This is a genomic window from Reyranella massiliensis 521 (assembly GCF_000312425.1).
In the GTDB taxonomy this organism is placed as follows: domain Bacteria; phylum Pseudomonadota; class Alphaproteobacteria; order Reyranellales; family Reyranellaceae; genus Reyranella; species Reyranella massiliensis.
The window spans coordinates 5,107,615-5,164,039 of the sequence record NZ_HE997181.1 but is presented as its reverse complement, the minus strand read 5'-3'; the positions used below and the strand labels follow the sequence as shown (position 1 = coordinate 5,164,039).

56 protein-coding genes (2 of these 56 running past the window's edge) are annotated in these 56,425 nt (G+C 65.5%); 31 read left to right on the top strand and 25 right to left on the bottom strand.

Features of this window, described 5'->3' with window-relative positions; all coding sequences use genetic code 11:
• Positions 1-208: the 3' end of an EI24 domain-containing protein gene (locus tag BN60_RS25195; RefSeq protein WP_020698957.1), read on the top strand. It extends 488 nt beyond the left edge of the window; the window shows 208 of its 696 coding nt (coding positions 489-696); the start codon falls outside the window, past its left edge; the stop codon is at positions 206-208.
• 9 nt (positions 209-217) lie between these two features.
• On the top strand, positions 218-607 hold the full coding sequence (locus BN60_RS25190; protein ID WP_020698956.1) for a hypothetical protein: 390 nt from the start codon (positions 218-220) through the stop codon (positions 605-607).
• A 31-nt stretch (positions 608-638) separates the two neighbouring features.
• Here BN60_RS25190 and gtdA read toward each other — a convergent pair whose 3' ends face one another.
• The gene (gene gtdA / locus BN60_RS25185; protein WP_020698955.1) at positions 639-1,682 is read right to left on the bottom strand and encodes a gentisate 1,2-dioxygenase; all 1,044 of its coding nucleotides are present in this window, start codon (positions 1,680-1,682) and stop codon (positions 639-641) included.
• A 6-nt stretch (positions 1,683-1,688) separates the two neighbouring features.
• On the bottom strand, positions 1,689-2,519 hold the full coding sequence (locus BN60_RS25180) for a gamma-glutamyl-gamma-aminobutyrate hydrolase family protein (protein WP_020698954.1): 831 nt from the start codon (positions 2,517-2,519) through the stop codon (positions 1,689-1,691).
• Positions 2,520-2,671: 152 nt separating this feature from the next.
• Between BN60_RS25180 and secB the strand changes: the two genes are divergently transcribed.
• The gene (gene secB / locus BN60_RS25175) at positions 2,672-3,190 is read left to right on the top strand and encodes a protein-export chaperone SecB (protein WP_020698953.1); all 519 of its coding nucleotides are present in this window, start codon (positions 2,672-2,674) and stop codon (positions 3,188-3,190) included.
• Between the two features lie 42 nt (positions 3,191-3,232).
• Here the strand turns inward: secB and dnaQ are convergent, their stop codons facing one another.
• The 3 genes from dnaQ to BN60_RS25160 are packed head-to-tail and all read right to left on the bottom strand — an operon-like array spanning position 3,233 to position 5,612.
• Positions 3,233-3,910, bottom strand: a complete 678-nt coding sequence (dnaQ, locus tag BN60_RS25170; RefSeq protein ID WP_020698952.1) for a DNA polymerase III subunit epsilon — start codon at positions 3,908-3,910, stop codon at positions 3,233-3,235.
• A gap of 26 nt (positions 3,911-3,936) precedes the next feature.
• Positions 3,937-4,599 (bottom strand): dephospho-CoA kinase, encoded by a 663-nt coding sequence (gene coaE, locus BN60_RS25165; RefSeq protein ID WP_020698951.1) that lies wholly within the window; start codon positions 4,597-4,599, stop codon positions 3,937-3,939.
• Positions 4,600-4,634: 35 nt separating this feature from the next.
• Entirely contained in the window at positions 4,635-5,612 is a 978-nt protein-coding gene (locus BN60_RS25160; protein ID WP_020698950.1) for a quinone oxidoreductase family protein, read from the bottom strand.
• A 116-nt stretch (positions 5,613-5,728) separates the two neighbouring features.
• Between BN60_RS25160 and BN60_RS25155 the strand changes: the two genes are divergently transcribed.
• From BN60_RS25155 to BN60_RS25135, 5 genes are read left to right on the top strand one after another with little or no spacing between them, the layout of a single operon-like run.
• Positions 5,729-6,871, top strand: coding sequence for a PQQ-dependent sugar dehydrogenase (locus BN60_RS25155; RefSeq protein ID WP_020698949.1), 1,143 nt, complete (start codon positions 5,729-5,731; stop codon positions 6,869-6,871).
• Between the two features lie 3 nt (positions 6,872-6,874).
• Positions 6,875-7,486 carry a Maf family protein gene (locus tag BN60_RS25150; protein WP_020698948.1) on the top strand — a complete coding sequence of 204 codons (612 nt, stop codon included), beginning with the start codon at positions 6,875-6,877 and terminating at the stop codon, positions 7,484-7,486.
• Positions 7,483-8,373 (top strand): shikimate dehydrogenase, encoded by an 891-nt coding sequence (locus BN60_RS25145; RefSeq protein WP_020698947.1) that lies wholly within the window; start codon positions 7,483-7,485, stop codon positions 8,371-8,373. The genes BN60_RS25150 and BN60_RS25145 overlap by 4 nt, the downstream gene beginning before the upstream one ends.
• 16 nt (positions 8,374-8,389) lie before the next feature.
• Complete coding sequence (locus BN60_RS25140; protein WP_020698946.1) at positions 8,390-8,824, top strand: PaaI family thioesterase; 435 nt, start codon at positions 8,390-8,392, stop codon at positions 8,822-8,824.
• Positions 8,821-10,029: an MFS transporter gene (locus BN60_RS25135; protein WP_020698945.1), complete on the top strand. Its 1,209-nt coding sequence runs from the start codon at positions 8,821-8,823 to the stop codon at positions 10,027-10,029. The genes BN60_RS25140 and BN60_RS25135 overlap by 4 nt, the downstream gene beginning before the upstream one ends.
• Before the next feature lie 27 nt (positions 10,030-10,056).
• Here BN60_RS25135 and rho read toward each other — a convergent pair whose 3' ends face one another.
• From rho to ubiE, 11 genes are all read right to left on the bottom strand, one after another.
• Positions 10,057-11,436 (bottom strand): transcription termination factor Rho, encoded by a 1,380-nt coding sequence (gene rho / locus BN60_RS31865; RefSeq protein WP_020698944.1) that lies wholly within the window; start codon positions 11,434-11,436, stop codon positions 10,057-10,059.
• A gap of 166 nt (positions 11,437-11,602) precedes the next feature.
• Positions 11,603-12,001: a cupin domain-containing protein gene (locus tag BN60_RS25125; RefSeq protein ID WP_020698943.1), complete on the bottom strand. Its 399-nt coding sequence runs from the start codon at positions 11,999-12,001 to the stop codon at positions 11,603-11,605.
• Entirely contained in the window at positions 12,001-12,909 is a 909-nt protein-coding gene (locus BN60_RS25120; RefSeq protein ID WP_020698942.1) for an NAD(P)-dependent oxidoreductase, read from the bottom strand. The genes BN60_RS25125 and BN60_RS25120 overlap by 1 nt, the downstream gene beginning before the upstream one ends.
• The gene (locus tag BN60_RS25115; RefSeq protein ID WP_020698941.1) at positions 12,906-13,382 is read right to left on the bottom strand and encodes a GNAT family N-acetyltransferase; all 477 of its coding nucleotides are present in this window, start codon (positions 13,380-13,382) and stop codon (positions 12,906-12,908) included. The genes BN60_RS25120 and BN60_RS25115 overlap by 4 nt, the downstream gene beginning before the upstream one ends.
• Positions 13,383-13,385: 3 nt before the next feature.
• Positions 13,386-13,736 (bottom strand): carboxymuconolactone decarboxylase family protein, encoded by a 351-nt coding sequence (locus BN60_RS25110; protein WP_043286771.1) that lies wholly within the window; start codon positions 13,734-13,736, stop codon positions 13,386-13,388.
• Between the two features lie 149 nt (positions 13,737-13,885).
• The gene (locus BN60_RS25105; RefSeq protein ID WP_020698939.1) at positions 13,886-14,344 is read right to left on the bottom strand and encodes an RrF2 family transcriptional regulator; all 459 of its coding nucleotides are present in this window, start codon (positions 14,342-14,344) and stop codon (positions 13,886-13,888) included.
• A 19-nt stretch (positions 14,345-14,363) separates the two neighbouring features.
• Positions 14,364-14,858 (bottom strand): dUTP diphosphatase, encoded by a 495-nt coding sequence (dut, locus tag BN60_RS25100; protein WP_020698938.1) that lies wholly within the window; start codon positions 14,856-14,858, stop codon positions 14,364-14,366.
• Positions 14,859-14,904: 46 nt separating this feature from the next.
• Positions 14,905-16,131, bottom strand: a complete 1,227-nt coding sequence (gene coaBC, locus BN60_RS25095) for a bifunctional phosphopantothenoylcysteine decarboxylase/phosphopantothenate--cysteine ligase CoaBC (RefSeq protein WP_020698937.1) — start codon at positions 16,129-16,131, stop codon at positions 14,905-14,907.
• 13 nt (positions 16,132-16,144) lie between these two features.
• Positions 16,145-16,885, bottom strand: coding sequence for a sulfite exporter TauE/SafE family protein (locus tag BN60_RS25090; RefSeq protein WP_020698936.1), 741 nt, complete (start codon positions 16,883-16,885; stop codon positions 16,145-16,147).
• A 33-nt stretch (positions 16,886-16,918) separates the two neighbouring features.
• Complete coding sequence (ubiB, locus tag BN60_RS25085; RefSeq protein WP_020698935.1) at positions 16,919-18,442, bottom strand: 2-polyprenylphenol 6-hydroxylase; 1,524 nt, start codon at positions 18,440-18,442, stop codon at positions 16,919-16,921.
• Positions 18,443-19,234, bottom strand: a complete 792-nt coding sequence (gene ubiE / locus BN60_RS25080; protein WP_020698934.1) for a bifunctional demethylmenaquinone methyltransferase/2-methoxy-6-polyprenyl-1,4-benzoquinol methylase UbiE — start codon at positions 19,232-19,234, stop codon at positions 18,443-18,445.
• Positions 19,235-19,258: 24 nt separating this feature from the next.
• Here ubiE and BN60_RS25075 point away from each other — a divergent pair, with 24 nt between their 5' ends.
• The 7 genes from BN60_RS25075 to BN60_RS25045 all read left to right on the top strand — a co-directional run bounded on the left by BN60_RS25075 (position 19,259) and on the right by BN60_RS25045 (position 26,289).
• Positions 19,259-19,993, top strand: coding sequence for an SDR family oxidoreductase (locus tag BN60_RS25075; RefSeq protein WP_020698933.1), 735 nt, complete (start codon positions 19,259-19,261; stop codon positions 19,991-19,993).
• A 146-nt stretch (positions 19,994-20,139) separates the two neighbouring features.
• Positions 20,140-21,078 carry an ABC transporter permease gene (locus tag BN60_RS25070; protein ID WP_020698932.1) on the top strand — a complete coding sequence of 313 codons (939 nt, stop codon included), beginning with the start codon at positions 20,140-20,142 and terminating at the stop codon, positions 21,076-21,078.
• Positions 21,075-21,959 carry an ABC transporter permease gene (locus tag BN60_RS25065; protein ID WP_020698931.1) on the top strand — a complete coding sequence of 295 codons (885 nt, stop codon included), beginning with the start codon at positions 21,075-21,077 and terminating at the stop codon, positions 21,957-21,959. The genes BN60_RS25070 and BN60_RS25065 overlap by 4 nt, the downstream gene beginning before the upstream one ends.
• Before the next feature lie 109 nt (positions 21,960-22,068).
• The gene (locus tag BN60_RS25060) at positions 22,069-23,640 is read left to right on the top strand and encodes an ABC transporter substrate-binding protein (protein WP_020698930.1); all 1,572 of its coding nucleotides are present in this window, start codon (positions 22,069-22,071) and stop codon (positions 23,638-23,640) included.
• Positions 23,640-24,629, top strand: coding sequence for an ABC transporter ATP-binding protein (locus BN60_RS25055; protein ID WP_020698929.1), 990 nt, complete (start codon positions 23,640-23,642; stop codon positions 24,627-24,629). The genes BN60_RS25060 and BN60_RS25055 overlap by 1 nt, the downstream gene beginning before the upstream one ends.
• The gene (locus BN60_RS25050) at positions 24,626-25,711 is read left to right on the top strand and encodes an ABC transporter ATP-binding protein (protein ID WP_020698928.1); all 1,086 of its coding nucleotides are present in this window, start codon (positions 24,626-24,628) and stop codon (positions 25,709-25,711) included. The genes BN60_RS25055 and BN60_RS25050 overlap by 4 nt, the downstream gene beginning before the upstream one ends.
• Positions 25,712-25,833: 122 nt before the next feature.
• A complete protein-coding gene (locus BN60_RS25045) occupies positions 25,834-26,289 on the top strand; it encodes a YccF domain-containing protein (protein ID WP_020698927.1) in 456 nt (151 codons plus the stop codon).
• A 99-nt stretch (positions 26,290-26,388) separates the two neighbouring features.
• On the opposite strand, the gene BN60_RS25040 is transcribed toward BN60_RS25045, so the two are convergent.
• The gene (locus BN60_RS25040; RefSeq protein WP_020698926.1) at positions 26,389-27,351 is read right to left on the bottom strand and encodes a ribonucleotide-diphosphate reductase subunit beta; all 963 of its coding nucleotides are present in this window, start codon (positions 27,349-27,351) and stop codon (positions 26,389-26,391) included.
• 107 nt (positions 27,352-27,458) lie between these two features.
• A complete protein-coding gene (locus BN60_RS25035; protein ID WP_020698925.1) occupies positions 27,459-29,255 on the bottom strand; it encodes a ribonucleoside-diphosphate reductase subunit alpha in 1,797 nt (598 codons plus the stop codon).
• A gap of 514 nt (positions 29,256-29,769) precedes the next feature.
• Here BN60_RS25035 and BN60_RS25030 point away from each other — a divergent pair.
• Positions 29,770-34,593: an NAD-glutamate dehydrogenase gene (locus BN60_RS25030; RefSeq protein WP_020698924.1), complete on the top strand. Its 4,824-nt coding sequence runs from the start codon at positions 29,770-29,772 to the stop codon at positions 34,591-34,593.
• A gap of 30 nt (positions 34,594-34,623) precedes the next feature.
• Entirely contained in the window at positions 34,624-35,022 is a 399-nt protein-coding gene (msrB, locus tag BN60_RS25025) for a peptide-methionine (R)-S-oxide reductase MsrB (protein WP_020698923.1), read from the top strand.
• Here msrB and BN60_RS25020 read toward each other — a convergent pair.
• The 4 genes from BN60_RS25020 to BN60_RS25005 are packed head-to-tail and all read right to left on the bottom strand — an operon-like array spanning position 35,000 to position 38,260.
• A complete protein-coding gene (locus tag BN60_RS25020) occupies positions 35,000-35,578 on the bottom strand; it encodes a hypothetical protein (RefSeq protein WP_020698922.1) in 579 nt (192 codons plus the stop codon). The two genes, msrB and BN60_RS25020, sit on opposite strands and share 23 nt — an antisense overlap.
• A gap of 37 nt (positions 35,579-35,615) precedes the next feature.
• Positions 35,616-36,590 (bottom strand): alpha/beta fold hydrolase, encoded by a 975-nt coding sequence (locus BN60_RS25015; RefSeq protein ID WP_020698921.1) that lies wholly within the window; start codon positions 36,588-36,590, stop codon positions 35,616-35,618.
• Positions 36,591-36,630: 40 nt separating this feature from the next.
• On the bottom strand, positions 36,631-37,500 hold the full coding sequence (locus BN60_RS25010; RefSeq protein ID WP_020698920.1) for a metal ABC transporter permease: 870 nt from the start codon (positions 37,498-37,500) through the stop codon (positions 36,631-36,633).
• A gap of 16 nt (positions 37,501-37,516) precedes the next feature.
• Entirely contained in the window at positions 37,517-38,260 is a 744-nt protein-coding gene (locus tag BN60_RS25005; protein WP_020698919.1) for a metal ABC transporter ATP-binding protein, read from the bottom strand.
• Positions 38,261-38,508: 248 nt separating this feature from the next.
• Between BN60_RS25005 and BN60_RS25000 the strand changes: the two genes are divergently transcribed.
• The 6 genes from BN60_RS25000 (at position 38,509) to BN60_RS24975 (ending at position 44,980) form a co-directional block, all read left to right on the top strand.
• Positions 38,509-39,294, top strand: coding sequence for a DUF1223 domain-containing protein (locus BN60_RS25000; RefSeq protein WP_148283522.1), 786 nt, complete (start codon positions 38,509-38,511; stop codon positions 39,292-39,294).
• Between the two features lie 60 nt (positions 39,295-39,354).
• Positions 39,355-42,591, top strand: a complete 3,237-nt coding sequence (locus BN60_RS24995; protein WP_051150188.1) for a helicase-related protein — start codon at positions 39,355-39,357, stop codon at positions 42,589-42,591.
• Between the two features lie 26 nt (positions 42,592-42,617).
• Complete coding sequence (locus tag BN60_RS24990) at positions 42,618-42,872, top strand: RNA-binding S4 domain-containing protein (protein ID WP_020698917.1); 255 nt, start codon at positions 42,618-42,620, stop codon at positions 42,870-42,872.
• 63 nt (positions 42,873-42,935) lie between these two features.
• A complete protein-coding gene (gene fdxA / locus BN60_RS24985; protein WP_020698916.1) occupies positions 42,936-43,271 on the top strand; it encodes a ferredoxin FdxA in 336 nt (111 codons plus the stop codon).
• Between the two features lie 289 nt (positions 43,272-43,560).
• Entirely contained in the window at positions 43,561-44,088 is a 528-nt protein-coding gene (locus BN60_RS24980) for a CarD family transcriptional regulator (RefSeq protein ID WP_020698915.1), read from the top strand.
• Positions 44,089-44,167: 79 nt separating this feature from the next.
• Positions 44,168-44,980, top strand: a complete 813-nt coding sequence (locus BN60_RS24975; RefSeq protein WP_051150187.1) for a hypothetical protein — start codon at positions 44,168-44,170, stop codon at positions 44,978-44,980.
• A gap of 13 nt (positions 44,981-44,993) precedes the next feature.
• On the opposite strand, the gene BN60_RS24970 is transcribed toward BN60_RS24975, so the two are convergent.
• The gene (locus BN60_RS24970) at positions 44,994-46,409 is read right to left on the bottom strand and encodes a M48 family metalloprotease (protein WP_020698913.1); all 1,416 of its coding nucleotides are present in this window, start codon (positions 46,407-46,409) and stop codon (positions 44,994-44,996) included.
• A 122-nt stretch (positions 46,410-46,531) separates the two neighbouring features.
• Between BN60_RS24970 and pip the strand changes: the two genes are divergently transcribed.
• The 6 genes from pip to BN60_RS24940 all read left to right on the top strand — a co-directional run bounded on the left by pip (position 46,532) and on the right by BN60_RS24940 (position 53,433).
• A complete protein-coding gene (gene pip, locus BN60_RS24965) occupies positions 46,532-47,542 on the top strand; it encodes a prolyl aminopeptidase (RefSeq protein ID WP_051150323.1) in 1,011 nt (336 codons plus the stop codon).
• Positions 47,542-48,597 carry a TauD/TfdA family dioxygenase gene (locus tag BN60_RS24960; protein ID WP_020698911.1) on the top strand — a complete coding sequence of 352 codons (1,056 nt, stop codon included), beginning with the start codon at positions 47,542-47,544 and terminating at the stop codon, positions 48,595-48,597. Before pip ends, BN60_RS24960 begins: the two co-directional genes overlap by 1 nt.
• A gap of 74 nt (positions 48,598-48,671) precedes the next feature.
• Positions 48,672-49,280, top strand: a complete 609-nt coding sequence (gene grpE, locus BN60_RS24955) for a nucleotide exchange factor GrpE (protein WP_020698910.1) — start codon at positions 48,672-48,674, stop codon at positions 49,278-49,280.
• A gap of 235 nt (positions 49,281-49,515) precedes the next feature.
• On the top strand, positions 49,516-51,456 hold the full coding sequence (gene dnaK, locus BN60_RS24950) for a molecular chaperone DnaK (protein WP_020698909.1): 1,941 nt from the start codon (positions 49,516-49,518) through the stop codon (positions 51,454-51,456).
• 100 nt (positions 51,457-51,556) lie between these two features.
• Complete coding sequence (gene dnaJ / locus BN60_RS24945) at positions 51,557-52,681, top strand: molecular chaperone DnaJ (protein ID WP_020698908.1); 1,125 nt, start codon at positions 51,557-51,559, stop codon at positions 52,679-52,681.
• Between the two features lie 2 nt (positions 52,682-52,683).
• Positions 52,684-53,433, top strand: coding sequence for a bestrophin-like domain (locus BN60_RS24940; RefSeq protein ID WP_020698907.1), 750 nt, complete (start codon positions 52,684-52,686; stop codon positions 53,431-53,433).
• A 40-nt stretch (positions 53,434-53,473) separates the two neighbouring features.
• Here BN60_RS24940 and BN60_RS24935 read toward each other — a convergent pair whose 3' ends face one another.
• Complete coding sequence (locus BN60_RS24935) at positions 53,474-54,193, bottom strand: haloacid dehalogenase type II (protein ID WP_020698906.1); 720 nt, start codon at positions 54,191-54,193, stop codon at positions 53,474-53,476.
• A gap of 60 nt (positions 54,194-54,253) precedes the next feature.
• Here BN60_RS24935 and BN60_RS24930 point away from each other — a divergent pair, with 60 nt between their 5' ends.
• Both BN60_RS24930 and BN60_RS24925 read left to right on the top strand, forming a co-directional pair.
• Entirely contained in the window at positions 54,254-54,847 is a 594-nt protein-coding gene (locus BN60_RS24930) for a DNA-3-methyladenine glycosylase I (protein WP_020698905.1), read from the top strand.
• A 3-nt stretch (positions 54,848-54,850) separates the two neighbouring features.
• A complete protein-coding gene (locus tag BN60_RS24925; protein ID WP_020698904.1) occupies positions 54,851-56,311 on the top strand; it encodes a M81 family metallopeptidase in 1,461 nt (486 codons plus the stop codon).
• Positions 56,312-56,320: 9 nt separating this feature from the next.
• Here BN60_RS24925 and BN60_RS24920 read toward each other — a convergent pair whose 3' ends face one another.
• On the bottom strand, positions 56,321-56,425 hold the end of the coding sequence (locus tag BN60_RS24920; RefSeq protein WP_043284325.1) for a GFA family protein. 297 nt of this gene lie beyond the right edge of the window; only the last 105 of its 402 coding nucleotides appear in the window; its start codon lies beyond the right edge, outside the window; the stop codon is at positions 56,321-56,323.

Here is a 56,425-nt window from a genome sequence, read left to right as displayed (position 1 = left end):
GGTGGCGCTGCGCCGTCGCGACCCGGCCGAGGTGCGCGCCTGGCGCAAGGCCAACAGCGGCACCCTCTGGCTGACCGGCGCGGCCATCGTCTTCCTGGGCACCATCCCGATCCTGAACCTGATCGTGCCGGTCCTCGGGGTCGCGATGATGGTCCACATCGCGCAAATGCTGCGGCCACCCCTTAATTTACCGACAAGCCCGCGCTAAAGTGCGGGCATGAAATGGACGACGGGGGCACTGGCATCGATCCTCTTGCTCGGGGGATGCCAGACAGGCAATCAGCAATATTCTCTTACCGGCGGCGAGAAGGGCGTCTTCAGCTCGCGCAACGCCGGTTCACCGATTTCCCAGGATCGCCTCAAGGGCCTCGACGAGACGCAACTGACGGCGCTTCTGGGGGCGCCGCAGCTCGACCGCAAGGACGGGCAGGCGCGCGTCCTGCGCTACCAGTCGGACGGCTGCACCTTGTTCGTCTCTATGTACCAGCGCGACGGCCAGCCCTGGCGCGCCGAGTTCGCCGACGCCTACGACATGCAGCTGCGTCCGCTGAGCCCGCCCGACCAGTGCGCGGGTTCCGTCGCGGCCCAGAAACGCCGAACCGCCTAGAGGCGCCGGCCGCCTCCCGAGCGGCAGCTCCTTATTTTCCGCCGCGATCCTCGCGCCACAGGTCGAGCTTCTCCTGAACCGGCCGGTCGGAGAAGGAGAACAGCACCGCGTCGCTGTCGGCGCGATGCTCGACCGTGGCCCAGCTCGGCACCACGAAATGGTCGCGCTTCTTCCAGCGCATCACCATGTCGCCGATCCGGCTCTCGCCTTCGCCCTCGACCACCGAGAAGACCATGCCGTCGGTGCTGCGATAGGGCGCGCTGGCGAAGCCCTTGGGCAGGAGCTGCATGAAGGTGCCCATGGTGGCGATCGGCGCCCCGCCGCTCGCCGGATTGACGTAGCGCAGCTTGTAGCCGTGGCAGGCATCGGGGGGACCCGCCTTGGCGAGCCCCTCCAGCGCCTCGCGCGTGCGGGCATAAGGATAGTTGAAGATCGGCGAAGTCTGCCGGGCGGGCTTCCAGTCGACCGGCAGCAGCCCGCTGGCGAACTTCGCATCCGACGTGCCTGCGGGTGCCGTGATGGCCTGCTCGTCCTCGGCGCCGTTCTCGGCAAAGCCTGCGTTGAACATCGCGACCATCGGGATGTCGAGGCCGTCGAGCCAGACCATCGGCTTCGATGAATCGTTGCCATGATCGTGCCAAGTCCAGGTTGGCGTGATGACGAAGTCGCCTTCGTGCATGATCGTGCGTTCGCCGTCGACGGCGGTATAGGCACCCTCGCCCTCGACGATGAAGCGCAGCGCCGACTGGGTGTGGCGGTGCGACGGCGCCACCTCGCCCGGCAGGATGAGCTGCAGGCCGGCATAGAGCGTTGGCGTAATACAGGCGCTGCCCGGCATTGCCGGATTCTCCAGGATCAGCACGCGCCGCACGGCCTCCTTGGCCGTGATCAGCGCCCCCGACTCCATCAGAAAGGGCCGGACCTTGTCGTAGTCCCAGTGCGCGGCCTGATATTTCGGCGCGGGCTGCGGCGGCACGAGCTGATGCAGCGACTCCCAGAGCGGCGCCATCGAAAGCCCGCCAATGCGTTCGTAGAAGTCGCGGCGCGCGTTGTTTCGGGTGGCCGGTCCTGACATCGGGTTCTATTCCGCCGCACGCAGAAGCGATCCGGTGCGCTCCATCATCCGCGTGCGACAGGCTGCGGCAAAGGCGTCGAACAGTTTCATGGAGATCGGATTTTCCAGCGCCTTGTATTCGGGGTGCCACTGCAGCGCGAGGGTGAAGGCCTGCGCGTCGGGAACGCTCAGGGCCTCGACCTGTCCGTCCTCGCAGCAGATCGCCTCGATCTTCGCACGCGGCGACAGCATGTCGACGCCTTGACCGTGCAGCGAGTTCACCTTCACGCGGCGCTCGCCCAGCAGGCGGTGCAACATACCGCCCTCGACGATGTCGATATCGTGCGCCGGCGCATAGTTCACATCCATGTCGGGCGACTTCGGCGAGCGATGGTCGCGGCGGCCCTCGACCTCGTGGACGTGCTGGTGCAGCGAACCGCCCAAGGCCACGTTCACCTCCTGCAGACCGCGACAGATCGCAAACAACGGGACGCCGCGGGCAATCGTGTGCCGGATCAGCGGCAGGGTCGTGGCGTCGCGCGCCGCGTCGTGCAGTGTGCCGTCGCGGCTTTCCTTGCCATAGTGATGCGGTTCGACATTCGACGGGCTGCCCGTCAGCAGCACGCCGTCGAGCGCGTCGAGCAAGCGGTCGAAGGCCGGCAGCAAGCCAGTCGCGTCGTCCAACTCGGGGCCGATGGCCGGGATCAGCACAGGCAGGGCGCCGACGGCGCGGACCGCTGCCTGGACGTATTTCTCGCCCACCGTATGGTGCCAGCCGCCGCGACCGTTCTCCTTGAGACAGGCGGAAATGCCGACCAGGGGTCGCAAAGTCGGGGGACGCGAAGACGAGCGGTTCATAGCCAGCCGGTACGTGCAAATAGTGGGAAAAATATCATCGTCGTTACGGGGGTTCTTGGCAATTGCCCGCCCCCTGATCGTGCCCGCATCTTGTGCAGTGCAGCCCTGCATGGTACCGCCGCGCCGCAGCAAAATATTGGAAAGAGCGCCCAATGACGACCACTCCTCCTCCGTCGAACCCGACTGCCGGCCAGCCGCAGCAGGGCCCCGCCGCGCCGCTCACCATGCACGGCCAGTACATCAAGGATTTCAGCTTCGAGAATCCGCGCGCGCCGCAGAGCCTGATCGAGCAGACACAGCCGCAGCTTACGCTGAACGTGCAGGTCGCCAACCGCCAGTTCGACACCAAGACCTTCGAGGTGTCGCTGACCATCGAGGCTTCGGCGCATACGCCGGAGAAAGAGCCGCTGTTCATGCTCGAGCTGGTCTATGCCGGCACGGTGACCCTGGGCGACCTGCCGCAGGATGCCTTTGGCCCGATGCTCTACATCGAAACGCCGCGGCTGCTCTTCCCCTTCGCGCGCGCCATCGTGGCCAACACCACGCGCGAGGCAGGCTTCCCGCCGCTCAACATCGCTCCGGTCGATTTCGTGGCGCTCTACCGCCAGCAGCTCGAAGCCAATGGCGGCCAGGTCCCGGGCGTTTCGCCCGGTCCGGTCGGCCACGCCTGATCTTCCGCTTTTCAAAGACGCCGGGGGCACACGCCCTCGGCGTTATTCCTTCAGCCAGATCGGGTCGCTGACCTTCTTCAGGAACTCGGCATGCGCGGCGAGTTCGATGGCACTCGCCGCATGCGGGCGCGCCGGACGTACCGGACGCTTCATCGCCAGCATGCCGCTCAGCCCCGTCGCCGCCATCTCGGGCGCAAGACCCAGATCACGCTGCCGGCCACCGCTCAATTCGAGATAGACCTCGGCCAACAGCTCGGAATCGAGCAACGCCCCATGCTTGGTGCGCTTGGTGTTGTCGATGCTGAAGCGGTCGCAGAGGGCGTCGAGGCTGGCGCGCTGGCCGGGGAACTTACGCCGCGCCAACGAAACCGTATCGACATAGTCGTTCGTGAGCTTTGCGCGGCCGACCCGCGCCAGCTCGGCATTGAGAAAGCCCAGGTCGAACTGCGCGTTGTGGATCACCAACTGCGCCTCGCCCAGGAACTCGATGAGTTCCTCGACCTTGTCGGCGAACAGCGGCTTGTCCGCGAGGAACTCGTCGGTGAGGCCGTGCACTTCCTGCGCACCCGCCGGCATCGGCATCTCGGGATTGAGATAGAGCTGCAGCGAACGGCCGGTAGCCACCATGTTCACGAGCTCGATGCAGCCGATCTCGACCACGCGATGGCCGGCAAGGGGGTCGAGGCCCGTGGTTTCGGTATCGAGAACGACTTCGCGCATTGTTCTGTTCTAGCTTACTTGCGGCGCTATTTACGACGGGCGCGGGCAAGCTGGGCTGTGAATTTCTCCCGCCACGGATTGGGCGGCCAGAAGCGTCCCGGCAATGTACGCAGTCTGGCCACGGCCCGAACCAGTGCCGCCCGCGTCGGCGCCAGGCCCATGCCTGTGGGGATCACGATCGTCGCCTTGCGACGCTTCAGCGTATCCGGCACCTGCTGACGCAGGATGCCGGCGAATTTCTCCGCCGTCATGCCGGGGCGGGCCATGACGCGGCGGCGCTGCAGAAAGGCCGGAGCGCTCACGACCAGGGTCGCATCCACGCGACGCTCCCCCAGCCCCTCGAAGAGCAGCGGGATATCGAGCACCACCAGCTTCTCGCCGGCCAGCGCGGCCCGCCGCAGGAAGGCGCGCTGCTTCTTGAAGACCAGCGGATGCACGATCGCTTCGAGCCGGCGCAGTGCCTCCTTGTTACCGAAGACGCGCGCGCCCAGCGCCTGACGGTCGAGTACGCCCGCCTTCACGACGCCGGGAAACGCCGCTTCGATCCCGGGGAGAGCTGCGCCACCCGGCGCCTGCAGCTCGTGAACGGCGGCATCGGCGTCGTACACGGGCACGCCCATCTCCCGCAGCATTTTCGCTGCGGTCGACTTGCCCATGCCGATCGAGCCGGTCAGTCCGACAATGACCATCTACGGCAACGCTACACCAGACCTCAGGAAACAGTTCAGGGAACGAGAACGGTCTGGCCTGTGGTCTTGCGGCTTTCGAGATCGATATGCGCCTGCGCCGCCTCGGCCAGCGGATAGCGCTGGTCGATGGCAATCTTCACCTTGCCGCTCTTCACCATCTTGAACAGCGACTTGGCGCTCGCCTCGAGTTCGGCGCGCGTGGCCGTATAGGCGCCGAGGCTCGGGCGCGTGACATAGAGCGAACCCTTGGTATTCAGGATGCCCAGCGACACCGGCGGCACCGCGCCGGAGGCATTGCCAAACGACACCATGAGGCCGCGCGGCTGCAGGCAATCGAGCGAGGCATTCCACGTGTCCTTGCCGACGCCGTCGAACACGACCGGCACGCCTTTGCCCTTGGTGATCTTCTTCACCTCGGCAACGATATCGTCCTTGGTGTAGTCGATCACCCACTTGTAGCCGTTCTTCTTGGCGAGGGCGGCCTTCTCGGCCGAAGAGGTCGTGCCGATCACCTTGTAGCCGCGGGCCTTGGCCCACTGGCCGAACAGCAGACCGACGCCGCCGGCAGCGGCATGGAACAGGATGGTGTCGCCCTTCTTCAGCCAGCCCTTGGGCGTGTGGTCGACGAGGTATTCCGTCGTCATGCCCTTCAGCATGATCGCCGCGGCCTGCTCGTCGCTCACGCCCTTCGGCACATGCACGAGCTGATCCGTGCCCATCAGGCGCTCTTCGCAGTAAGCGCCGAGCACGCCGCAATAGGCGACGCGGTCGCCCTTCTTGAAGCCCTTCACCCTGGGCCCGACTTCGACGATCACGCCTGCACCTTCGCGGCCGACGGCGTTGGGCAGCGGCGTCTGGTAGAGGCCGGAACGGGTATAGACATCGATGAAGTTGAGGCCGATCGCGGTGTGACGGACCTTCACCTGCCCGGGGCCGGGCGAGCCGACTTCGACGTCCTCGAGCTTCATCTTCTCGGGACCGCCATTTTCATGAATCAGGATGGACTTGGACATCAGAAGCTCCCCAGTGAGGCGGTGGTCACTGAACGTCCCCCCGCTTGGCGGCGTCGAGTATAGTGACCGGCCTTTTTCGCGCCAGTCCGGCGCAGCCCTGTTGCCAGGAGGGTTTATTGCCACGGCGCCGTGACTTTCTGACGACGACCGCCGCCGCTCTGCTGGCGGCGCCGGCGGTTGCCCGCGCACAGATGGTGCTACGGAGTGCCAAGGCATCGTATCGCGTGGTGACGCTTACCCAGGACCTCGAACAACCCTGGGGCATGGCCTTCCTGCCGGATGGCCGCCTCCTGATCACCGAACGGCCGGGCCGGCTGCGCATGTTCGCCAATGGCCGGCTGGAGCGCGCGCCGATCGGCGGCGTGCCCAGGGTCGTGGCCAGCGGTCAGGGCGGCCTTCTCGACATCTGCCTGCATCCGCGCTTCGCCGAGAACCGGACCCTCTACCTCTCCTATTCCGGCCCCGGTGAAGGCGGCTCCGCCACCGTTCTGGCGCGAGCGGAGTTCCGCGACGGCGGCGGCCTGCGGAATGCCCAGCCGATCTTCGAGGCCCTGCCGCGCACTTCAGGCGGGCTGCACTTCGGCTCGCGCATCGTCTTCGACCGCGCCGGGCTGATCTACGTCACGGCGGGCGAGCGCTATCAGATGCAGCGCGCCCAGCGGCTCGACGATCTCGGCGGCAAGGTCGTGCGGCTTCGCGACGACGGCTCGGTGCCCGCCGACAATCCTTTCGTCGGACGTGCTCCCGTCAATGGCGTGACGGCGCGGCCGGAAATCTTCTCGTACGGCCATCGCAATCCGCAGGGCATGGCCATGCATCCCGCCACCGGCCGCATCTGGCTGGTCGAACACGGCCCGCGCGGCGGCGACGAACTCAATGTGCTGAAAGCCGGCGCCAACTATGGCTGGCCGCTGGCCACCCACGGCATCGACTATAGCGGCGCGGCCATCAGCCCCAGCAAGAGCCTGCCCGGCATGGAAGATCCGGTGCGCTTCTGGGTGCCGTCGATCTCGCCCAGCGGTCTTGCCTTCTACACCGGCGACCGCTTTCCCGGCTGGAAAGGCTCGCTGTTCACCGGCGCCCTCTCCAACAATGCGCTGTTTCGCATCGAACTCGACGGCGAGCGGTATGTGGGCGAGGAACGGTTGCTCGTGGACCTGCTTCCGTATATCCGCGACGTCCGGCAGGGCCCCGACGGCCTGATCTATCTCGTGACCCATACCGATTCCGGCGGCCTCTACCGACTGGAACCCGCCTGATCCATGCTTATCCTCGCCTCTGCCAGCCCTTCGCGCCGCCAGCTCCTGGCCAATGCCGGACTCGATTTCACCGTCGAACTCTCGGGCGTCGACGAAGACGAAGTGAAGCTGAGCCTCGTTGCCGAACGGGCCGGACCGCAGGACGTCGCCGAGACCCTGGCCGAACTCAAGGCGCAGCGCGTCTCCAAGCGGCATCCCTCCGCAATGGTGATCGGTTCGGATTCGACCCTCGCCTGCAACGGCCGCCTGTTCGACAAACCGCCGACGCTCGCCGCAGCCCGCCAGCAGCTCCTCGATCTCCGCGGCCAGACTCACGAGCTTTGCTCGTCGGTCGTCGTGGCGCGCGGCGGCGCCCGGCTATGGCACCACAACGAGCGCGCGCGCCTCACGATGCGGCCTTTCACCGAGTCCTTCCTCGACGCCTATCTGGCGCGTGCCGGCGACGGCATCACGGCCTCGGTCGGCGCCTATCATCTCGAAGGTGTCGGCGCACATCTGTTCAGCCGCATCGATGGCGACTACTTCACCATTCTCGGCCTGCCGCTGTTGCCGTTGCTTTTCTTTTTGTCAGGGCATGGAATCGGCCTGGAGACGTCCCCGGAGAAATCCCCGTGAACGCTTACGAACAACTCGTCGCCGAAGCGCAGGGCCGGCCTTTCGCCGCCATCGTGGCCTGGCCGGTCGAACATTCGCGCTCGCCGGCGCTGCACGGCTTCTGGCTAAGACAGCAGCGCATCGACGGCCACTATGGCCGCTTGCCCGTCGAGCCGCGGCGCGCGGCACTCGAGGAGCTGGTGGCCTTTCTCAAGCGCACGCCCAATGCACGGGGCTGCAACCTCACCCTGCCGCACAAGATCGAGATCATGCCGTTGCTCGATCGCATCGATCCCGTGGCCAAGCGCATCGGCGCGGTGAACACGGTGGTGAAGCTGCCCGACGGCACGCTGGAAGGCCGCAATACCGATGGCTTCGGCTTCCTCGAAGCCCTGAAGTACAACGCGCCGCACTGGACCGCGGCCTCGGGACCCGTCCTCGTGCTGGGCGCCGGGGGCGCCGCCCGTGCTGTCGTGGCGAGCCTGATCGACGAAGGCGTGCCCGAACTCCGCCTGGTCAATCGCACGCGCCAGTCTGCCGTCGATCTCGGCGTTGCCTTCACGCCCGCGGACGGCCGCCGCATCGTGGTCGGCTCCTGGCATGAACGAAGTGAATTGCTTGCCGGGGCAGCCCTGCTGGTCAACACGACATCGCTCGGCATGAAAGGCCAGCCCGCGCTCGACATCGATCTCGCACCGCTGCCGCGCCAGGCCGCGGTCTACGACATCGTCTATGTGCCGCTGGAAACCGGGCTGCTCGCCGCCGCCCGCGCCCGCGGCAATCGCTGCGTCGACGGGCTCGGCATGCTGCTGCATCAGGGCCGGCCGGGCTTCGAGGCGTGGTTCGGCAGGAAGGTCGATGTCAGCGTCGAGCAGCGCCGTGTCGTCGCGGCCGATCTCGGCGCGTAAGCGGTAGAGTTCCTGCATGGACAGCAATCCGCCCGACGGCTTCAGGCCTCTGTTCCGCACCAGCCCGTTCCTGGATCACAACGGGCCGTTCTTCTATCGCGAGAACGGCGACGGCACGTTCGTGGTCGGCCTGCGCATCCAGCCCAAGCACGCCAATGCGCGGGGCATTGCCCATGGCGGCTTGCTGATGACGCTTTGCGACATCGCCCTGGGCTATCGCACGACCCACAGCCAGACTCCGTCGCCCCTGCTCACCACGGCGAGCGTGAAGACGGACTTCGCCGGCTCGGCCCGCATCGGCGACTGGGTCGAGGCACATGTCGACGTACAGAAGGTCGGCGGCCGACTGGCCTTCGCCAATTGCTACCTGATGGTCGGCGAGGAACGCATCGTGCATGCCAGCGCCGTGTTCGCCAGGACCGGCGACCGCCCGGCGGAGAAGCCCTCTTGAAACTGGTCCTGACGGCCTTCCTGCCGTTTGCCCTGGGTTACTTCCTGAGCTTCCTGTTCCGCTCGCTGAACGCCGTGGTGGCGCCGGCGTTGCGGAGCGAACTCGGCCTCGGCGAAGCGGCGATCGGCGTCGTGACCTCGATGTATCTCGCGGCCTTCGTGATCGCCCAGCTTCCCGCCGGCGTGGCGTTGGACCGATTCGGGCCCCGCCGCGTGGCGCCGGTGATGCTCCTGGCGACGGCTGTCGGCGCCGTGATCTTCGCCCTCGGCCAGGACGTGGTGACGCTCAGCATCGGCCGCGCCCTGATCGGGCTCGGCCTGTCCGTCGCGCTGATGTGCGGCTTCAAGGCCAATGTCCTCTATTGGCCGATCGGCCGCCTGCCGCTCGCCAATGCCATCATGATGACCTTCGGCGGGCTGGGTGCGGCCATGGCGACGCGGCCGGTGCAGTGGCTGCTGGCGGATTACGACTGGCGCCACATCTTCCTGGGGCTGGCCGTCATCACTGTCGCCGTGGCGCTCTATCAGTTCCTCGCCGCTCCCGCCTACGAACGCGGCGGCAAGGGCCGCGTGAGCGATGAAGTCCGCGGCCTGCTGGGCGTGCTCAGGACACCGCTCTTCTGGCGTGCGGGCCTGGCCCCCACGTTCTCTCTGGGCGTCTGGATCTGTTACGCGAGCTTCTGGGCGGCCGGCTGGCTGCGCGACGTCGCCCATCTCGACGAACCCTCGGTCGGCGTCGCACTGTTCGCCCTCTCGATCGCCATCATCCCGGGCTACTTCTTCAGCGGCATGATCGTCGACCTGCTGCACCGTCGTGGGATCCGCGGCGGGCGCGTGCTGCTGGTCTACGGGCTGCTGTTCCTCGCCATCCACGTGCCGATCGCGCTGAACGTCACGGCGATGCCCAAGCTGCTGTGGTTCCTCTACGTCATGCTGGGCGGCATGCCGGTGGTCTGTTACGCGCTGGTCACACGCGCCTTCGCGCCCGAGCTTGCCGGCCGAGTGAACACCACGCTCAATCTCGTCTGTATGGGGATCGCATTCCTGGTGCAGGCCGCGATCGGCCCGGCACTGGCCTGGATGGAGGCGGCATACGGCCTGCCGCGTCCCCAGGCCCATCAGCTCGTGACCTTCGCCCTGCTGGCGACCCAGGCCGTGGCTTGGGTCTGGTTCGCCGCGAGCCGCGAGGCTCGCGACTTGCCGTAAGGTCGTTGGAGGGCGCGCTCGCGCGCCCTACTGATTCATCGAGCTGAAGAAGTCCTGATTGGTCTTCGCCGTGCGCAGCTTGTCGAGCAGGAACTCGATGGCGTCGACGGCGCCCATCGGCATGAGGATGCGGCGCAGCACCCACATCTTCGAGAGCGTCGCACGGTCGACCAGCAGCTCCTCCTTGCGGGTGCCCGACTTGGTGATGTCGATCGCCGGGAAGGTGCGCTTGTCGGAAACCTTGCGGTCCAGAATGATTTCGGAGTTACCCGTACCCTTGAACTCCTCGAAGATCACCTCGTCCATGCGGCTGCCGGTGTCGATCAGCGCGGTGGCGATGATGGTGAGCGATCCACCTTCCTCGATGTTGCGCGCCGCACCGAAGAAGCGCTTGGGACGCTGCAGGGCGTTGGCGTCGACACCGCCGGTCAGCACCTTGCCGGAGCTGGGCACGACGGTGTTGTAGGCGCGGCCGAGACGGGTGATCGAGTCGAGCAGGATCACCACGTCCTTCTTGTGCTCGACCAGGCGCTTGGCCTTCTCGATCACCATTTCGGCGACGGCGACGTGGCGGCTGGCCGGCTCGTCGAAGGTCGAGCTGACGACCTCGCCCTTAACCGTGCGCTGCATGTCGGTCACTTCCTCGGGCCGCTCGTCGACGAGCAGCACCATGAGGTAGACCTCGGGGTTGTTGGCGGTGATGGCGTGCGCGATGTTCTGCAGCAACACCGTCTTGCCGGTACGCGGCGGCGACACGATCAGCGCGCGCTGGCCCTTGCCGATCGGCGCGATCAGGTCGATCACGCGGGTCGAGATGTCGAGCTGCTGTTGCGGCGTCGTGCCGGCCTTCTTGGTCAGCGTGCCAGTCCGGCGCGTGCCGACGCGGCCCGACGAGGTGGCGCGTGCGCCGCCCACCGATTCCTCGGCAACGGCCGGCGCCATGGCGGCAGCACCGCCTTCGAGTTCGAGCTTCAGCTTCTCGTCGGGATAGAGCGGCGTCAGCGAGTCGAAGTTGATGCGGTGGCGCAGCGCGTCCGGATCGTCGAAGTTGATCTTGTTGATCTGCACCATGGCGAAGTAACGCTCGCCGTCCTTGGGCGCGCGGATCTCGCCTTCGACGGTGTCGCCGGTGCGCAGGCCGAATTTGCGGACCTGGGTGGGGCTGACATAAATGTCGTCGGCGCCGGGCAGGTAGTTGGCTTCCATCGAGCGCAGGTAGCCGAAGCCGTCGGGCAGCACCTCGATGGTGCCGACGCCGAAGATCGCCTGATCGGCGGCGGCGAGCTTCTGCAGGATGGCGAACATCAGCTCCTGGCGGCGCATCATTGCCGCACCCTCCACGCCCTGCTCTTCGGCAAAGGCCAGGAGTTCGGGAGGCTTCTTCTTCTTGAGGTCTTGGAGATTCATTTGTCTTCGGTCTGGTGGGAAATGACGCACGCGCTTGCGTTGGCCGGGACGGCCAAACCTTGAAAACAGCGCTGTGTCGTACTGGTGGGCCCCATCGAGTTACCGCCGGGGAGGCGATGCCAGGGGCCCAAAGGTAACGTTTATATAAGGATGCACCCCAGCCCTGTCAAAGCCCCGCCGTTGCCACCGGCCTATGTTCGGTACCGGCCCCTGGGGTCACGAACAGGAGCTGGCCGGCCTTTTTCACGATGCCGCGATGCCAGGCGCCCTGGGGCACGACAAAGGTCTGCCCGGGGACGAGCGGCGTACGCTGTTCTCCCGAGTCCGTCTCGATCACCATTTCCATCTCGCCCGACAGCAGGGTCAGGATCTCCTCGCCGGCGGGATGGCGCTCCCAATGCGGCCAGTCGCCGGACTGGTCGAAAATGCCCATCAGCCGGCCCTGCTGAAGCTCGCGGCGCTGATCGACCGTCGCCCAGAAAGTTTCGCCGCCTTCGATGACGGACGCCCGCTCGTCCGGCCGCAGATGGATATAGGTCGTGTCGAGTGAAAGGGCCTGGGTCATCACTCCTCCTCTGCCAGCATCTCGGCATAGCGGAAGATTTCGGTATGGTCGGCGCTTTTGCCAAGCTTGCCGTCGGCGGCCGTCCAGTAGGACACGGCCTGCTGGAGGTTCGGCATGTTGAGCTTGAGGTGCTGGGCGACGTCACCCGCGGTGCGCAGGTCCTTGGCCATCAGCGCCGTCGTGAAGCCCGCCGCGAAGGTGCGCGAGACCACGAATTGGCGGCCTTTCACTTCGGTGGCGTTGCTCTTGCCCGTCGAGCTGTTGAAGACGTCGACCATGGTGCCGGGATCGAGCCCGAAGGCTTCGCCCACCACCAGCGCCTCGCACATCGCGACCAGGCCCGCCGCGGAGAGATAGTTGTTCAACGCCTTGAGCGCATGGCCGGCACCGGCCGGGCCGCACAGGGTGATGGTCTTGCCCATGGCGCCGAACACCGGCCGCACGCGCTCCAGATCGGCCGCCGAGCCGCCGACCATGATGCTGAGCGAACCGTCGACCGCGCGCTTCACGCCACCCGACACCGGCGCGTCGAGCAAGGCCACGCCGCGGCCGGCGAGGTCGCGTGCAAGCTTCTGCGTATCGACGGGATTGGACGAACTCATGTCCATGACGAGCGCACCGGCATCGAGGCCCTCGACGGCCGCGTCCCGGCCCTCAAGCACGGCCTGCCGCACGATCTTGCCGTCCGGCAGCATGGTGATCAGCGCTGCCGCGCCCTGGGCCGCCGCCTTCGCCGACGCCGTGGCCAGCGCCGAAGGATGCGCGCCGACGAAATCCGAGACGGCCTTCTGCGAGACGTCGAACACGCGCAGCTTGAAGCCTGCCTCGACGAGACGCGTCGCCATCGGACGCCCCATCATGCCGAGACCGATGAAGGCGATGGTGGCGGGAGGCGCGAGCGTCGTCATGGTTCTACCCCTGAAGTGAGGTCGTATTCATAGAGCGGCAGCAGCCGGCCGGGAATGGCGTCCGACGGCGCGTTTCGCACGAACCGCGCACCCATGCGCTCGTAGAACGATACGGCATTGGGATCGGCGAGGATGGTCATGCGCCGCGCGCCGAGGTCGCGCGCCCTCTTGGTCGCAGCCTGGAACAGCAGCCGGCCGGCGCCCGACCCGATGGCCGGCGGATCGACGAACAACGAGTCGAGATCGATCGTCTCGCCGTCGCCTAGAACCGCCGCCATCCCGAGTGGCGCGCCTTCGCCAGCAGCCGCGACCAGCACACGGCCGGCCGCGATATCCGCCTCGTCGACGGCAAGGGCCGCCGCACTCAGCTTCATGAAGGCTTCGTCGTAAGCCCAATGGGCCTTCGACCGGATGCAGAGCGCAGTGAGTGTCGCCGACTCGCCTGATCGAGCCGGCCTGACGACGACGCTCATCGCTCAGACGCCGCGTTCCTTGAAGACGTCGCGCGCCGTCTTGAAGGCGTCGAGGCTCGCAGGAATGCCGCAATAGATCGCGACCTGGAGGAAGATTTCCTTGATCTCGTCCTTGGTCAGGCCGTTGTTCAGCGCGCCGTTGATGTGGAGCTTGAGCTCGGGCCCGCGATTGAGTGCCGCCAGCATCGCGAGGTTCAGCATCGAGCGCGTCTTCTTCGGCAGGCCCGGCCGCGTCCAGACATAGCCCCAACAATACTCGGTCGTGACATCCTGGAACGACATCATGAAGTCGTCGGCGCCAGCCATCGAATTATCGACGTAGCCCGCGCCCAGCACGGCCTTACGGACCTTCATGCCCTCGTCGTAGAGTTTCTTGTTGCGCGGGCTCGGCCTGGCCTTTGCAGCTTTGCCCTTCGTCTTGGTTCCAGCCTTAGCCCTGGTCGCCTTTGCCCTCGTGGCCTTTGCCATGTCTGTTCCTCCGGATGAGTCCAGAGCGCTGTATATCAGACAGGGGCGTGATCGGCGTGTGCGCCTGGCGAAACGTCCAGACCCTTGGCATGGGCGCGCTGGCAGAGATCGTCGATGGTGATGTTGTCGAGCTGGGACATCATCTCCTCGCGCAGCTTCTCCCACAGCGGCCAGACGACCTCGTGGGCGAGCGGCGAGCCGATCGACGGATCGCTGGGTTCGGTCTCGACTTCGAGGTTGCGCACCACGCGCACCACCTCGCCGAGCGTGATGTTGCCCCTGTCGCGCCCCAACCGATAACCGCCGCGCGGCCCCCTCTTGCCGTTCAGGATGCCGGCCCGCACCAGATGCTGCAGCACCTGCTCGAGATAGCGCTTGGGAATGCGCTGGCGTTCGGTGATATCGCCGCTGCGGACGGGATGCTCGCCGACATGGAACGCCACGTCGAGGACAGCCTCGATCGCGAACATCGTCTTCTTGCTGAGGCGAGGCATTGCCGTTCCCGTCCCTCTCTCAAGCCCGCTTGGCCGACCCGGCCGCTACTCCCGCACCTACGCCCGTAGACCCAAATCCCCCCGCGCCCCGGGCCGTCTCGTCGAGGCTTTCCACCTCTCGCCACGCAGCACGCGCATGGCGCGCAATGACCATCTGAGCAATTCGCATGCCGCGTTCAATCCTGAACGGCTCCTTGCCGAGATTGACCAGGATGACACCGACCTCACCGCGATAGTCCGCGTCGATCGTGCCCGGGGCGTTGGCGACCGTCACGCCGTGCTTGGCGGCCAACCCGGACCGCGGACGGACCTGGGCCTCGAAACCCACCGGCAGGGCAATCGAAATGCCGGTCGGTACGATCCGGCGCTCCAGCGAGCCCAGCTCGATCGGCTGGTCGATGGCAGCGAGCAGATCCGCACCGGCGGCAGCGGAGGTCGCATAGTCGGGAAGCGGCAGGTCGCGCGCGTGGGCGAGACGGACGATCTCGATCTCGATGCTTTCCACGCCCTTCATCCGTTCGTCTCCCCTAGTCCCCGTCATCGTCCCGCCATGAGCGGAGTCACTCCGCCGCCTGCGCCTTGGGCGGCTGCCCGAAATGCAACGCGATCCTTCCGGCCAGCCGGAGGGCCACCTCTTCCTTGGCAAGCGTCGGCCAATCCTCGACACCCTTGGCGCTGATCAGATGCACCGTATTGCGCTCCCCGCCAAAGGTGCCTTTGGCCGGCGACACGTCGTTGGCGACGATCCAATCGCAGCCCTTACGCGTACGCTTCTCGATGGCGTTGGCAACGACCTCCTCGGTTTCGGCGGCAAAGCCCACGACCAGCCCCGGCCGCTTGGCTCCCGGCTTGGAAAGAGTCGCCAGAATATCGGGGTTGGGCGCCAGTTCCAGCGCCGGCGGCTGGGCGCCCGTCTTCTTCTTGATCTTGGCGGTGGCCGGCTTGGCCGCCTTCCAGTCGGCCACGGCGGCGGCGCAGACCGCGACATCGACGGCACCGGCCGCCAGACAGGCCGCCAGCATTTGATCGGCCGAGTCCACGCGCACCACGCGCACGCCGGCCGGATCGGGCACCACGACCGGGCCGCTCACCAGGGTCACGTCGGCACCGAGCCGGGCCAGCGCGTGGGCGATGGCATGGCCCTGCTTGCCCGAGGAATGGTTGGAAATGTAGCGCACGGGATCGAGCGCCTCGCGCGTCGGCCCCGAGGTCACGAGCGCGCGCCGGCCGGCCAGCGGCTTCTCGCTTGTCAGCAGCGCCTCGATGGCCGCCACGATCTCGAGCGGTTCGGACATGCGGCCCGGCCCGAATTCGTTGCACGCCATGGCCCCCTCGTTGGGGCCCACGAAGGTGACGCCGCGCTTCTTCAGCGTCTCGACATTGGCCACAGTCGCTGCGTGGGTCCACATACGCACGTTCATCGCCGGCGCGGCGAGCACGGGCTTGTCGGTGGCGAGCAAGACGGTGGCGGCGAGATCGTCGGCCATGCCGGCGGCCATGCGCGCCAGGATGTTCGCCGTCGCCGGTGCGACGACCAGAAGGTCGGCGTCGCGCGAGAGCTGGATGTGGCCCATCTCGCTCTCGTCGGTCAGCGAGAACATGTCGCTGTAGACCTTTTCCTCGGTCAGGGCCTGCAGGGAGAGGGGTGTCACGAATTTCGCGCCAGCCTCGGTCAGGACGCAGCGCACCGATGCGCCGCGCTCCCGCAGCCGTCTGATCAGGTCCAACGACTTGAACGCCGCGATACCCCCCGTGACGATCAATAGGACGCGCTTGCCATGCAACATGCCGCTAAGATTATCACAAGAGCTGGGTGGCGAAAGTGTAGACGCCTGTCAGAAGGAGCGCCCAGAAGACGGCCAGACGGAACTGCTCGACCGAGAGCCGGGAGCGAATCTGCTGGCCGAGCCACATCCCGGCGACGGCCGGTGCGACCGCGGCCGCGGAAACAAGGGCGCGCGGGCCATCGAGCAGGCCGAAGAACAGCAGCGAGGCCGTCAGCGCGAAAGAAGTGGCGCAGAGGACCACGCCCAGGGTCTGGACCAGCTCCGAAGGCTTGATGTCGAGCCCCTGCAGATAAGGCATCAGCGGCACCACCGGCACGCCGACCAGTCCGGCGATGAAGCCCGAAACGGTGCCTATCACCGGCGCCAACGGCCGTTCGAGATCGGCATGGATGTGAAGCCGGATGCGGAACAGGCCGAGGGTGCTGTAGGCGATGAGCACGGTCCCCAGAACCAGAAAGGCCCAGTTTGGCCCCTTCTGTCCGAGCAGCCAGACAGTCAGGTAGAGGACCACCGCAAGCGGCACGATGAGCGGCCACTGGCGGCGTACGATCACCTTGAACTTGCCGCCCACCGAGGCCTGCCAGATGTTGGTGAAGATGGTCGGCAGCGAGATCAGCGCGATCGCCTCGGGCAGCGGCAGGTAGAGCGACATCAGCGCGATCGAGATCGCCGGCAGGCCAAGCCCGACCAGCCCCTTCACCGTCCCTGCCAGCAGGAAGACGGAAAGACCGACGACGATATCGACGGCAGACATTCCGTCAGCTCTTCGCGAGGCGCACGCTTGGTCTCAATGCCACCAGGCTGCGATGGCGGCGATCAGGGCGAGGATGGCGACGACTTCCGAGAAGCCCGGGCGCCAGCGACTGACCGACGGCGATTCGGAGGCGGCGCGCTCCGCCTTGCGGCGTTCATGCTCGGCGACAAGAAGCAGGCTGTCGATCAGCCGCGGCACGCGACGCAGGCCTTGCGTCAGGTCTTCGACAGCGCGGCCGACGGTGGCGCGCGGCCCGAAATGCGTGACCATCCAATCCTCGATCAACGGCCGCGCCAGCTCCCAGATGTTGACGTGCGGGTTGAGCTTGGTGCCCATCCCCTCGGCCATCAGCATCGTCTTCTGCAGCAGCAGGAGCTGCGGCTGCGCGCTCATCTCGAACTGTTCGGTGACGCGCAGCATCTGCGCCAGCAGGCGGGCGATCGAGATTTCGTGGCTGGGCTTGCCGAAGATCGGCTCGCCGATCGAACGACAGGCCTGGGCAAAAGTCTCGACCGACTGGTCGGGCGGCACATAGCCCGCGCGAAACTGGACCTCGGCCACGGCGCGATAGTCCCGCCGCAGGAAGGCGACAAGCAACTCGGCGAGATAGCCGCGCGTAGCTTCGTCGACCCGGCCCATGATGCCGAAATCGACCGGCACGATGCAGCCCTCGCGATCGACGAAGGCGTTACCGCCGTGCATGTCGGCATGGAAGAAGCCGTCGCGGAACACTTGATAGAAGAAGGCTTCGGCACACTTCTTCATGATGATGTCGGGATCGTGCCCGGCGGCGATGATAGCGTCGCGGTCGCCGATGGGCGTACCGTCGACCCGTTCCTGGGTCATGACGCGCTCGGCGGTACGGTCCCAATCGATCTTCGGGGCGCGGTAGTCGGGATGGTCGGTGAAATTCTCGCCGAGTTCCTCGGCCGCCGCTGCTTCCATGCGCAGGTCCATCTCGACCCGCACCACGTCCGCGAAAGCTCGTACCGAATCGACCGGCTTCAGCCGGCGAAACCGTGGCTGGGTACGCTCGACCAGTTCGGCCATCCAGTAGAAGAGATCGAGGTCGCGCTCGAAGGCCTTCTCGATGCCGGGTCGCAGGACCTTGACCGCGACGTCGCGGCCATCGGTCGTGACGGCGAAATGCACCTGGGCGATCGAGGCGGCGGCTATTGGCACATCGTCGAAGCTCGAGAAGATCGCGTCGATAGGTTGGCCAAGCTCGGCCTCGATGATGCGACGCGCCTCGCCACCGGAGAAAGCCGGCAGATGATCCTGCAATCGCGCGAGATCGGCGGCGACGCCCTCGCTCAGAAGGTCTGCACGCGTCGACAGCGCCTGTCCGAGCTTGATGAAGGACGGCCCCATCTCCTGCAGCGCCTCCGCCAGGCGTTCGCCCGGCCGCCGCGAATCGCGCCTGAGTGCAAAGAGCCGCGCCCACGCGATCAGCGCCGGCGCGATGCCGAGTGTTTCCAGCGGAAACAGCGCATCGTGGCGGGCGAAGCGCAGCGCCATGCGCAGCAGGCGCCAGCCATTGCGAAGAGCACGGAACATCTAGATGCGCCAGCCCTGGTGCAGCGCGACGACACCCAGCGACATGTCGCGCCAGCTGACATTCGCGAAGCCTACCGCACGCATGCGCGCCGCCAGCTCGCGCTGCGGCGGAAAACGACGAATACTCTCATGGAGATAGCGGTAGGACTCGGCGTCCTTGGCAATGACCTTGCCGAAGAACGGCAGGGCACGTTCCGAATAGGCGTCGTAGAGGCGGCCGACCGGCGCCGACGTCACCTTGCTGAACTCCAGGCAGAAGAAGCGCCCGCCCGGTTTCAGCACGCGATAGGCGTCGGCCAGCGCCTTGTCGATGTCGGTCACGTTACGCAGGCCGAAGGCGATCGTGTAGGCGTCGAAGGAGCGGTCCGGAAACGGAAGCTTTTCGGCATCGCCGGTGGTCCAGGTGAGGCCCTGCAGCAGCCCGCGGTCGATGGCGCGATCGCGGCCGACCTCCAGCATGGCGGGGTTGATGTCGCAAACAGTGACGTCTGGGCGCTCGCCCTGCCGGCGCAGCATGCGGAAGGCGATATCGCCGGTGCCGCCCGCCACGTCCAGAATGCGCTCGCCCGGCCGCGGATGGACCACGTCGACCATGGCGTTCTTCCAGAGCCGGTGCACGCCGCCCGACATCAGGTCGTTCATCAGGTCGTAGCGCGGCGCCACGCTCTCGAAGACGCGCGCAACCAGACCCGCCTTTTCGTCCGCCGGAACGTCGCGAAATCCGAAGGACGCGCGGCCGGCCGGGGCCTGTCCCTCGGGGCTGGCTGCGCTAGGATCGGGGTCGTTTGTCATGGGCCGCAACCTAGAGGAATCGCCATGCCGCTGAAAGACCGGGTGATCCTGATCACGAACGTCGAGAAATTCGCAGGCCACGGCACCACACGCGTGGCCCTGGCCCAGGGAGCGACTGTCCTGGCCCACGATCCCTCGTTCGAAGCGCCGAGCGCGCGCCGGAAGTACGAGGCCGAGTTTCCCGGCGCCCATGCCCTCTCGGCGGTCGAGCCTGCCACCCTGGTCGACCTGGCCCTGAAGCGACACGGCCATATAGACGCGCTGGTCAACAACGACGCCTATCCGGCGCTGCGAGCCCCCTTGGGCGAAGCCCGGCTCGAAGACTATCGCGCGGCGCTCGAAGCCATGGCCGTGGCGCCGTTCCGGCTGACGCAGCTCGTGGCGCCCTCGATGCGCAAGCGCAAGTCGGGACGCATCGTTTTCGTCTCGTCGGCGGCGCCCTTGCGCGGCATCGCCAACTACGCGCCCTACGTCTCGGCCCGCGCCGCCGCCAACGGACTTGTTTCTTCTCTTGCGAAAGAACTCGGTCGCGACGGCATCACGGTGAACGCCGTCGGCTCGAACTATGTCGAGAACCCGGATTATTTTCCGCCGGCCCTGCTCGCAAACAGCGAGGCCATGGCGAAAATGACGGCGCAGATTCCGCTTGGACGCCTTGGCAAATCGGACGAACTCGGCGCGACGGTTTGCTTTCTCTGCTCCGACGCGGCGGGTTTCATCACTGGTCACGTTCTTCCGCATGCCGGAGGGTGGGCGTGACATCGCGATAGATCACATGCACACTCCTTTCACAAACAATGTCGCGCACGGCTGACCGAAGCGCGACGGCTAGGGAAGGAACGTCTGAGCGACGCCGGTAAGTCCGGCGCGTTCCCCCATGGCTGAGTTCGGTCCGAGGACGGCGCATGGGAAGACAAATCGTCCACCGCCTGCTGGTCTCGTTCCCCGCATTGCTCGGGGTTCTTTTCCTGTGCTTCTGTCTCCTGCAGGTTGTGCCGGCCGATCCGGCGATGATCATCGCCGGCCCCGACGCCAAGGCCGAGACCATTGCCGCCATTCGCGAAGAACTCGGCCTCGACCGGCCCATCCCCGTTCAGTTCGCCGAGTATATCGGCCGCGTCCTGCGCGGCGATCTCGGCCGCTCGATCATCTCCAACAAGATGGTGAGCGAGGAACTCGCGCTGACCATCGGCCCGACTATCGAGTTGATGCTGGGCGGCATGCTGCTCGCCGTCCCGATCGGACTGGCGCTCGGCACGCTCGCCGCCGTGCGGCGCGGCACCATCATCGACCGCATCATCATGGCCTTCTCGGTCGCCGGCGTTTCCATGCCGATATTCTTCATCGGCCTGATCCTGATCCAGTACATGGGCTTCAAATGGGGCCTGTTCCCATTTACCGGCCGCACCGGCCCCATCTGGGATGGCGGCCTGCCCAGCCTGGTGCTGCCGGCGCTGACATTGGGCAGCGTCCTGATCGGGCCGATCGCGCGGCTGACTCGCACGGCGGTGCTCGAAGTGCTGGGTGCCGACTTCGTGCGCACTGCCCGTGCCAAGGGCCTGCGCGAGACGGTGGTGATCGTGCACCACGCGCTGCGCAATGCGCTGATCCCGGTGGTGACCCTGATCGGCCTGCAGGCGGCGTTCCTGCTGGGCGGCGCGGTCGTGACCGAGACCATGTTCTCCTGGCCGGGCGTCGGTCGTCTGGCGGTCGGCGCCATCGTCTCGAGTGATTTTCCGACGGCACAGGGGGCGATCATGATCCTCGCGATTGCCTTCCTGTCGATCAACCTGCTGGTCGACATCCTCTACGTCTATCTCGATCCTCGGGTACAGCGGACATGAGCGCCGAAACCCTCGACACGGCCGCGCCTGCCGAAGAGACTGGCCTGCTCTCCCGCTCCGGCGTGCTGCGCCGGCTGATGCGGGACAAGGTCGCCGCCCTGGCCGGGATTGCTCTCACGCTCATCGTGCTGGCCGCTGTCTTCGCCCCCGTCGTGGCGCCCTACGATCCCTATCTCACCGATCTCACGAAGGTGATGCAGCCGCCCAGCGCCGAGCACTGGTTCGGCACCGACAACACCGGCCGCGACATCCTGAGCCGCGTCCTCTACGGCACGCGCAACACGCTGATGCTGGGGTTGATCGGGGTGATCATCGGCGGGTTCCTGGGCGGCGTGCTCGGCATCCTCGCCGCCTACTATCCGCGGGCCGATGGCTGGATCATGCGGCTGGTCGACGTGATGCTGGCCTTTCCGGCGATCCTGATCGGTCTCGCGGTCGCCGCGATCTTCGGCGCCGGCCTCACCGCCGTGGTGATTGCGCTGGTGGTGGCCACCGTGCCCGACGTGGCGCGCGTCGCACGCGGCTCGGCCGTCGGCGTGATGGGACAGGAGTTCATGGAAGCCGGCCGCGCCGTCGGCGTCTCCGACCGCACCCTGATCTGGCGCTACCTGACGCTGAACTGCATCTCGACCATCTTCGTCTTCCTCACCTTGCGATTCGGCCAGATCATCCTGATCGGATCGGCGCTCGGCTTTCTCGGCATGGGTGCGCAACCGCCGACCGCCGAACTCGGCATGATGGCCGCCCAAGGCCGAGACTTTCTCTTCATGGCACCGCACATCGCAACGATCCCGAGCTTCGCGATCTTCGTCATCGTGCTGGCCGCCAATCTTCTGGGCGACGCGTTCCGCGACGTCCTCGATCCGAGGCTGCAACAATGATCGGACCCGTTCTGCCTGCGGCATTCGTATTGAACACCTTCGACAAACGGCCGGACGTCAATTTCTGAACAGGACGCACACTGACGAACCAGAAGGCGAGGAAACGACGATGCGTACTCTCTTCAAAAGCGTAGCAGCGTTGCTTGGTATGGTCGGCCTCTCCGCGGCGTCGGAGGCGCAGACCCTCAAGATGATGAAGTCGCTCGATGCCCCGCACTATGATGGCCAGCGCACGACATGGTCGCCGACGTCCGACATCGTCAACATGTTCCAGGACACACTGGTGGCCATGGACTGGGACGGCAAGACGGCGATCCCCTACCTCGCCAAGTCCTGGACCGTCAGCCCCGACGGCAAGCTCTACACCTTCAAGCTGCGCGACGACGTGACCTTCTGCAGCGGCAAGAAGTTCACTGCCGAGGATGTGATCTATTCCTTCAAGCGGTTGACCAGCCCCGAACTCAAGGCGCCGCTCGCCTGGCGCGCCGGCAATATCAAGGAGCTGCGCGCACCCGATCCCTACACGGTCGAATACGAACTGAACGAACCGTTTGCCGACCTGCTGCTGCAGCTCACCATGTTCACGACTGCCATCCACAACAAGGAGAGCGTGGAGGCGCTGGGCAAGGATTACGGCGTCAAGGCAATCGACGGCACCGGCCCATGGTGCTTCGACTCCTGGACGCCACGTACGGAGATCGTGCTGAAGAGGCACGATGCCTACAAGTGGGGCCCCTCGATGTACCAGAACAAGGGGCCGGTGAAGTTCGAGAGGCTCTCGATCAAGATCGTGCCGGAGGATTCGAGCCGGGTCGCCGCCATGATGGGCGGCCAGTTCGACGTCACGCACCAGATCCCGCTGCAGTTCATCCAGCAGGTCAAGGCGTCGCCCAACCTCAATGTCCAGGAGGCGACGCCAAACTTCCAGCTCATGTACTACGGCTACAAGACCACGCGGCCGATGGTGGCGGACAAGCGCGTGCGCGAGGCGATGAACATCGCCATCAACCGCGCCGACATCACCAAGGGCATCATGCTGGGTAACGCAACGCCGGCTTACACCTTCATTGATCCCAAAGCGCTCGACTTCGCCGACTCGACCAAGAACATCATCAAGGAGGATGTCGAGCGGGCGAAGAAGCTGCTCGACGAAGCCGGCTGGAAGGTCGGCAGCGACGGCATCCGCGAAAAGGACGGCGTCAAGCTGGCGCCGCGCGTGCTGTTCACGCAGGTCTCCTACTTCCCGCGCGTTTCCGAAGCGATCCAGGGCTACATGCGCAAGATCGGCATCGACTGGAAGATCGTCGGCTACGATTCGACCATCGCGCCGGCGGAAATGGCCAAGCAGGACTTTGAACTCTGGACGGTGACGTTCCCCTACATCTCCTCCGGCGACCTGCTGAACTTCTACTTCGACTCCAAGAACATGCCGGCGCCGAACCGCATGAACTGGAACGACCCCAAGACGGACGAGTATCTGAAGATGGGCCGCGCTTCGATCACCGACGCCGACCGCGCCAAGTACTATGCGCTCGCCCAGCAGCGCGTGACCGAGGAGCATCTCTGGATGCCGGTGATGAACATCGCGATGTACACCACCAGCTTGAAGAAGTTGAAGGGCGTGCGGCCGCACATGCTCTACCAGAACACCTTCTACAAGGGCCTGGATTACTCCTTCTGATGGACAAGCTCCTGGACGTCCGCGGTCTCCGGACACACTTCCACACGGACCGCGGCCTGTTTCGCGCGGTCGACGGCATCGACTTTTCCGTCGAACGCGGCCGCACCGTCGGGCTGGTCGGCGAGTCGGGCTGCGGCAAGAGCGTGACCTCGCTGTCGGTCATGGGCCTGGTCGCGAGTCCACCCGGCCAGGTCGACGCCGATGCCATCAGCTTCGAGGGCCGCAATGTGCTCGGCCTTTCGGCCGACGAACGCCGCAAGCTGCGCGGCGGCAAGATGTCGATGATCTTCCAGGAGCCGATGACCTCGCTCAACCCGGTACACACGATCGGGCAGCAGATCGTCGAGGCGATTCTGGCTCATACGACGCTGTCGCCGGCGGCCGCCAAGGCACGCGCCATCGAAATGCTCGACCTCGTGCGCATCCCCTCCGCCGCCGAGCGGGTCGATGATTATCCGCACCGCCTGTCGGGCGGCATGCGCCAGCGGGTGATGATCGCCATGGCGCTGGCCTGCGAGCCGGCGCTGCTGATTGCCGACGAACCTACGACGGCGCTCGACGTCACCATTCAGGCGCAGATCCTCGACCTGCTTCAGGACCTGCAGCGCCGCCTTGGCATGGCGATCCTGATCATCACCCACGATCTCGGGGTGATCGCCGAGGTCGCTGACGAGGTACTGGTGATGTACGCCGGCAAGATCGTGGAAAGCGCGCCGGTCGCCGCCCTCTTCGCCGACCCGCAGCATCCCTACACGATCGGTCTGCTGGGCTCGATCCCGCGCATCGAGATCGATCGCGAGCGGCTGTCGACCATCGAAGGCACGGTACCCAGTCCGAACAACCAGCCCAAGGGGTGCCGGTTCGCGCCGCGCTGCCCCTTCGCCGACACGCGCTGTCATGCTGAGCCACCGCCGCTGCGCGGCATCGGAACCGATCATCGCGTGGCCTGCTGGAAGGCGCCCGTCGAACTGGCAGGAGCGACGGCATGAGCAGCGCATCGACGCCCGTGCTTCAGGTAGATGGCCTGGTCAAGCACTTCCCCGTCGCCCGCGGCCTGATCCGCCGTAAGGTGATCGGCATGGTCCGGGCGGTCGAGGGCGTGAGCTTCGAGATCGCGCGCGGCGAGACATTGGCGCTCGTGGGCGAGTCGGGTTGCGGCAAGTCGACGACCGGCCGCCTCGTGCTGCGCCTGATGGACCCGACGGCCGGCTCCGTGCGCTTCAAGGGCGAGGAGATCGCCGGACTCGACAAGCAGTCGCTGCGCCGGCTGCGCCGTCACATGCAGATCATCTTCCAGGACCCCTATGCCTCGCTGAACCCGCGCATGACCGTGGGCGAGATCCTGGCCGAGCCAATGGCGGTGCACGACCTTCACACCGAGGCCGAACGCGGGAAGCGGGTGCGGGACCTGCTCGACGTGGTCGGCCTGCTGCCCGAGCATGCAAGGCGCTACCCGCATCAATTCTCGGGAGGCCAGCGCCAGCGGATCGGCATCGCCCGCGCGCTAGCGGTCAATCCCGACCTGATCATCTGCGACGAGCCGGTGTCGGCGCTCGACGTCTCGATCCAGGCGCAGATCGTCAACCTGCTGCAGAACCTGCAGCAGCGCTTCGGCCTCTCCTATCTGTTCATCGCCCACGACCTTGCCGTGGTGAAGCACATCAGCGACCGCGTGGCGGTGATGTATCTCGGCCAGCTCGTCGAGATCGCGAGCAAGCGCGACCTCTACGACCGGCCCCTGCATCCCTATACGCAAGCCTTGCTGTCGGCGATCCCGCGGCCCGATCCCAGTGTACGCAAGGAGCGCGTCCTGCTGGCAGGCGACGTGCCCTCGCCCTTCGCCCCACCGTCGGGCTGCCGCTTCCACACGCGCTGCCAGCACGCCCAGCCGCGCTGCAAGCAGGAACAGCCCGAGCTAAGGGATGCCGGCGACGGCCACCGCGTCGCCTGCCACTTCTACGAGACGATTCCCAAGCCCGCGATTGCAACCGCCGCCGATACCGCCAACGGCAAGTTCGTCGAACGGCTGGCGGCCTTCGAAGCGGCAAAGGCCAAGCGCCTGCAAGCGTAGACGACAGCACCACTCCTACCGCGAATGCCAACCGACTTTCCCACGAGTAGAAAGCGGTATATAAATACTACCATTGCGGGCACGAGAAAGAACCGCCGCAGGTCTAACGGGAGAGAAGACTAGTGCGAACGCTTGGCAACATCCTCTGGCATTTCCCATTTCTGGGTTTCGTGACCGCGGCTATCTACTGGCTGCTGGGACTGCTATTGACGGCTCTGGTCGTCACGGCGCCGATTGGCCTCGGCCTCATGGAATTCGGCAAGTTCCTCTTCGCCCCCTTCGGGCGAGCGATGGTCGACAACAAGAACCTCAAAGGCGACCGGAACGCAGCCTGGCAGGCCTATTCGACGATCATCATGATCCTCTACATACCCTTTGGACTGGTTTTCGTGGTGATCAACACCATCCAGGTCGTTCTGTTGTGCCTGTCCATCGTCGGCATCCCCGTCGCGTTGGTCATCGCGAAATCCCTTGGAACGGTTCTCAATCCCGTGAACAAGGTCTGCGTGCCCGCCGCGGTCGCGGAGGAACTCGAGCGCCGCAAGGGAAGCGCCGAGGTAGCCAAGTATGTCGGCTGATCAACGTCAATCAGCGGAGTCGTTCGGGAATTGGAGCGGCACCACATCTGTCATCGTTGATGTAGTGCACTGAAGTTCGGCGGGACGGCTTGCGCCGCGTTAGCCGAACGCTTCGTCCCAGGTGCCGCGCGTCGAAGCCTTCGAGTACTCCGTCGCGCGGTTCTCGAAGAAGTTGGTGTGCTCGATGGCGTTCAGCATCTGGTCCATCCAGGGCAGCGGATTCTTCGCATCCTGGCGATAGATCGGCTGCAGGCTGAGCTGGGTCAGGCGTCGGTCGGCGATATAGCGGATGTAGCGCTTCACGTCGATCGCGGTCATGCCCTCGATGCCGCCCATTTCGAAGGCGAGGTCGATAAAGGCGTCCTCGTGGTCGACGATGGTCGAACAGGCGACGTAGATCTCGCGCTGCAGCTCTTCCGTCCAGATCTCGGGATTCTCGTGCACGAACGTGCGAAACAGGCGGACGATCGAATTGCAATGAAGCGTCTCGTCGCGCACCGACCACGACACGATCTGGCCCATGCCCTTCATTTTATTGAAGCGCGGGAAGTTCATGAGCATCGCGAACGAGGCAAAGAGCTGCAGGCCTTCGGTGAAGGCGCCGAACACCGCCAGGGTCTTGGCGATCGCGGGCTTCGAGTCGACGTTGAACTCCTGCATGTAGTCGTACTTGTCCTTCATCTCCTTGACGTGGAGGAAGGCCGAATACTCTGTCTCGGGCATGCCGATCGTGTCGAGCAGATGGCTGTAGGCGGCGACGTGCACAGTCTCCATCGCCGAGAAGGCGGCCAGCATCATCTGCACTTCCGTGGGTTTGAAGACCCGCGAATAGTGCCGCATGTAGCAGTTGTTCACTTCGACGTCGGCCTGGGTGAAGAAGCGGAAGATCTGCGTCAGCAGATGACGTTCGCTGTCGCTGAGCTTGTTGCGCCAGTCCTTGACGTCGTCGGCCAACGGCACTTCCTCGGGCAACCAGTGAATGCGCTGCTGCGTAAGCCAGGCGTCGTAGGCCCAGGGATAGTGGAACGGCTTGTAGATCGGCTTGGCGTCGAGAAGGGACATGGCACGGACCCGCCTGGTCGGAGCGTGAAGACAAAAACGCGGAGACGAAAAAGCTCCCGTAGCGACTTCGGAACGAATCCGGAGACGCTACAGGGGGCGACTCGAGTTTACTGACAGCTAAGGCACTCTTCGTAGTCGTTGCTCTGCGTCGGTGTTCCGATTGGCAGAGGAGAGGGGACGTCAGTTCTGGGGGCTGAGAGAGCGTGGTCGCCAAGCGGCGCGGAGAGGGCTTCGCCCGCGACGGTCTCGGCGCGCTGGATGCTGAGGGAGCGGCAATAGTAGAGACTCTTCACGCCGCGCTTCCAGGCCATCATGTGGATCTGGTGCAGGTCGCGCTTATGCACGTCGGCCGGCAGGAAGAGGTTCAGCGACTGGCTCTGGCAGATATAGGGCGTGCGGTCGGCCGCGTGCTCGACCAGCCAACGCTGATCGATTTCGAAAGCAGTCTTGAACACGGCCTTCTCGTGATCGTCGAGGCAGTCGAGATGCTGCACCGAGCCCTGGTTCGTGGTGACCGAAGTCCAGGTGTCCTCGTCGTTCTTGCCCCTCTGCTCCAGCAGCTTCTCGAGGTAGGGGTTGCGCACTACGAAGGAGCCCGACAGGGTCTTGTGGTTGTAGACGTTGGCTGCCGACGGCTCGATGCCGGGCGACGCGCCGCCGCAGATGATCGAGATCGAGGCGGTCGGCGCGATGGCAAGCTTGTTCGAGAAGCGCTCGGCCACGCCGAAGTCGGCCGCGTCCGGGCAGGCGCCGCGTTCGCTGGCGAGCGTCTTCGACGCCTCGTCGCACTGGCCACGGATGTGCTTGAACATCTTCTTGTTCCACACCTTGGCCATCACGGATTCGAGCGGAATGCCGTTGGCCTGCAGGAAGGAGTGGAAGCCCATGACACCGAGGCCGACCGAACGCTCGCGCATCGCGGCATAGGTCGCGCGCGCAAAGTCAGTGCCGGCATTGTCGATGAAGCCCTGCAGCACGTTGTCGAGGAAACGCATCACGTCCTCGATGAAGTGCGGATGCTCGTGCCACTCGAGGTAGGTCTCGAGATTGAGCGAGGAGAGGCAGCACACGGCGGTGCGCTGCTTGCCGTGGTGGTCGACGCCCGTCGGCAGGGTGATCTCGCTGCACAGGTTCGAGGTCTTGACCTCGAGGCCCGCCAGCTTGTGATGCTCCGGCCGTGCATTATTCACGTGGTCGACGAACACCAGGTACGGCTCGCCGGTCTCGATGCGCGCCGTCAGTATCCGGATCCAGAGATGGCGGGCCGAGACCTTGCGCTGGACGGCACCGTCCTTCGGGCTGACCAGCGCCCACTCCTCGTCGTTCTCCACGGCGCGCATGAAGGCGTCGGAGATCAGCAGGCCGTGATGCAGGTTCAGCGCCTTGCGGTTGGGATCGCCGCCGGTCGGGCGACGGATCTCGATGAACTCCTCGATCTCGGGATGGTTCACCGGCAGATAGACGGCCGCCGAGCCGCGGCGCAGCGAGCCCTGGCTGATGGCGAGCGTCAGCGAATCCATCACGCGGATGAAGGGCACGACGCCCGAGGTCTTGCCGTTCAGGCCGACCTTTTCGCCGATCGAGCGCAGGTTGCCCCAGTAGGAGCCGATGCCGCCGCCACGCGCCGCCAGCCAGACGTTCTCGTTCCACAGGCCGACGATCCCTTCGAGGCTGTCGTTCGCCTCGTTGAGGAAGCAGGAGATCGGCAGACCGCGGCTGGTCCCCCCATTGCTGAGAACGGGCGTGGCCGGCATGAACCACAGATTGCTGATGTAGTCGTAAAGACGCTGCGCGTGGGCATCATCGTCGGCATAGGCCGAGGCGACGCGCGCAAACATCTCCTGGTAATTTTCGCCAGGCAGAAGATACCGGTCGGTCAGAGTTGCCTTGCCGAAGGCCGTCAAGCGGGCGTCCCGAGAGGAGTCGGTAACAACCCGTGCACCGCTGCGAACTTGAACGACATCAAACACTTGCGGTCCCCTTTTTCTTTTTGTCCACAGTTGTGGAAAGAACACTCTGTGGAAGACACCTAGATATTGCGAGGAGCTCGTCACTCCCCACTACCCATTGATAGTACGTTACCTACCCATCCTGTCATTTCCAAATTTTTCCCTCGAATGTGAATCTCAGGAATGGCTTGTTAACGCTCTGATATTTCTTGAAGAAATGGGGTTTGAAATTCTGTTTCCTGGACCGTTTCTGCGCCTTCGCAGGTGCAGCATAAGATGAGAACAAAACGCGCTTTCCCGCGGAATCCGTGGGTCAGAAACAGAAACCGCAGCGAATCGGCTCGCCCTCGAAGGCCCACCTCCCAAAACGCGAGATGCGGTGGGCATTCCCGGGCTCGCCAAGAGTCCGTCGTCAGAATGTCATAGGGCGGCGTAACATCCGCCACAGTCCGAGGAGGAAACACAAGACATGGCCACTGCCCTCGCACCGCGTGTTTACGGGCTCGACGCCATCTGCGCTGCCGCTCTGCAGGCCACCGGCGGCGAGGACGCCGCCCAATTTGCACGCCGGCTGTTCGCCCGCGTCGCCGACAAGGACCTAGCCGCAGCATCTGCCGATCAGCGTGCCGCAGCCTCCAACGCACTCCTTGCCTTCGCCCGCCGCAGGCTGCCCGGCGTCGCCAAGGTTCGCGTCTTCAATCCGACCGCCGGCGTCCACGGCTTCGAGAGCCGCCATACGATCGTTCAGATCGTCAACGACGACATGCCGTTCCTGGTCGATTCGATCGCCAACGAGTTCAATCGCCGCGAGATCGCCGTCCACCTGCTGGCGCATCCGGTCCTGGCGGTTCGGCGCGACCTCGACGGCGACATGATCGGCATCGCCCTGGAGGCCGGCGAGCGGGCCAAGGCGGAGTCGATGATGCACATCGAGATCGACCGTCAGGCCGATCATGCACCGCTCGACGAGCTGGCCGCCGCGCTGACGCGCGTGTTGGCCGAAGTGCGGCTCGCGGTCGAGGACTGGCGCGCCATGCGCCGTGCCTGCCTCGACGCCATCGCCGATCTCGTCCCCGGCCGGGCGGCGAACCTCGCGGAGTACGAGGACTTCCTGCGCTGGCTCGAGGCCAACCACTTCACCTTCTTGGGCCACCGCCGCTACCGCTATGTCGACGATCCCGGCCAGCCCGGCGGCCTCCGCTACGAGCTGATGCCGGGCTCGGCGCTCGGCATCCTGCGGCGCGACGAGGTTCGGCTGTTCGAGGCGGGGCTCGGCGGGGGTGAGGCCATGTCGCGTTTTGCGCGCGGCCCGCACAACGTCCTGATCGTGAAGACCGACCGACCGTCGATGGTCCATCGCAGCGGCACGATGGATTGCGTCATCGTCAAGACCTTCGATGCCGATGGCCGGGTCACGGGCGAACGGCGGCTGGTCGGCCTGTTCACCTCGGCCGCCTACCACGCGATGGTGCGCGACATACCGCTGCTGCGCGGCCGGGTCGACGGTCTGTTGCGTCGTTCGGGCCTGGATCCGAACAGCCACGACGGCAAGGCGCTGATGGCGATCCTAGAAGCCTATCCGCGCGACGAACTGTTCCAGATCGAAGAAGACACGCTCTACGACCACGCCATGGGCATCCTGCAGTTGCAGGAACGACGGCGCGTGGCCCTGTTCGCTCGCCGCGATGCCGTCGGCCGCTTCGCCACCAATCTCGTCTACGCGCCACGCGAACGCTTCGACACGGCGCTGAGCGACCGCTTCGCCGCGATCCTCGAGCAGAGCTGGCATGGCAAGGTGACCTCGACGGCCTCGTCGGCCGACTCGGGCTCCGCCCTCGCCCAATCGCTCTATACACTGAGACTCAACTCACCGACTGCGCCGACGCCCGACCTCGCCGAACTCGAGCGCGCCCTGGCCGAGGCCGCGACGTCATGGAACGACCGGCTGCGCGCCACGCTTCAGACAAACCTCGGCGAAGCCGAAGGCCGAACGGCCGCGCGCCGCTGGCGCCAGTGGTTTCCGTCCACCTATCGCGACAGCTTCGATGCCACCCAGGCAGTGGCCGACATTGTACCGCTGCAGGCCACGCTCGAGGGCCGGCGGAATGCCGTACGACTCGACCGCGAGCCGGGCTCGCCGCTGCATCGCTTCACTCTGCGCCTGTTCCATCCGCGCGAGCCAATTGCGCTCTCCGATATTCTGCCGCCGACCGAGAATTTTGGTCTGCGCATCCTTAGCGAGGCGCCATTCGGCCTGCGCGCGGACGGCGGAGATCCCGTGGCGCTGCAAGTGCTGAGCGTCGAAACATCCGACAAGTCGCCGGTCGACCTCGCGGCCGCCGGCCCCCGGTTCGTCGAGGCGCTCGACCGGCTCTGGGCCGGCGCTTTCGAGAGCGACGGCCTCAACCGGCTGATCCTGGGGGCCGGACTTGCCTGGCGCGAAGTCGCCATCGTCCGCGCCTACACAAAGTATTTGCGCCAGGCCGGCATTCCTTTCAGCCAGGATTACATGGAGCGCGCCCTAGCGGCTTACCCGACGGTCGCGCGCTTGCTAGTCGATCTCTTCGTGGCGCGCTTCGACCCGTCTCTCGGTGATGCGACCTCTACTATACGCAAGGAGAAGGTCGAGGCCGTCGAAGCAGCACTTGAAACCGCGCTCGAAGCCGTGGCGACCCTGGACGAGGATCGCATCCTGCGACGCTTCCACAACGCCGTGCTCTGCACCTTGCGCACCAACTACTGGCAGGCCAGCAGCAACGGCACGCCGAAGGACTGGATCTCCTTCAAGATCGACAGCCGCGCCATCGACGATCTGCCGGCGCCCCGGCCTCTGGTCGAAATCTTCGTCTACAGCCCGCGCATGGAAGGTATTCATCTGCGCGGCGGCCGGGTCGCCCGCGGCGGCATACGCTGGTCCGACCGGCGCGAGGACTTCCGAACCGAAATCCTGGGCCTGATGAAGACGCAGATGGTGAAGAACGCCGTCATCGTACCCGTCGGCTCGAAAGGCGGCTTCTATGTCAAACAGCCGCCGGCCGGCGGGACGCGCGAGCAGATCCAGGCAGAAGGCATTGCCTGCTATCAGACCCTGATCCGCGGCATGCTCGACATCACCGACAACTATGCCGGCGGAACCATCGTCCCGCCGGCTGCCGTGGTCCGCCACGACGGCGACGATCCTTATCTCGTGGTGGCCGCCGACAAGGGCACCGCCACCTTCTCCGACATCGCCAATGCGCTGGCCCGCGACTACGGCTTCTGGCTTGACGACGCGTTCGCCTCTGGTGGCTCGGCGGGATACGACCACAAGAAGATGGGCATTACGGCGCGCGGTGCATGGGAATCGGTGAAGCGCCACTTCCGCGAACTCGACCACGATGTTCAGGCAACTCCTTTCACGGTTGCGGGCGTCGGCGACATGTCGGGAGACGTGTTCGGCAACGGCATGCTGCTGTCGCCGCATATCAAGCTCGTGGTGGCCTTCGACCACCGCCACATCTTCATCGACCCCTCGCCCGATCCGACGACGAGCTTCGCCGAACGCAAACGGCTGTTCGGCCTGCCGCGCTCCTCCTGGATGGACTACGACAAGAGCCTGCTGTCGACCGGCGGCGCCGTCTTCGATCGCACGGCCAAGTCGGTCAGCCTGTCGCCCGAGGCCCGGCAGTTGCTGGGCATCGAGACCGGGACATTGGCGCCGCTCGACTTGATGCGCGCCATCCTGACCGCACCTGTCGACCTGCTCTATTTCGGCGGCATCGGCACCTATGTGAAGGCTTCGAGCGAAAGCAACGCCGATGTCGGCGACCGCACCAACGACGCCTTGCGCGTCGATGGCTCGCAGATCCGGGCAAAGGTGATCGGCGAGGGCGCCAACCTCGGCTTCACGCAGCGCGGGCGAGTCGAGGCCGCACTCGCCGGCCGCAAGATCAACACCGATGCACTCGACAACTCCGCCGGCGTCGATACGTCCGATCACGAGGTCAACATCAAGATCGCTACGGGCGGCGCGATTACCTCGGGCGCCCTCGCCGCGTCGGAGCGCGACGCCCTGCTCTTCTCGATGACCGACGAAGTGGCAGGCCTCGTGCTGCGCCACAATTATCAGCAGAGCCAGGCGATCAGCATGGCCGAAGGACAGGCGGCAGAAGAGCATGACCGCCTCGAACGCTTCATGCGCACCCTGGAACGCAAGGGCCGGCTCGACCGTGCCGTCGAGTTCCTGCCGGACTCGGCTGCCATGCGCGCGCGTGCCGCCAATCGCCAGCCGCTGACCCGCCCCGAACTCTGCGTGCTGCTGGCCTATGCCAAGATCGACCTCAACGAAGAGATCCTGGCCTCCGACCTGCCCGACGATCCAAGGCTGGAGGAAGAGCTGTTGCGTTACTTCCCGGCAGCCTTGCAGGAGAAGTACGAACCGGCGATCCGCGGCCATCGCCTGCGCCGCGAGATCACGGCCCTGCAGGTGGTGAATTCGCTGGTCAACCGCTGCGGCCCGACCTTCGTGCACAATGTCGGCCAGCGCTCCGGCGCATCGGCCGCGACCATTGCACGAGCGTTTACGGTCGTGCGCGATGCCTGGAAGCTGCGCACGCTCTGGGCGGACATCGAGGCCTTGGACCCTGCGCTTAAGGCCGAAGCCCAGGTCCGCATGCTGGTCGCCTCGCAACGGTTCCTGGTACGCACGGTACAGTGGACCTTGCGCCGCCTGCCGCAGCCGCTCGACACGATTGCTGCAACGTCCAAGCTCGGCGCCGCCGTCGGCGCACTGGGCGACTTGCCGGCCGATCTGATCGGCCAGGCCGAAGCGACTGCACTCGGCGAACGGGCCGCCGCATTGGAAGCAATCGGCGCGCCGGCCGCCACTGCACGCCAGGCGGCCGCCCTCGAAACGCTGGCATCGGCAGGCGACCTGGCACTGGCCGCCGAAGCCAACGGCTGCAACATCGAATCGGCGGCGCGGCTCTATTTCCGGATCGGCGAGCGGCTGTCTCTGGCGTCGCTGGCCAATGCCGCACACAAACTGCCACGGGAAGGCCAATGGCCGTCGCAGGCAGCCCTTGCGATCCAGGACGAGCTGGCGGGATTGCACGCCGACTTGCTGAGCTCGGCTCTGCGCGCGGCGGGTGGCGGCAATTGCGATCCCGATGATGCGCTCGCCAAATGGAGCGAGCCGCGGCAGCTTGCGCTGGATCGTGTCGACCGCCTCGTGAAGGAGGATTTCGCCGCCGCCGGTGCGCTCGACCTCGCCATGCTGTCGGTCGCGACGGCCGAGTTGCGAACGCTGGTCTAGTTCACCACATCAGATCCCAGGAGAACACCCATGACCGACAAGACCGTCGAGAAGAGCGAAACGGAGTGGCAGAAGGAACTCGATCCGCTGCAGTACCATGTGCTGCGCAAGCACGGCACCGAGCGCGCCTTCACCAGCCCGTTGAACGACGAGAAGCGCGCCGGCACTTTCCGCTGTGCCGGCTGCGGCGAGCCGCTGTTCGATTCCAAGACCAAGTACGAAAGTGGCTCGGGCTGGCCGTCCTTCTGGGCACCCATGGAAGGCGCGGTCGATACGTCGACCGACCACAGCCATTTCATGACCCGTGTCGAAGTCCACTGCGCCAAGTGCGGCGGCCATCTCGGCCACGTCTTCCCCGACGGGCCGCAACCGACCGGGCAGCGCTACTGCATGAACGGCGCGGCGCTCAAGTTCGACGAGAAGAAGTAACGCCGGGTCGATCGGGGAGCGCATAGAGCTCCTCGATCAGCTGGCGCAGATTGGCGCGGATCGCCCGCTCGTTGGCGATCCTGAGGCGCGCCTGGCCGTCGATGGCATCGTCCATGGTCGCGGTGGCCGGCGTCGTGATCGCCTTGTCGTAAACGACCGCGCCTGTCGCGACCTCCGTCAGCCTGTAGGCGATGGTGGCGCTCACGGTCATGGCAAATCCGGCGAACGGCTGTTCGAGCTTTTGCAGCACGGCGTCGAGACGGAACCGGCCATTGTCCGCCCGGCCTAGCCCCGACTCCATCAACGCGCGAACCAGCGCCTCTCGAAACTCCGGGTTATCGACTTGGGAGGTCCAAAGTGGCGAGGTCTTGCTGCCGCCGCTCACCTCGCCGGCCGTGATGGCGCCGCGATAAGCGGATGCGGGACCGGCCCCGATGCCAGCGACGTCAGGCACCATCGCCGATGGCGAGGCCGGCTTGGCGCAGGCGCCGAGGAGCGCCAGCGCGGCACCCAAGAAGGAAAGCCGGGCGGCACTGGAGATGAAACGATGAGACATCGGCACCTCGAAGTGGAAGACGACCTCTCGGCCAGAACTATAGCCCCTTCAGGAAGTCGATCAGCAGCCTGTTAACGTCGGCCGGGCGCTCCTGTTGCACCCAATGGCCAGCCCCTTCCAGGATATGGCTGCCGCGCAAACCAGGAAGAGTCGTGGGATAGGCCTCGATCTGGCTCTTGGCCGCCGGAAAGCGCAGCACGCCGTCGCGACTGCCCGCAATGAAGAGCGACGGCTGGCGGATCGGCTGGCCGCGCCACGGACCGCTCAGCTCCCAGTTACGTCGAAGATTGCGATACCAGTTGAGGCCGCCGCGAAAGCCGGTGCGCGAGAACTCGCCGGCATAGTAGTCGAGATCGGCGTCGCTCAGCCAGGGCGGCAGCTTGTCGGGGTCGACGGTGTTCGAGAGCAAGGTTCCGCCGGTGAGCCGGGCGAAACCTTTGTCCTTCTCCGTCATCTCGCCGCCGGCTGTGTAGTAGAGGCGCCGCAGCGCGCCGCGAATGTCCTGCTGCAACTCTGCTTCGGGCACGCCCGGCTTCTGGAAGTACTGCAGGTAGAAGTCGTTGATCCCGAGCTTCTCCAGAGCCGACAGGATGTCGACATAGCCCGGTGGCGCGTAGGGAACGCTCATGGCGCAGACGGCGGTGAAGAGATCGGGCCGCCAGAGAGCGGCGTGCCAAGCGACCGGCGCGCCCCAGTCGTGGCCGACAATCACCGCCTTGGTCTCGCCGAGCGCCTTCACCAGCTCGGCCATGTCGCCCACGAGATTGAAGAGCGTGTACTGGTCGATTGGCTCCGGCGCCTGCGTGCCGCCATAGCCGCGCATGTCCGGCGCGACCGCACGGAAGCCTGCCGCGCTCACCGCCTGCAATTGATGCCGCCACGAATACCAGCTCTCCGGCCAGCCGTGACAGAACAACACCAGCGGACCGCTGCCAGCTTCCGCGTAACGCATATGGATGTTGTTGGCGTTGGTCGTCTTGAGCGTGACGCCCGAGACCGGCGATTGGGTCATGCGTGGTTTCCTCCGTTGGAAAGAAACCTAGCCGGAGTCGTCAGCCGCGCAAGTGAACAGGGCGAGACAGGCGTGCCCGTACCGAGGCGCGCGTGCCGAACAGCAGCGAGCCCAGAAAGAACAGGCTTGCGAAAAGCACGATCACCGGACCGGACGGCAGGCCCGCGTGAAAGGACACGAGCAGACCGACCGCGGCCGAGACGAATGCCATGGGGGCGGCAATCGCCGTCATCGACCAGACCTCGCGAGCCCAGAAGGAAGCCGCCACCGCCGGCAACAAAATGAGGCCGAGCGCCATCAGCGTGCCCAGCGCCTGGAAGCCCGCCACCATGTTCAGCACGGCGAGCGACAGGAAGAGATAGTGATAGAGCGAGCCGCGCACGCCCATGGCGGCGAGGAAGCCAGGATTGAAGCATTCCACGACCAGCGGCCGGTAGATGGCCGCGAGGCCGACCAGGGTCAGCGTCGCCGTCGACACGACCAGGATCAGCGCCTGATCGTCGACAGCCAGAATGGCGCCGAACAGGATGTTCATCAGGTCGACAGCCGAACCACGCAACGACACGATGAGCACGCCGAGCGCCATCGCCGTGAGATAGGCGGCGGCAAAGCTCGCATCCTCGCGCATGTTGGAAAAGCGGGCGATGATGCCTGAGAGCAGCGCCGTTGCGACGCCTGCAAGGAAACCGCCGAGACTCATCGCCGGCAGCGACAGGCCACCGATCAGGAAGCCCATTGCAGCGCCGGGCAGCAGCGAGTGAGCCAGGGCATCGCCCATCAGGCTCATGCGGCGCAGGATGAGGAACACGCCGATCGACGAGCCACCCGCGGCAAGAGCGAGGCTCGCGACCAGAGCGCGGCGCATGAAGCCGAAATCGGCGAACGGCGCGATCAGCGTGTCGTAAAGCATGGCGAAGAGAATGAGATCAGGCGCTGAGTCGCATCGGCACGTCGCAGGCGTCGGCCTGCTCGTCCCAGGCTTCGGCCATGGCGCGGGCCCGCAACAAGTTCTCGGCCGACAGCACGCGCGACGTCGGACCGGCGTCGACCAACTCGCGCGCCAGCAGCAGGGAGTTGGGGAAGTCGCGGCGCACTTGATCGAGATCGTGCAGCACGGCGACGACCGTGCGCTTCTCGGCCTGCCAGCGCCGGATCACCACCATGAGATCGGCAACGGTCTTGCTGTCGATTGCAGCGAATGGCTCGTCCAACAGGACGAGATCGGCATCCTGCAGGAGCAGGCGCGCGAACAGGACGCGCTGGAACTGGCCCACCGAGAGCGTGTCGATCGGCCGGCGCTCGAATCCCCCGAGACCGACCGCTTCGATCGCGTGCTGCGCGTCATGGATGTCGGCGTTTTTGGCGGCACCGAAGCCGCCGAAGCGCGACCAGCGTCCCAGCAGGACGGTATCGAGCACGGAGATCGGAAAGGAGCGATCGATCTCTGCCTGCTGCGGCAGATAGGCGATACGGCGCGCCGAGCATTCGATGTGGCCTTCGATCCGCGGCGCCAGACCGAGCATTGCCTTCAGGAGCGTGCTCTTGCCCGCGCCGTTGGGGCCGACGATGGCCGTCATCTCGGCCGCCGGAATCTCCGCCGACACGTGATGCACCGCCGGATGGCGGTCGTAGCTCACGGTCAGGTCGACCAGGCGGAGAGCAGCATTCATCTCTCGAATCTCAGGACAACGCCCACCAGGCGCAGAGCCAAAGCAGGCCCGACACGCCGAGTGCCACCGCGATACGGGCGGGAGCGCTCATGGCGAGCAGGAAAGTGCCGGGCGAAACGGGTCCATGCATGGGAGATAGATTGTTATAATGTTACCCTCAAAGAGTCCAGCGAACGCGAGCGATGCGTTACCGGGGGCTAACCGTTTGTTGATTGGCAGCAAGGGCCGTGCGCGCGCATCTTCCGACCATGACGAAATTCCCAGTTCCGGGCCGGAGATCTCTGCTGATCGGCGCTGCCGCGGCAGCAGGTGCCGCGCTGGTCGTCGGACGCTCGGAGCCAGGCATTGCAAAGCCTGCGCGGAAGGCGGCCGCCGAGGGGCCTTGGGCTGTCGAGCTTTTCACCTCGCAAGGCTGCAATTCCTGCCCGCCCGCCGATGCCTATCTCGGTCGCCTGTCGATGCGACCGGATATCGTCGCGCTCTCCTTCCATGTCGACTACTGGGACTATATTGGCTGGAAGGACCCCTTCGCCTCGCGCGAGACGACGGAACGGCAGCGCGCCTACGCCCGCGTCCTGAAGCAGCGCTACGTCTACACGCCGGAGATGGTCGTCGACGGTATCGGCCACGACACCGGCCGCGATCCCGGCCCGATCGAAGCCTTGCTGGACAAGGCGCAGCGCCGGTCGGTCAAGCGCGCCACGCCCGAACTGTCCCGCGCCTCCAGCGGCCCGCTCAGCATCAAGCTCGCGGCCTTCGACCTTGGAAATAAATCGGCCGACGTCACGCTGGCCGTCTACGATCGCCGTCACACCACACCGATCAACAGCGGCGAAAATCAGGGTCGGTCCCTGCAGAATTTCAACATCGTGCGCCATTTCGAACTGGTGAGCCGGTGGGACGGTGCCGCCGCCGACTGGACGATTCCTGCCGAACGGATCGGCCCGCTGCAGGGTATGGCAGTTCTCGTGCAGCATGCCGACCATGGGCCGGTGATCGGCTGCAACAAACTGGAGCCCGCTTACTCAGGCTGAGCGCCGGCCACTCGCCCTAGTGGCCTTGCTTCCGCCATCCCCGCGCGCGATGGTGCGCGAATGTCGCTCTCCGGCGCCTCCGGCCGCCTGACCGCTGTCCTCGGCCCCACCAATACCGGCAAGACCTACCTCGCAATCGAGCGCATGCTCGGCCACGAGTCGGGCATGATCGGCTTCCCGCTCCGCCTGCTGGCGCGCGAGAATTACGACCGCATCGTAAAGCTGAAAGGTGAGAACCAGGTCGCGCTGATCACCGGCGAAGAGAAAATCACCCCACCTGGCGCGCGGTATTTCGTCTGCACGGTCGAATCCATGCCGCTCGATCGGCCGGTGTCGTTCCTTGCCGTCGACGAAGTGCAAATGGCCGCCGACCCCGAGCGTGGCCATTTCTTCACCGACCGTCTGCTGCATGCGCGCGGCATGGCCGAAACCATGTTGCTGGGTGCGGACACGATCCGTCCGGTGCTGAACAGGCTGCTGCCCGATATCGACGTCGTGGCGCGGCCGCGTTTCTCCAAGCTCAGCTATGTCGGCCCGAAGAAGGCGACCCGCCTGCCGCATCGCTCCGCGGTCGTGGGCTTCTCGGCCAACGAAGTCTACGCCATCGCCGAGCTGATCCGCCGCCAGCGCGGCGGCACGGCGATCGTGATGGGCGCCCTCAGCCCGCGCACGCGCAACGCGCAGGTCGAAATGTTCCAGTCGGGCGAGGTCGATTACCTCGTCGCAACGGACGCGATCGGCATGGGCCTCAACATGGACGTGAATCACGTCTGGTTCGCTTCGCTGCGCAAATACGACGGCCGCACGCTCCGGCCGCTGCGCAACGTCGAGATCGCGCAGATCGCGGGACGCGCCGGCCGCCACATGAACGACGGCACATTCGGCACCACGGCCGAAGTCGGCGGCCTGGAGCCCGAAACGGTCGAAGCCATCGAGAATCACCGTTTCGATCCGCTCCGCGACGTGCAATGGCGCAATTCGGACCTCGATTTCCGCTCCGTGCAGGCATTGATCGCGTCGCTCAACGCCCTTCCGCCACACCCGGCTCTGCAGCGCGTGCGCGAGCAGGACGATCAGCTCGCGCTCCAGGCTTTGGCGGCGCATTCGGAATTCCTGCCGCGCCTGCGCTCGCCCCGTCGGATCAGGTTGCTCTGGGACGTCTGCCAGGTGCCGGATTTCCGCAAGACGATGACGGAGGAGCACACGCGCCTGCTCAGCCAGCTCTTCGAGCACCTGACGCAAGGCGGCGAGCGACTGCCCGAGGATTGGATCGACGGACACGTGAAACGTCTCGAACGCTTCGACGGCGACATCGACACGTTGATGGCACGGATCGCGCACGTTCGGACCTGGACGTATATTTCACATCGTCCCGACTGGATTCAGCGCGCGAATCACTGGCAAGAGCGCGCGAGGGCTATCGAGGATCGACTTTCTGACGTATTGCACCAGCGTTTGACGCAACGGTTTGTCGATAGACGCGCGGCGTTGCTTGTACGAAGATTGCGCGATGAGGGTGAAATGAATTCGTCAGTCGCCGCAGCGGGCGAAGTGACGGTCGAAGGTGAGCACCTCGGCCGCATCGAGGGCTTCCGCTTCGTCGCGGATGCGACCGAAGGACAGACCGACCAGAAGGCCGTGCTGAGTGCCGCATTGCGTGTGTTGCGCCAGGATCTGCCGGCGCGCCTGCAGGCGTTCACGAACAGCCCCGATGGCGAGATCGTGTTCGATGCGCAGCTTCGCGTGTGCTGGGGCGGTGGACCTGTTGCGCGCCTCTTGCCATCGGGCGACGTGCTCGCGCCCAAGGTCGAAGCCATCGCGTCGGACCTTCTCGACGGGCCGGCGCGTGAGGAAGTGCGCAAGCGCGCCGCCGTCTGGGTTGAGACCCGTATCCGGCTCGGCCTAAGCGAGTTGATGGATGCGCGCGCCACGACCGAATTGCCGGCCGGCGCGCGAGGCATCGTCTTCCAGCTTTGCGAGAGCCTCGGTGTACTGCCACGCCGTCCGATCGAAGATCAGCTCGCCCAGCTGGCCGAAGAAGATCGCAAGGCATTGGCGCGGCTTGGTGTCCGCGTCGGCGTCTACTCGATCTACTTCCCGAGCATGCTGAAGCCGGTGCCGATTCGTCTGCGCGCCGGCCTCTGGATGATCGCCAAGAATCGCGACGCGATCCCGCCGCTGCCGGCCGAAGGCCGCACGTCGATGGATCTGCCGCGCGATGCCGAACGCGACTTCTATGCGGCCATCGGCTACCTGCCGCTGGGCGATCATGCGATCCGTGCCGACATGGTCGAGCGACTTGCCGCCATGGCGCGCCACGCCGTGCGCGACAGCCGCGAAGCCGCACGTCGTGCGCAGCAGCAGGAGAAGCAGGAGCGGAAGCCGCGTGGCGAGGCTGCCGCCACGGCTGCGGCATCCTCGGCCTCGACGCCATCGACCGACGAGATCAGCGAGTGGGCGATTGTCGCCGCGGCCTTCGGCGAGATGGAGCCGATAGCCGATGTCGCCGACGCGCCGCCCGAGATGGCAGCGGAGGCGCCGGCAGAGACAGCGGCGGAAACGCCGGCCGAGACAGAAGCTGTGACGGAAACCGCCGCCGAAGCGACGCCGGAAGTTCCGGAGACCACGGCGGAAGCGGCTGCGGACGCAGCGCCAGAGCCCGTGGCCGAGGAAGCCAAGGCCGAAGAGGCGCCGGTTGCCGAAGAGGTGCCGGCTGCCGAAGAGCCAAAGACGCAGCCCGAGGCAAAGAAGGGACCGCGTCCCCTGCCGCCCGGCTGGTTCCGCGCGACGCCGCAGATGATGTCGCTGGTCGGCTGCTCGGAGCCCGAGATGGCCGACGTGTTGAGCGGCCTCGGGTATCGCGTGCATCCGCCGTCGGAGGAAAACGGCCCGTTGCACGCCTTCTCGATCAAGCCGCGCATCGTGCGCGAGCGCGAGGAGCAGCGTGAACGCCAGCGTCAGCATCAACGCCAGCAGCGCGACCAGCGCCGCCGCGAGCGGCCGGAGCGACCGAACGAGCGGCAGTTCTTCACCGATTCGCCACGCCCGCCACGCGGCAAGGACGACCGCCCTCGCAAGGACGGGCCGCGGCAGGATCGCCCGCCGCATCAAAGCAAGGACGGACGTCCGCCACAGGAGAACAGAGGCCGCGACGACAGGCGTGGCCCGCGGCCACCGCGTCGCGACAGCGGCGGGCCGGCGCTGCGCCTCTTCGCCACGACCGAGACGAAGGGCGATGCCGCGGCGGATTCGCCGTTCGCCAAGCTGCTCGAGTTGAAGCTCGGCGGAAAGAAGTAGCCCCCATCGTGGAACGCTGACGCGCGATGCGTCTCGACAAGTGGCTCTGGCACGCCCGCTTCTTCAAGACGCGTTCGCTGGCCACCCGCTATATCGAGAAGTCGCGCTGTCGCATCGACGGCCGGGTCGTCGACAAGGCGCATGCCACGGTGGCGCCCGGCATGATCTTGACCTTCGCCCTCGGTCCGAAAGTCCGCGTGATCAAAGTGGTTGCTTTGGGCGAGCGGCGTGGTCCCGCGCCGGAGGCGCGCTTGTTATATGAAGAGATCGAGCCGCGATGATTCGGCAGTCTTGCGTCGCGGTGTCCGTCGCGTTAAGCACGCGACGCTCGTTTAGGAATTCGTATGACCTATGTCGTGACCGAGGCTTGCATCAAGTGCAAGTACATGGACTGTGTTGAAGTCTGCCCCGTGGACTGTTTCTACGAGGGTGAGAACATGCTGGTCATCAATCCAGACGAGTGTATTGATTGCGGCGTCTGCGAGCCAGAATGCCCGCCCAATGCGATCCTTCCCGATACGGAGTCGGGTCTGGAAAAGTGGCTGGAACTGAATCGCAGCCTTTCGGCCACCTGGCCAAACATCACCCGCAAGGGCGAAGCACCGGCCGACGCCGACGCTTTCAAGGACGAAAAAGACAAGTTCGAAAAGTATTTCATCGACAAGCCCGCTGCGCGATAGAAACGACCGTTCGCAAGTCCTTAATTGCACCTTTTGCAACAGCCATGCGGCAGTTGCATGGGCCTACCGTTGCCTAAATGCAACATAAGCCCTGACTCCGCGCGAATTCTCTGCTATAAGATCTCTGCTGGAAGCGGTCCGGAAGCCGGTCAGTCGCCAGCTCGGTGTCCGTGTCGGTATCCGATAACAACTTACCGATACAGAGGCATCGGGCGAGCACACAGGGGAGTGTGCGCGACGGGTCGCGGTATCGCTGAAAGCGGGGCTAGTTGTGAAGGGACTTGATGAAATGGCCAAGCCGAAGAAGGTAGCGGCGAAGGCGAAGGAATTTGCCTTTGAGAAGGGCGATTTCGTGGTCTACCCGACCCACGGCGTCGGCCAGGTTATTGATATCGAGGCGAAGGAAATCGCCGGACACAAGCTCGACCTGTTCGTGATTTCGTTCGAGCAAGAACGCATGATGCTGCGCGTGCCCGTGGCAAAGGCCAAGATTTCCGGCCTGCGAAAGCTCAGCTCGCGAAAGATCATGGAAAACGCATTGGTGACCCTGAAAGGCCGCAGCCGTATCAGCCGCGCCATGTGGAACCGTCGCGCGCAGGAATACGAAGCCAAGATCAACTCGGGCGATCCGGTGTCAATTGCCGAAGTCGTGCGCGACCTGCACCGCAATGCCGGCCAGCCGGACCAGTCCTACAGCGAACGCCAGATTTACGAGGCGGCGCTGGATCGGCTGGCCCGCGAGCTCGCGGCCGTCGAGCGGATCGACAAGGATCTCGCCACCCAGAAGCTGAACAGCGTCCTGCAGAAGGTCGCCTAGGCCTGGAGCCGGCGGAAACAAGCCGAAAGGCGGCCGACAGTCCCTGTCGCGCCGCCTTTTTCATGTGCAGTGTCCATAAATGAACAAATTCACCCCTTCCATTGCTCGCCTGCGGCACGGTGGCTGCACCTGGGCACTGGGCGGGCTGTCTGGCGACGACATGGCCCTGGAGCGCCTGTCTGCCGCTCTTCTGCCGCGCTGGCAGCCAGGCGACCGGCTTGTCGTCCTGGGCAACATGCTGGGCCCCTCGGGCGATCCGGCACGCGCCCTGGATCTCATACTGCTGTTGCGCCGCCGCCTCCTGGCCCGGCCGGGTGCCGAGGTCGAGGATTTCGTCTTCCTGCGCGGCGCCCAGGAGGAGATGTGGCACAAGGTCCTGCAGCTCCAGTTCGCCATGTCCCCCCTCGACGTCCTCGACTGGATGCTGGCGCGTGGCCTCATGGCGACGATCGAAGCCTACGGACATTCCATCGCCGAGGGCAGGATCGCCAGCCGTAACGGCCCCTCGGCCATCGCCCGCTGGACCGCCGGCCTGCGGGCGCGCCACACCCAGCGGCCAGGCCATCCCGATCTGCTGAATTCGCTCGTGCGGGCGGCCCTCAGTGCCGACGGCCGTATCGTTTTCGCCGCGGCAGGCGCCGATCCGGCGCGGCCGCTCGACGAGCAGGCCGATGCCTTTTGGTGGAGCGGAGCTTCCGACAGTGCGCTTGCCAGTGCTCTCGGCCGGGCCCGCGATGGCGGCTGGCCGGCAATCGAGAGGCTGGTCCGCGGCACGGCCCCGACCAGCAACGTCATCGACCAAAGCGGCCGGGTGCTGACCGTGGCGCGCGATCGGCCGACGCTGGTCGGTCTCGATGCCGACGGCGCCGTGCTGGAGCACATCGAGCCCTGACAGCGAACCCTGGCTACGGCTCGACGAGCTTGATCTCGGACCGGCGCGTGAGATCGGCCGGCGTCTCGGCAGCATTGAGCACCAGCAGCCTTTCCATCCGAAGCCTCTGATAGGGCATGCGGGCGGCGAGTTGAGCTGCCGTCGAGCCTGCTGGCGAAACGATGTGTAATCGATAGGGCCTGAGCGCCGCAGCTTCCGCATCGGAAAGCGAGCGGAAGCTGCGCGCAGCGTTCAGAAGCACTTCGATCTGGCGATCCTGTCCGGCGCCCTCGCTCATCAGATTGAAGTAACAGATGCGCTCGCCGTGGCGGACGATGACGTAACGCACCTGAGCCAGCCCCGTGTCGGAGCCGCGAGGCCGGGCACCGATCGCCGCTTCCGCGCCACCGATCTGGGTGGCCTGGATGTCGGTCGGCGTCGGCTTGAGCTTGTTGCGCATCCAATCGTCGAGCCGGCCCTCGACTTGATCGGTCGTGCACGAGAAGAACATCAACGAGCGGTCGCGGCCGGCTGCCAGCACGCCGTCGCTTTCGTTGAAGACGAAGAAGCCGGCGGGCGCAGTGAAGCCCAACCGCAAGGTCGGATGCAGGAACGAGGTGCCGCGCACGAAGCCCTCGTTCGCGGGATCGTCGACCGACATGCCGTCGATCGCCGCAAAGTACTTTTTCTGATCGGATTCACCCGGCGCCGAAGTCGCCGGCAACGAGGCAAGCGCCTCCAGTCGCTCGATCGGTGCGGGGTGGGTGGAAGACGCACTCGCGCGATCGCTGGCATCCGAGGCTTCCCCCATGATCTGCGCCTCGAGCTGCGACTGCCGACGCAGGCGGTGGATCAGCGCTTCCACGGCGCTGCCGCGATAGCCCGCCTTGGTGATGTAGGTGAGGGCGAGCCGGTCGGCTTCGAGTTCCTGGTCGCGCGAATAGCGCCGCAACGCCAACAGGCCCGCGCTGGCGACCGATCGGCCAACCGTGACAGAACCGCTGGTACTCGCCGCCGCGACGGCTGCATCGAGCATGTCCTTGCGCACACGAGCCCGCTGCGCGGCATGCCGCTCGACGAGATGGCCAAGCTCATGGCCGAGCGCCGCGGCGAGTTCGGCCTCGTCCTCGAGGATCGCCAACAAGCCGCGCGTCACGAACACATAGCCCGGCACGGCATGCGCGTTCGCCAACGGCTGGTCGAGTACGACGAAGCGATAGGTACCGGGAAGCGCAGCGGCGGCAACGACCCGCTGGCCGACACGGTCGACATAGGCTTGCAGCGCGGGATCGTCGTAGGACGGTCCCACCAACCTTTCGACCTCGCGCGGCAACGCCGCCGTACCGCGGCTCGCAGATACAGCGCCTGTCTGCGGCGGAGTGACCTGTGGCGCGCAGCCGACAACGGCCGTCAGGATCGCGATGGACGCCAGAATCCCGCGAAAATTCACGATTCCTCAACACGGCGCATCAGGCGCCCTGTCGACCTTAGACGTTTGGCCGAGGCTGCCGCAATCGCCGCAAGGCTGGAATGATGGCTGCCTCTATGGCAGTGATGACAGAAGGTATTCGCATGCCGCGTTCTGAGACTCCGCTTCGATCCGATCTGTTCCCCGAAATCTCGCCCTACGCCAGCGGCATGCTGGCGGTGGATGGGCGGCACACGATCTATTGGGAGCAGAGCGGCAATCCGGAGGGCGTGCCCGTCGTCTTCCTGCACGGTGGCCCCGGAGCGGGTTCAGCGCCCGTGCACCGCCGGTTCTTCGATCCGCAGTTCTATCGCGTCGTCGTCTTCGACCAGCGCGGCTGCGGGCGCTCCATGCCGCTCGGAGAGCTGCAGGACAACACGACAGCCGACCTCGTCTCCGACATGGAGAAGCTCAGGACGCATCTCGGCATTCAACGCTGGCTCCTGTTCGGCGGCTCGTGGGGCAGTACGCTCGCGCTGGCCTACGGCCTCGCTCATCCCGACCGCACGGCGGGCTTCGTCCTGCGCGGCATCTTTCTCGGTGCGCGGCCGGAGATCGACTGGTTCCTGCACGGCATGCGGACAATCTTTCCGGAAGCCTGGCGCGACTTCGCCGAACATTTGCCGGAAGGCGAGCGTTCCGATCTGCTCGGCAACTACTATCGCCGCTTGATCGATCGCAATCCCGACCGGCACCGCCCCGCGGCGCGCGCCTGGAGCCGCTACGAGGCGGCGTGTTCCACGCTTTATCCGACCGTGCGGGCACCCTTCGAAACCGACCATGGCGGCTTCGCGCTCGCTCTGTCGCGGATCGAGGCGCACTACTTCGCGCACGGCACCTTTCTGCCGGAAGGTTGGCCCTGGGCTCAGCTCGACCGCGTCCGCCACTTGCCCTGCACGATCGTACAGGGCCGCTACGATATCGTCTGCCCGCCCATTACCGCCGATGCGCTGGCGCGTGCCTGGCCCGAAGCCCGTTATGTCGTCGTTCCGGACGCCGGCCACAGTGCGCTCGAACCCGGCATCCGCGCCGCGTTGGTCAACGCCACCGAAAGCTATCGCCTGTCGCTCAACGACGATGAACTCTTCGCTCCACGTTTTCCTTGGGAAGCCTGATGTCCTTTGAACTTCCGCCGGAACAGACCGGCGCCGCCGCCTGGTATGGTCCCGACGTTTCCCGGCGCAGCGACTGGCTGATGCCGCTCGCCGCCGCCGAAGTCGCCGAAGTCGAAGCGGCGACGAGAGCACTGGTCGCGCGGAACGCCGATATCGCCGCCATCACGGCGCGCGACTTCCCGCTGCCGACGCTCGGCGCCAAGCTGCGTGCCCGCGTCGACGACGAAGTGCTGAACGGACGCGGATTCTTGCTCGTGCGCGGTTTGCCGGTCGAGCGCTGGTCGATGGCAGAATCGGCGACGGCCTTCTTCGGATTAGGCGCCCATCTCGGCTCGGCCCGCTCGCAGAACGGCAAGGGCCATGTACTGGGGCACGTCCAGGACCTCGGCCTCGACGTGAAGGATCCCAACGTCCGCATTTATCAGACGCACGAGCGCCAGACCTATCACACCGATTCCTGCGATATCGTCAGCCTGCTCTGCCTCAAGACCGCCAAGTCGGGGGGCCTCTCGGCGCTGGTGAGTTCGACGACGATCTTCAACGAGATGCGCCGCCAGCGGCCCGACCTGTTGCAGCTCCTGTTCCAGCCGCTGGCCACAGACCGGCGCGGCGAGGTGCCGGAGGGCCAGAAGCCCTACTTCGAGATTCCGGTGTTCAACTGGCACAAGGGTTATCTGACAGCGATCTATCAGCGCCAGTACATCGACTCCGCGCAGCGCTTCGCCGATGCGCCACGGCTCTCGCCCCAGCAGGTCGAGGCGCTCGACATGTTCGACCGTCTGGCCAACGATCCGAAGCTGAACCTCTTCATGGAGTTCAAGCCGGGCGACGTACAGCTCGTGCACAATCACACCATGCTGCACGACCGTACCGGCTTCGAGGATTGGCCCGAGCCCGAGCGGCGCCGGCACCTCCTGCGGCTGTGGCTGGCGGCGGACGGCGGACGGCCGCTGCCCGAGATCTTCGCCCAGCGCTATGGCGCGGTGACGGTCGGCGATCGCGGCGGCATCATCGTGCGCGGCACCAAGCTGCACGCGCCGCTCGAGGCCGTTTGAGCGCAGTTGACCTGGCGCAAGGTCATCCCTAAGTGAAGGCCGCTCTAAGAGACCACAAACACTAGGGACAACGTATGGCCAGCGATCCAACCGCGGGCGGCGCCCCGGCGGATATGCCGGTCGAAACGCCCGACAGCACTCTCGATATTCCCGCCAAGCCGGAAAGCGCTGCCGACTGGCAGCGCCTGGTCGAGCAGCTCCAGGCCGAGAAGGCCGACCTGCAGGACAAGCAGCTTCGCGCGCTGGCCGAGGCGCAGAACGTGCGCCGCCGCGCCCAGCAGGATGTCGAGAAGGAGCGCAAGTTCGGCATCGAGCGTTTCGCCCGGGACGTTCTTTCCGTTGCCGACAATCTCGGCCGGGCATTGTCGGCCCTGCCGGCCGACCTCGAATCGGTAGATCCGACCGTGCGGAACGTCGTGACCGGCGTCCAGGCCACCGAACGCGAGCTACTGTCGGTGCTGGAGCGCCACGGAGTCACCCGTATCGAGGCGCTGGGCAAGCCCTTCAACGCCGAATTCCACCAGGCGATGATGGAGATAGAGGACCCGACCGTTCCGTCCGGCACCGTCGTCCAGGAATTGGTCCCGGGCTATCTGATCGCCGGCCGGCTCCTGCGGGCCGCAATGGTCGGGGTGTCCAAGGGCGGGCCCCGGGCCACCCCCCAGGCGAACAACGAAAACTAGCCACCTCTTTCCCGGGGCCCTCCCGCCCTGGGAAAGCCAACTCTCCAAAAATCGTCAGTAGGCGGCAAAACAACGCTTTCAAGCCGCGAATTTGGTCCTTAAGTCCATTGCAGGCGGCCGCTTAGGACCTATATAGCCCCTGTCCTGATCCGGTTTTTCCGGCAGGTAACATTTTTGGGGGTAGATCGGGTGCCTTTGGGGCCGGGTCGACCTGCCTAGGGAAGTGAGCAGAATCATGGCGAAAGTCATTGGCATCGATTTGGGTACGACCAACTCGTGCGTCGCGGTTATGGAAGGCGGCGACACCAAGGTCATCGAGAATTCGGAAGGCGCGCGGACGACCCCGTCCATGGTGGCCTTCACCGACGGCGGCGAGCGACTGGTCGGCCAGTCTGCCAAGCGCCAGGCCGTCACCAACCCGCTGAAGACCCTCTACTCCGTGAAGCGCCTGATCGGGCGCCGCTTCGACGACCCGATGGTCGCGAAGGAAATGTCGCTGGTGCCCTTCAAGATCGTGAAGGCGGCAAGCGGCGATGCGTGGGTCGAGGCCAACGGCCAGCAGTACAGCCCGAGCCAGATCTCGGCCTTCATCCTCGGCAAGATGAAGGAGACCGCCGAGGCCTATCTCGGCGAGAAGGTCGATCAGGCGGTCATCACCGTTCCGGCCTACTTCAACGACGCCCAGCGCCAGGCGACCAAGGACGCCGGCCGCATCGCTGGCCTTGAAGTGCTGCGCATCATCAACGAGCCGACGGCGGCTGCCCTTGCCTACGGCATGGACAAGCGCAAGAGCGGCACCATCGTGGTCTACGACCTGGGTGGCGGCACGTTCGACGTGTCGATCCTCGAGATCGGCGACGGCGTGTTCGAGGTGAAGGCGACCAACGGCGACACCTTCCTGGGCGGCGAGGACTTCGACCAGCGCGTCATCAGCTACCTGGCGGACGAGTTCAAGAAGGAGCAGGGCATCGACCTGCGCAACGACAAGCTCGCCCTGCAGCGCCTGAAGGAAGCGGCCGAGAAGGCCAAGATCGAGCTCTCCACTGCCAAGGAGACCGAGATCAACCTGCCGTTCATCACGGCCGATGCCAGCGGTCCGAAGCATCTCGTGATCAAGCTGTCGCGCGCCAAGCTCGAGACCCTGGTCGAAGACCTGGTGCAGCGCACCCTCGAGCCCTGCAAGGCGGCGCTCAAGGATGCCGGCCTGCAGGCCGGTCAGATCGACGAGGTCATCCTGGTCGGTGGCATGACCCGCATGCCGAAGGTCATCGAGGTCGTGAAGCAGTTCTTCGGCAAGGAGCCGGCCCGTAACGTCAACCCCGACGAAGTCGTCGCGGTCGGCGCGGCGGTCCAGGCGGCCGTGCTGAAGGGTGAGGTCAAGGACGTTTTGCTGCTCGACGTGACGCCGCTGTCGCTCGGCATCGAGACGCTGGGTGGCGTGTTCACGCGCCTGATCGAGCGCAACACGACGATCCCGACCAAGAAGAGCCAGACCTTCTCGACGGCCGACGACAACCAGACCGCGGTCACCATCCGCGTGTTCCAGGGCGAGCGCGAGATCGCGGCCCAGAACAAGATGCTGGGCCAGTTCGACCTGGTGGGCATCCCGCCGGCGCCGCGCGGCGTGCCGCAGGTCGAGGTCACCTTCGACATCGACGCCAACGGCATCGTGCAGGTCTCGGCCAAGGACAAGGCCACCGGCAAGGAGCAGCAGATCCGCATCCAGGCTTCGGGCGGCCTCAGCGAGGCCGACATCCAGAAGATGGTGAAGGACGCCGAGCTGCACGCCGAGGAAGACAAGAAGAAGCGCGAGCTGATCGACGCCCGCAACCAGGGCGAGGCGCTGGTCCACTCGACGACCAAGCACCTGACCGAGTACGGCGACAAGGTGAGCCCCACCGAGAAGGCCGAGATCGAGGGCGCGCTCGAAGGGCTGAAGACGGCGCTCGCGGGCGAAGACGTCGAGGCCATCAAGGGCAAGACTAACGATCTTGCCCAGGCCGCGATGAAGCTGGGCGAGGCCATGTACAAGGCCCAGCAGGCCGAAGCGCAGGCGGGTGCCGCAGCAGGTGCTGCCGGCGCCGCGGGCGGCGCCGCGAACGAGGCGAAGGGCGAGAAGGTCGTCGACGCCGAGTTCGAGGACGTCACCGACAAGAACAAGAAGACCGGCTCCTGATCAGGAGCAACGGACAGGACAAACGGCCTCCCGCGCAAGCGGGAGGCCGACCTGCAAGGGGCATCTTTTGATGTGCATGTTGGGGGCCGCGTAGAGCGCTATGTCGCAGGACTATTACGAGTTGCTGGGAGTCGGCCGCGCGGCCAGTGCCGACGACATCAAGAAGGCATTCCGCAAGCTCGCCATGAAGCATCACCCGGATCGCAACCAGGGTGACAAGGATGCCGAGAAGAAATTCAAGGATATCAATCACGCCTACGACATCCTGAAGGATCCCGAGAAGCGTGCTGCCTATGACCGCTACGGAGCTGCGGCCTTCGAAGGCGGCGCTGGACCGGGTGGCCCGTTCCAGGGTGGCCAGGGTTTCGATTTCGGCTCGGTGTTCGGCGACATTTTCGAAGAAATGTTTGGCGCCGGCGGTGGCCGTGGACGTCCCGGCGGGCGCGGCGACATGCGCGGCCAGGACCTGCGCTTCAATCTCGAGATCACACTGGAGCAGGCTTACGGCGGCACTGAAGCCACGGTGCGCGTGCCGAGCTCCGTTTCCTGCGAAGCCTGCCAGGGCAGCGGCGCCGAGCCGGGCTCCAAGCCGCAGCAATGCCCAACGTGTAATGGCCGCGGCCGCCTCAGGGCCCAGCAGGGCTTCTTTACCGTCGAGCGCACCTGCCATACCTGTCACGGCGCCGGCCAAGTGATCGACAAGCCCTGCCGCACCTGCGCAGGCCAGGGTCGTGTGCGGCGCGAGAAGACGCTCAAGGTCAACATTCCGGCCGGCGTCGAGGACGGAACCCGCATCCGGCTCACGGGTGAGGGCGAAGCCGGGGCGCGCGGCGGACCGGCGGGCGATCTCTACGTGTTCCTGTCGGTGCGTCGCCACCAGCTCTTCGAGCGCGAAGGCGCCGACGTGCATTGCCGCGTGCCGATCTCGATGGTGCAGGCCACGCTCGGCGGCAGCATCGAAGTGCCGACGCTCGACGGAAAGATGGCCCGCATCAACATTCCGGCCGGCGCTCAGGGCGGACACCAGTTCCGCATGCGCGGCAAGGGCATGCCGATCGTGCGTTCCAGCCAGTACGGCGACATGTACATCGAGATCAACGTCGAGACGCCGACCAACCTGACGTCCAGGCAGAAAGAACTGCTCAAGGAGTTCGAGAAGGCCGGCAAGACCAGCCCCGAATCCGAGGGCTTCTTCAGCAAGGTCAAGGAAATGTTCGGCGGCTGACGGTGAGCCTCGCCGCGTCGATCTCGGATGTCGTCGTCTCGGCCTTGCTGCCGGTCGCTTCTGCTTCCCTGATCTTTCTCGCCGAGGCGAAGGGCCCGCTTTCCGGTCCGATTCGAAAAACTCGTGGAATCGTCGCGCCATACTTCGGCTCGGTCGCGATCCTGTTCGGTCTGTTTGCCGCCTTGCTGGCGAGCGACGTGTGGCAGAAGACCAACGAAGCCAAGCGCGCCGTACTGGCGGAAGCGCATGCCGTCGAGACGCTGGGCTACTTTGCGCGCGCCAACGACCTCGAGGAGCTGCTCTTTCCCCGCCTGAAGGCCTACGCCAAGGCGGCAAGCGCCGAGGATCCCTATTCCTCGGCGATCGGCCCCGCCCGCAACGAGACCGACAAGGCCGCCCTCGATATCCTCACCACGATCTCGCAGGCCGATGACGTCGACGGCGCCACCCGGGCAGCCATGCTGTCAACGGCCCGGGAGCTTCTGCGGGCGCATGACAATCGACTGAGCCTGGCCAACGACGTGACGGCGCCCATCAAGTGGGTCGCCATCGTAGTCCTGGGCGCACTGACGCAGATCGCTCTGCTTCTGGTCCACGTCGACAATCAACGCGCCATGCGGGCGGCAGTCGGTCTGTTCACCGTCGCGTTCGCCTTCTGTCTGGTGGTCGTCACAATCTTCGACGCGCCCTTCGACACCATCCTGAGAAACGAACCCGCTGCCAGTCTCAACTTCACTCTGGGCAGTCTCTAGGCTGCCGGCACACGGAGCCGACAGCCGATCCCGCCCCCCCCTAGCAGCCGAGCTTCTTGGCGACCTCGACGATCGAGTTGCCGACGACGTCCCAATCGCCCTCGACCTTGAGGTCGCGCGTCTGCTTGGGACCATGTTCGGTCGGGCGGTGCACGAAGCCTGTAGACAGGCCGCACTTCTGTGCTGCTGCCAGATCGTTGTTGTGGGCGGCGACCAGCATCACCTGATGCGGCTTCAGGTACATGGTGTCGACCACGCCGAGATAGGCTTCGGGATCGGGCTTGTAGTGCCTGAAAGTCTCGCCCGAGAAGCAGTGATCCCAGGGAATGCCGCTGTTCTTGGCCATGTTGATCAGGAGCGCGACGTTGCCGTTGCTGAGCGTGGCGACGACGAACTTCTTCTTCAGCAGGCCGATGCCTTCGACCGAATCGGGCCAGGGCCGGAGCTTGTGCCAGAGGTGCGTGAATTCCCACGCCCCCTCTTCGCCGGGATGCTTCAGGCCGCGCTTCTGCAGCAGCATCTCGAAGGCTTCCTTGTGCAGCTCGTCGATGCGGGTCCAGGGCAGCTCGCCCTTGCGGACGCGACCCATCTGCGGCTGGTAGAGGCCGCGCCAGTCGTCCGCGAAGCTCGTCCAGTCGGTCTCGAGCCCGTACTTCTTGCCGAGCTTGGGCAAGTCCTCGATCAGGCTGCCGCGCCAATCCACCACCGTGCCGAACACATCGAAGATGCAGACCTTGAGGTCCGCGAGATCCTTGGCCATGAACACTCCTCCGTTTGCCGGAGTGTGGCGTCCAGCGGCGCGCTTGGGTAGGGTCCGCGCATGGTCTGGAAGCACGACACGGTAGTTGGCACCGACGGCAAGCCGCGATGCGGCTGGGCCTCGGCCGATCCGCTCTACGAGAAGTATCACGACACCGAATGGGGACGGCCGCTGCGCGACGATCGCGCGTTGTTCGAGCTGCTTACGCTCGAAGGCTGCCAGGCCGGCCTCTCCTGGATCACCGTGCTGCGCAAGCGCGAGCATTATCGCAAGGTCTATGACGGGTTCGATCCGCAGAAGATCGCCCGCTATACGCCGGCCAAGCTCGCCAAGCTGCTGGCCGATCCTGGCATCATCCGTCACCGCGGCAAGATCGACGCCAGTGTAAGCAACGCCCGCGCCTACATCGAGATCGTAGAACGCGAGGGGTCGTTCTCGAAATTCCTGTGGAGCGTGGTCGACGGCAAGCCGCGCAAGAACCGGCCGAAGACGCTGAAGGGCGTGCCGGCCAAGACGGCCGAGAGCGACGCGCTTTCCAAGAAGCTGGCGAAGGCCGGCTTCAAGTTCGTCGGCTCCACCATTTGTTATGCCTTCATGCAAGCTTCGGGCATGGTCGACGACCATGTCGCGGGCTGCCATCGCTGCAAGGAGTGAGTTTTGAGCAAGCGTGTGTTCATCGGTGCCCTCGGCACCGAGACCAATCAGTTCGTCCCCTTTCCGACGGGCCGCCGCGGCTATGAGGAGCACGGAATCTGGCACGGCGACGCCACCAGGCACGAGCCGACCAACTTCACGGCGCCAATGCATGTCTGGCGCAAGGAGACCGAGAAGCGTGGCTGGACGGTGATCGAGGGGCTGGCGACCTTTGCCGCCCCGTCGGGCACCACCGTTCGCAAGGTCTACGAGGAATTCCGCGACGAGATGCTGGCCAACATCAAGGCCGCCCTGCCGCTCGATGCCGTGCTGATCAACGTGCACGGCGCCATGGTGGCCGACGGCTACGACGATTGTGAAGGCGACCTGCTCTCGAAGGTCCGCGCCATCGTCGGCCCCAAGGTCGCCATCGGCGCGGAGTTCGACCTGCACTGCCATTTGAGTGCCTTGATGCTCGACAGCGCCGACGTGCTGGTCGGCTACAAGGAATATCCGCACACCGACACGATGGAGCGCGCGGCGGAGCTGTTCGCCATCATCGCCGACACGATCGAAGGCAAGGTAAAGCCGGTCATGGCACGTTACGACTGCCGCATGATCGCGCAGTACCGCACGTCCGTACCGCCGATCAGCGAATTTGTTGTCCGCATGAAGTCGCTCGAAGGCAAGGACGGCATCCTCTCGGTGTCGCTGAGCCACGGCTTTTCCTTCGCCGATGTCGAGGATGTCGGCACCCGCACGCTGGTCGTGGCCGATGGCGACAAGGCCAAGGCCGAGAAACTTGCCAAGCAGCTCGGCGAAGAGCTGTGGGCCAACCGCGAGCGCTATGCCACCAAGTACCTCACCATCGCCGAGGCGATGGACCGCGCCGCTTCGCATAATCAGGGCCCGCTGGTGCTGGCCGACCGCGCCGATAATCCCGGCTCCGGCGCCCCCGGCGATTCGACCTTCGTGCTGAAGGAGCTGGTAGCCCGCGAGATCGGTCCGGCACTGTTCGGCGTGATGTGGGATCCGATGGCCTTCCAGATCGCCGAAGAGGCGGGCGAGGGCGCGCGCATCCGCATGCGGCTCGGCGGCAAGTCGGGCGTCGTGAGTGGCAATCCGGTCGATCTCGACGTGACGGTGAAGAAGATCGCGCGCAACGTCTTCCAGCCCTACGGGCCGGTGATGTCGCCGCTCGGCGACATGGCGCTGCTGTCGTCGGAGCATGTCGATATCGCGATCTGCACGCGCCGCAACCAGACCTTCCACGCGGATGCCTTCCGCGCGGTCGGCGCCGAGCCTGCCGACTATCGCGTGGTGATCGTGAAGTCGGCGCAGCACTTCTATAACGGCTTCGTGGGCCTCGCGAAGGAGATCCTCTACGTCGCCTCGCCGGGAGCCGCCGACCCCGACGTCACGCGCTGGCCCTACACCAAGCGCAAGACGCCGTTCTGGCCGAAGGTGGCGGATCCCTGGAAATAGCCGCCCGGCTCACGACTGCGGCGGATAGCGGTCGAACGCCGGCAGTTCATGGACGTTCATCATCCATCCGATCCGATCGGCGACCTGGATGTGGACCTGCGCCGGCACCGCGTC

Coding starts and splice junctions, on each gene's coding strand:
- pip (WP_051150323.1), top strand. CDS start 46,532: ATGCCGCGTTCTGAGACTCCGCTTCGATCCGATCTGTTCCCCGAAATC.
- dnaQ (WP_020698952.1), bottom strand. CDS start 3,910: ATGCGCGAAGTCGTTCTCGATACCGAAACCACGGGCCTCGACCCCCTT.
- BN60_RS25055 (WP_020698929.1), top strand. CDS start 23,640: ATGGACAAGCTCCTGGACGTCCGCGGTCTCCGGACACACTTCCACACG.
- BN60_RS25065 (WP_020698931.1), top strand. CDS start 21,075: ATGAGCGCCGAAACCCTCGACACGGCCGCGCCTGCCGAAGAGACTGGC.
- BN60_RS25160 (WP_020698950.1), bottom strand. CDS start 5,612: ATGTCCAAGTCCATCCTGATTCATGAAAATGGCGGTCCCGAGAAGATG.
- BN60_RS25110 (WP_043286771.1), bottom strand. CDS start 13,736: ATGAAGGTCCGTAAGGCCGTGCTGGGCGCGGGCTACGTCGATAATTCG.
- coaE (WP_020698951.1), bottom strand. CDS start 4,599: ATGGTCATTGTCGGACTGACCGGCTCGATCGGCATGGGCAAGTCGACC.
- grpE (WP_020698910.1), top strand. CDS start 48,672: ATGGCCAGCGATCCAACCGCGGGCGGCGCCCCGGCGGATATGCCGGTC.
- BN60_RS25040 (WP_020698926.1), bottom strand. CDS start 27,351: ATGTCCCTTCTCGACGCCAAGCCGATCTACAAGCCGTTCCACTATCCC.
- BN60_RS25070 (WP_020698932.1), top strand. CDS start 20,140: ATGGGAAGACAAATCGTCCACCGCCTGCTGGTCTCGTTCCCCGCATTG.
- coaBC (WP_020698937.1), bottom strand. CDS start 16,131: ATGTTGCATGGCAAGCGCGTCCTATTGATCGTCACGGGGGGTATCGCG.
- rho (WP_020698944.1), bottom strand. CDS start 11,436: ATGAATCTCCAAGACCTCAAGAAGAAGAAGCCTCCCGAACTCCTGGCC.
- BN60_RS25000 (WP_148283522.1), top strand. CDS start 38,509: ATGACGAAATTCCCAGTTCCGGGCCGGAGATCTCTGCTGATCGGCGCT.
- BN60_RS24930 (WP_020698905.1), top strand. CDS start 54,254: ATGGTCTGGAAGCACGACACGGTAGTTGGCACCGACGGCAAGCCGCGA.
- BN60_RS25005 (WP_020698919.1), bottom strand. CDS start 38,260: ATGAATGCTGCTCTCCGCCTGGTCGACCTGACCGTGAGCTACGACCGC.
- BN60_RS25120 (WP_020698942.1), bottom strand. CDS start 12,909: ATGACGACGCTCGCGCCTCCCGCCACCATCGCCTTCATCGGTCTCGGC.
- BN60_RS25020 (WP_020698922.1), bottom strand. CDS start 35,578: ATGTCTCATCGTTTCATCTCCAGTGCCGCCCGGCTTTCCTTCTTGGGT.
- BN60_RS25150 (WP_020698948.1), top strand. CDS start 6,875: ATGCTTATCCTCGCCTCTGCCAGCCCTTCGCGCCGCCAGCTCCTGGCC.
- BN60_RS24960 (WP_020698911.1), top strand. CDS start 47,542: ATGTCCTTTGAACTTCCGCCGGAACAGACCGGCGCCGCCGCCTGGTAT.
- fdxA (WP_020698916.1), top strand. CDS start 42,936: ATGACCTATGTCGTGACCGAGGCTTGCATCAAGTGCAAGTACATGGAC.
- BN60_RS25180 (WP_020698954.1), bottom strand. CDS start 2,519: ATGAACCGCTCGTCTTCGCGTCCCCCGACTTTGCGACCCCTGGTCGGC.
- BN60_RS24975 (WP_051150187.1), top strand. CDS start 44,168: ATGAACAAATTCACCCCTTCCATTGCTCGCCTGCGGCACGGTGGCTGC.
- ubiB (WP_020698935.1), bottom strand. CDS start 18,442: ATGTTCCGTGCTCTTCGCAATGGCTGGCGCCTGCTGCGCATGGCGCTG.
- BN60_RS24980 (WP_020698915.1), top strand. CDS start 43,561: ATGGCCAAGCCGAAGAAGGTAGCGGCGAAGGCGAAGGAATTTGCCTTT.
- dnaK (WP_020698909.1), top strand. CDS start 49,516: ATGGCGAAAGTCATTGGCATCGATTTGGGTACGACCAACTCGTGCGTC.
- secB (WP_020698953.1), top strand. CDS start 2,672: ATGACGACCACTCCTCCTCCGTCGAACCCGACTGCCGGCCAGCCGCAG.
- BN60_RS25090 (WP_020698936.1), bottom strand. CDS start 16,885: ATGTCTGCCGTCGATATCGTCGTCGGTCTTTCCGTCTTCCTGCTGGCA.
- BN60_RS25075 (WP_020698933.1), top strand. CDS start 19,259: ATGCCGCTGAAAGACCGGGTGATCCTGATCACGAACGTCGAGAAATTC.
- dnaJ (WP_020698908.1), top strand. CDS start 51,557: ATGTCGCAGGACTATTACGAGTTGCTGGGAGTCGGCCGCGCGGCCAGT.
- BN60_RS25050 (WP_020698928.1), top strand. CDS start 24,626: ATGAGCAGCGCATCGACGCCCGTGCTTCAGGTAGATGGCCTGGTCAAG.
- BN60_RS25190 (WP_020698956.1), top strand. CDS start 218: ATGAAATGGACGACGGGGGCACTGGCATCGATCCTCTTGCTCGGGGGA.
- msrB (WP_020698923.1), top strand. CDS start 34,624: ATGACCGACAAGACCGTCGAGAAGAGCGAAACGGAGTGGCAGAAGGAA.
- dut (WP_020698938.1), bottom strand. CDS start 14,858: ATGAAGGGCGTGGAAAGCATCGAGATCGAGATCGTCCGTCTCGCCCAC.
- BN60_RS25015 (WP_020698921.1), bottom strand. CDS start 36,590: ATGACCCAATCGCCGGTCTCGGGCGTCACGCTCAAGACGACCAACGCC.
- BN60_RS25125 (WP_020698943.1), bottom strand. CDS start 12,001: ATGACCCAGGCCCTTTCACTCGACACGACCTATATCCATCTGCGGCCG.
- BN60_RS25115 (WP_020698941.1), bottom strand. CDS start 13,382: ATGAGCGTCGTCGTCAGGCCGGCTCGATCAGGCGAGTCGGCGACACTC.
- BN60_RS25060 (WP_020698930.1), top strand. CDS start 22,069: ATGCGTACTCTCTTCAAAAGCGTAGCAGCGTTGCTTGGTATGGTCGGC.
- BN60_RS24935 (WP_020698906.1), bottom strand. CDS start 54,193: ATGGCCAAGGATCTCGCGGACCTCAAGGTCTGCATCTTCGATGTGTTC.
- BN60_RS25010 (WP_020698920.1), bottom strand. CDS start 37,500: ATGCTTTACGACACGCTGATCGCGCCGTTCGCCGATTTCGGCTTCATG.
- BN60_RS25140 (WP_020698946.1), top strand. CDS start 8,390: ATGGACAGCAATCCGCCCGACGGCTTCAGGCCTCTGTTCCGCACCAGC.
- BN60_RS25030 (WP_020698924.1), top strand. CDS start 29,770: ATGGCCACTGCCCTCGCACCGCGTGTTTACGGGCTCGACGCCATCTGC.
- BN60_RS25105 (WP_020698939.1), bottom strand. CDS start 14,344: ATGCCTCGCCTCAGCAAGAAGACGATGTTCGCGATCGAGGCTGTCCTC.
- BN60_RS24995 (WP_051150188.1), top strand. CDS start 39,355: ATGTCGCTCTCCGGCGCCTCCGGCCGCCTGACCGCTGTCCTCGGCCCC.
- gtdA (WP_020698955.1), bottom strand. CDS start 1,682: ATGTCAGGACCGGCCACCCGAAACAACGCGCGCCGCGACTTCTACGAA.
- BN60_RS24990 (WP_020698917.1), top strand. CDS start 42,618: ATGCGTCTCGACAAGTGGCTCTGGCACGCCCGCTTCTTCAAGACGCGT.
- ubiE (WP_020698934.1), bottom strand. CDS start 19,234: ATGACAAACGACCCCGATCCTAGCGCAGCCAGCCCCGAGGGACAGGCC.